This window comes from Streptomyces sp. x-80, assembly GCF_046549095.1.
Classification (GTDB): domain Bacteria; phylum Actinomycetota; class Actinomycetes; order Streptomycetales; family Streptomycetaceae; genus Streptomyces; species Streptomyces celluloflavus.
This window is the reverse complement of the sequence record NZ_JAJPWM010000014.1, coordinates 1-57671: the sequence shown is the minus strand read 5'-3', so window position 1 is coordinate 57671 and position 57671 is coordinate 1. Positions and strand designations below refer to the sequence as shown.

The following is a 57671-nucleotide window of genomic DNA, read 5'->3' as shown; positions in this document are numbered from 1 at the left end:
GCCCTCGTCGTGGAGCGGCTCTCCGACGCGCGCCGCAACGGCCACCCCGTACTCGCCGTACTGCGCGGCAGCGCGGTGAACCAGGACGGCGCGTCGAACGGCCTGACCGCGCCCAGCGGCCCGGCGCAGGAACGGGTCATCCGCCAGGCCCTCGCGGACGCCGGCCTCACCACGGCCGAGGTGGACGCGGTGGAGGCGCACGGCACCGGCACCCGGCTCGGCGACCCCATCGAGGCGCAGGCCCTGCTCGCCACCTACGGCACCGGCGAGGACCGCGAACAGCCCCTGTGGCTCGGCTCGTTGAAGTCCAACATCGGGCACACTCAGGCGGCGGCCGGGGTTGCCGGTGTCATCAAGATGGTCATGGCGATGCGGCACGGCGTGCTGCCGCGGACCCTGCACGCCACCACCCCGTCCACGCATGTGGACTGGACGGCGGGCGCCGTCGAGCTGCTGGCCGACGAGATCACCTGGCCGGTGACCGGGCGGCCCCGGCGCGCGGGCGTCTCCTCCTTCGGGGTCAGCGGGACGAATGCGCATGCGGTGCTGGAGGAGGCGCCGGCGGAGGTGCCGGCGGACGAGAGCGCTGTGGTCGCCGACGGTGATGTGCCGGGTTCGGCGGCGGTGCCGTGGGTGGTTTCGGCTCGGGTCGCGGGTGCGGTGCGGGAGCAGGCGGCCGCTCTGCTGGCGCGGGTGGACGGTGGAGCGGGGCTGCACCCGGCCGATGTCGGGCACTCGCTGGTTGCCTCGCGGTCGCTCTTCGAGCACCGGGCTGTGGTCGTGGGCACGGACCGCGCGGAGTTGCGGGAGGGACTCGCGGCGCTCGCTGCTGACGGGTCGTCGGCCGCGCTGGCGCGCGGGGTCGCGGATGTGGACGGCAAGACGGTGTTCGTCTTCCCGGGTCAGGGGTCGCAGTGGGTGGGGATGGGTGCCCGGCTGCTGGGGGAGTCTTCGGTGTTCGCGGAGTGGATCGGTGCTTGTGAGGAGGCTTTGCGGCCGTTTGTGGACTGGTCGTTGACGGAGGTGTTGGGGGCGGTTGAGGGTGCGCCGTCGTTGGAGCGGGTGGATGTGGTGCAGCCCGCGTCGTTCGCGATGATGGTGTCGCTGGCGGCGGTGTGGCGGGCGCATGGTGTGCGTCCGGATGCGGTGGTCGGGCATTCGCAGGGTGAGATCGCTGCCGCGGTTGTGTCGGGTGCGTTGTCGTTGGAGGACGGGGCGCGGGTGGTGGCGCTGCGGAGTCAGGCGATTGGGCGGCGGTTGGCGGGGCGGGGCGGGATGATGTCGGTTCCGTTGCCGGTGGCCGAGGTGGAGGAGCGCCTCGGTGTGTGGGGTGGGCGGGTGTCTGTCGCGGCGGTGAACGGGCCGCGTTCGGTGGTGGTTTCGGGTGAGCCGGGTGCGTTGGACGAGTTGTTCGAGGCGTTGAGTGCGGATGAGGTGCGTGTCCGGCGGATCGCGGTGGATTACGCCTCGCACTCCGCGCAGGTCGAGGATCTGCGCGAGGAACTCCTCGACGTACTCGCCCCCGTACAGCCCCGGGCGGGCGAGGTGCCCTTCCTGTCGACGGTCACCGGCGACTGGCTGGACACCACGGAGCTGGACGCCGGCTACTGGTACCGCAATCTGCGCCGGACGGTGCAGTTCGAACCGGCCGTCCGCGAACTGCTCGGCGCCCACCACCGGGCCTTCCTGGAGATCAGCTCGCATCCCGTGCTGACCGTCGGGGTCCAGGACCTGATCGACGCCAGTGGCGAGGCGGCCGTCGCCGCCGGGACGCTGCGCCGGGGCCGGGGCGGTACGGACCGCTTCCTGCTGTCCCTGGCCGAGGTGTTCGTCCGGGGTGTCCCCGTCGACTGGCCGGCCGTCTTCGCCGGCACGGCTGCCCGCCGCGTCGACCTGCCGACGTACGCGTTCCAGCACGAACGGTTCTGGGCCCTGCCGTCCGCACCCGAGGAGGCCGCCGCCGCGGACCCGGCCGACGCCGCGTTCTGGACGGCGGTCGAGAAGGAGGACACGGCGTCTCTCGCCGCCAGCCTGCGGATCGACGAGGAGTCCCTCGCCACCGTGCTGCCCGCCCTCTCGACCTGGCGCCATGCCCGCCGCGACCGGTCCACCGTCGACTCCTGGCGCTACCGCGTCACCTGGACCCCGTTGAGCGGCCCGCCGGGAACCGCGCTGACCGGTGTCTGGCTGCTGGTCACCACCGATGGCGCCCAGGACGAGGACGTAAGCACCGCGTTGGCCGACAGTGGTGCGCGGGTGCGGCGGTTGGTGCTGGATGAGGTGTGTGTGGATCGTGCGGTGTTGGTGGAGCGGTTGGCCGGTGTCGGGGATATCGCGGGTGTGGTGTCCGTGGTGGCTGGTGCTGAGCAGCTGAGTGAGCGGTATCCGGGTCTGTCCGTCGGGCTCGCCCTCACCGTCGCGTTGGTCCAGGCGTTGGGCGATGCGGAGATCGAGGCGCCGCTGTGGTGCCTGACTCGGGGCGCGGTGTCCACGGGGCGTTCGGATCGGGTTGCTCACCCTGGTCAGGCGCAGGTGTTGGGTGTGGGGTGGACCGCGGCGTTGGAGCATCCGCAGCGGGTGGGTGGGGTGGTGGATCTGCCATCTGTGGTGGATCGTCGGGCGGGGCAGCGGTTGGCTGCTGTGCTGGCGGGGGCCGGTGGTGAGGATCAGCTCGCGATCCGTGCGTCGGGGGTGTTCGCGCGCCGGGTCGTCCGGGCCGCGGCCGAGGAGCGCCGTCCGGCCGGTACCTGGACGCCTCGCGGTACCACCTTGATCACCGGCGGCACCGGCACCCTCGCCCCCGACCTCGCACGATGGTTCGCGGCCCAGGGCGCCCGGCACCTGGTGCTGACCAGCCGGCGCGGTATGGCCGCCCCCGGAGCCGCCGAACTGGTCGCCGAGCTCGCCGAGTCGGGCACCGAGGCCACCGTCGTCGCCTGTGACGTCGCCGACCGCGACGCCGTCGCCGCACTGCTCGCCGGACTGAAGGCCGACGGCCGCACCGTCCGCACGGTCGTGCACTCCGCCGCGGTCATCGACCTGCACAGCCTGGCGGAGACCGGCCTCGACGAGTTCGCCCGGGTCGTCGACGCGAAGGTGACCGGCGCCCGGCACCTGGACGAACTGCTGGACAACGACGCACTCGACGCGTTCGTCCTGTACTCGTCCACCGCCGGGATGTGGGGCAGCGGCCGGCACGCCGCCTACGCGGCCGGGAACGCCTTCCTCGGCGCGCTCGCCGACAACCGGCGCGCCCGCGGCCTGACCGCCACCTCCCTGCACTGGGGCAAATGGCCCGACGACCTGGCACGCGAGCTGGCCGACCCGCACCAGATCCGCCGCAGCGGCCTCCAGTTCCTCGACCCGCAGCTGGCCCTGACCGGACTGCGGCGCGCCCTCGACGACGACGAGACCGCCCTCGCCATCGCCGATATCGACTGGGACGTCTACCACCCCGTCTACACCGCCGTCCGCCCCACCACCCTCTTCGACGAGATCCCCGAGGTCCGGCGGCCGGCGGAACCCGTCGCCGGGCGGAGCGAAGGACCGGCAGGGGAAGGGGAGTTCGCGGCCCGGCTGCGCTCGCTCGCACCCGCCGAGCAGGAACGGCTGCTGCTCCAGCTGGTCCGTGCCGAAGCCGCGACGGTCCTGGGCCACACCTCCGCCGAAGCGACCCCGGAGCGGCGCGCGTTCCGCGATACGGGCTTCGACTCGGTCACGGCGGTGGACCTGCGCAACCGGCTGGTGGCGGCCACCGGACTGACGCTGCCGACCACCATGGTCTTCGACCACCCCAACCCCGTCGCCCTGGCCGGCTTCCTGCGCGCCACGCTGGGCGGGACGGGGCAGGCCGCCGCCTCGCCGACGGCCGCCGCGGCGCCCGACGACGACCCGATCGCGATCATCGCGATGAGCTGCCGTTACCCCGGCGGTGTGCGCTCGCCCGAGGAACTGCACCGGCTCGTCCTCGACGGCGCCGACGTCATCTCCGGCTTCCCCGCCGACCGGGGCTGGGACGCCGAGGGACTCTACGACCCGGACCCGGACCGGCCGGGCACCACCTACTCCCTCCAAGGCGGATTCCTGCACGACGCCGCCGAGTTCGACCCCGCCTTCTTCGGCATCTCGCCGCGCGAGGCCGTCGCGATGGACCCCCAGCAGCGGCTGCTGCTGGAGACCTCGTGGGAGGCGTTCGAACGCGCCGGGATCAGCCCCGACGCACTGCGGGGCAGCACGGCCGGCACCTTCATCGGCGCGAGCTACCAGGACTACGCGTCGAGCGTGCAGGCCGCGGCCGAGGACGCCGAGGCCCATATGGTCACCGGTACCGCCGCCAGCGTGCTGTCCGGCCGGGTGTCGTATCTCTTCGGTCTGGAAGGGCCCGCCGTCACCGTCGACACCGCGTGCTCGTCCTCGCTGGTGGCGCTGCACCTGGCGTGCCAGTCGCTGCGCAACGGCGAGAGCAGCCTCGCGCTGGCCGGGGGCGCCGCGGTGATGGGCACCCCGCACGCCTTCGTCGGCTTCAGCCGGCAGCGGGCCCTCGCCCACGACGGCCGCTGCAAGGCGTTCGCCGACGACGCGGACGGGATGACGCTCGCCGAAGGCGTCGGCCTCGTCCTGCTGGAGCGGCTCTCCGACGCCCGCCGCAACGGACACCGCGTACTGGCCGTCGTGCGCGGCAGCGCGATGAACCAGGACGGCGCCTCCAACGGCCTGACCGCCCCCAACGGCCCCGCGCAGCAGCGCGTCATCCGCCAGGCACTCGCCAACGCCGGGCTGTCCCCGGCGGATGTCGACGCCGTCGAGGCACACGGCACCGGTACCAAGCTCGGTGACCCCATCGAGGCGCAGGCCCTGCTCGCCACCTACGGCCAGGAGCGGGACCCCGCACACCCGCTCCGGCTGGGCTCGCTCAAGTCGAACATCGGGCACACCCAGGCGGCCGCCGGAGTGGGCGGCGTGATCAAGATGGTCATGGCCATGCACGACGGCGTACTGCCGAAGACCCTGCACGCCGACACCCCGTCGTCCCATGTCGACTGGACGGCCGGCGCGGTGTCGCTGCTGACCGAGCAGGCCGACTGGCCGCAGGACGGGCGGCCGCGGCGGGCCGGCGTCTCCTCGTTCGGGATCAGCGGCACGAACGCGCACCTGATCCTGGAACAGGCCCCCGCCGAGCCGCAGGACGACCCCGGGCAGCCCGCGGCCGACGGCATCGTGCCGTGGCTGCTCTCCGCGAAGACCGAACCGGCGCTGCGCGAACAGGCCGCCCGGCTCCTCGCCCACGCCCACACACACCCCGAACTGTCACCCGCACAGATCGGCCGGGCCCTGGCCACCACCCGTACCGCCTTCGAGCACCGCGCCGTCGTGCTCGGCGAGCACCGCGCCGGCCTCCTGCACGGCCTCGACGCCCTGGCCACCGCGGCCACCAACCCGTCCGGCGTGGTGCGCGGCAGCACCGTGGGCGGCGCGGCCGGGCCGGTCTTCGTCTTCCCCGGCCAGGGCTCCCAGTGGTGGGGCATGGGCCGCGAACTCCTCGCGTCCAGCGAGGTGTTCGCCGCCACGATCGACGCCTGCGCCGACGCGCTGGCGCCGTACCTCGACTGGTCGCTCCGGGACGTCCTGGCGGGCGACGGCGATCCGGCGCTGCTGGAACGGGTGGACGTGGTCCAGCCCGCGCTGTTCTCGATGATGGTGGCGCTGACCGAACTCTGGCGCTCCCACGGCGTCGAACCCGCCGCGGTCGTCGGCCACTCCCAGGGCGAGATCGCCGCGGCGTACGTGGCCGGCGGCCTGTCGCTGGACGACGCCGCCGCCGTCGTGGCGCTGCGCAGCCAGGCCCTGCCCCAGCTCTCCGGACGCGGCGGCATGATGTCCGTCGCCGCCCCGGTCGCACAGGTCACCGAACTGCTGGCCCCCTGGTCGGCACAGCTCTCGGTGGCCGCCGTCAACGGCCCCTCCTCGGTCGTCGTCTCCGGCGACACCGACGCCCTCGACGCCCTGCTGGCCGCTTGCGAGCAGCAGCAGGTACGCGCCCGCAGGGTCACCGTCGACTACGCCTCGCACGGCGCGCACGTCGAGGCGGTGCGCGCGGAACTGGCGGACGTGCTGGGCGACATCCGGCCCACGCCCCCGCGCGTGCCGTTCTACTCGACGGTGACCGGCGGACGACTGGAGACGGCCGCTTTCGACGGCGCGTACTGGTACACCAACCTGCGGCAGACCGTGCAGCTGGAGCAGGCGACCCGGGCGCTGCTCGCCGACGGGCACCGGCTCTTCATCGAGGTGAGCCCGCACCCCGTACTCGCGGCACCCGTCCAGGAGACCCAGGAAGCGGCGGCGGACACCGCCGGCCCCGCGGTCGTGCTCGGCTCGCTGCGCCGCGACGAGGGCGACCTCCGGCGCTTCTCCACCTCCCTCGCCGAGGCATACGTCCACGGGGCGGCGGTGGACTGGACGACCGGCCTCGGCACGGGCTCCGGGCAGGTGGACCTGCCCACGTACGCCTTCCAGCACCGCGGCTACTGGCCACAGGAGAAGCCGGCCGACGAGCGGACGGCCGGCACCGGAGACGGGGCCGACGCCGCGTTCTGGTCCCTCGTCGAGGACGGTGACCTGGAATTGCTGGCCGACGAACTGGGCGTCGCGGCGGGCGGCGACCGGTCGTCACTGGGCGCGGTGCTGCCCAGCCTGTCGGCCTGGCGCACCAGGTCGCGGGAGCGCTCCCTCGTCAACGCGTGGCGCTACCGGATCGGATGGACCCGGCTGACCGAGCCGGCCCCCGCCCGCCCGGCGGGCACCTGGCTGGCCGTGGTCCCGGCCGGAGCGGCCGACGACACCTGGGTCGCGGCCTGCGTCGCCGCGCTCGGCCCGGACACCGTCCGCTGCGATCTCGACGCCGCCGACCGCACCGCGCTGGCCGGCCGGCTGGCCGGACTCGCCGCCGGGGGAACGGAGTTCGCGGGGGTGCTGTCGCTGCTGGCGCCCGACGAGGAACGGCACACCGGCTTCGGCTCGGTGCCCCGCGGCCTCGCCCTGACCCTCACCCTCGTCCAGGCACTGGGCGACGCCGGACTCGACGCCCCCCTGTGGTGCGCGACCCGCGGCGCCGTCTCGACCGGGCCCGACGACCGGCTCACCCGCCCCGTGCAGGGCACCCTGTGGGGCCTGGGCCGCGTCGTCGCCCTGGAACACCCGGACCGCTGGGGCGGACTGGTCGATCTGCCCGGGACCGTGGACGCGCGGGCCGCCGGCCGGCTGACCGCCGTACTGGCGGGCCTCGACGGCGAGGACCAGGTGGCGATCCGCCCCTCCGGCGTCTTCGGCCGCCGCCTGGTGCACGCCACCCCCACGGCCGGCGCCCCCGCCCGCCGTTGGCAGGGCCGCGGCACGGCACTGATCACCGGTGGCACCGGCGGCCTGGGCGGCTGCGTCGCCCGGTGGCTCGTGGCACACGGCACCCGCCACGTCGTCCTCACCAGCCGGCGCGGCCCCGACGCCCCCGGCGCCGACGGACTGCGGGCCGAACTGGAGGGCCTGGGCGCCCGCGTCACCCTCGTGGCGTGCGACGCCGCCGACCGCCCGGCGCTCGCCGCCGTACTGGCCGCGATCCCCGCCGACGCGCCGCTGACCTCGGTGTTCCACACCGCGGGAGTGGCCGACGGCGACGCCGCCGTACAGGAACTGACCCTGGACCAGCTCGACGCGCTGATGCGGTCGAAGCTGACCGCCGCGCACCATCTGCACGAACTGACCCGCGACCTCGACCTGGACGCGTTCGTCCTGTTCTCCTCGGGCGCCGCGGTCTGGGGCAGCGGCGGTCAGCCGGGCTACGCGGCGGCCAACGCCTACCTCGACGCCCTCGCCGCACACCGCCGGGCCGCGGGACTGACCGCCGCGTCCGTCTCGTGGGGCGCCTGGGCCGAGGCCGGCATGGCCACCGTCCACGAGGTCCACGAACGGCTGCGGCGCCGCGGCGTCCAGGCGATGCGGCCGGCCCTGGCGATCGCCGCGCTCCAGCGGATGATCGAGGACGACGACACCGCCCTCACGGTCACGGCCATGGACTGGGAGCTGTTCACCCCCACCTTCACCGCGACCCGGCCCAGCCCGCTGCTGGCCGCACTGCCCGAGGCCCGCCAAGCGCTGACGGCCGCCGACGGCACGCCCGGCGGCACGGACGACAACGGGCCCGACACCGCCGGATCACCGCTGCGGCAGCGGCTCGACGGGCTGCCGCCCGCCGAACGCGGGCGCGTCCTGGTCGAAGCCGTCCGCGCCGAAGCGGCCGCCACCCTCGGACACGACGCGGCCGACGCCGTCCCGGCGGGCCGCGCCTTCCGCGACGTCGGATTCGACTCGGTCACCGCGGTCGAACTGCGCAACCGGCTCCGCACGGCGACCGGACTGCCGCTCCCGGCGGCCCTGGTCTTCGACCACCCGACACCGGCGGCCCTCGCCCAGCACCTGCACACGGCACTCTTCGGCGCCGCCGCCGAACAGCACCACGACGACCGGCCCGACGACCCGGACGCCGAGCTCCGCAGCGTCCTCGCGTCCGTGCCGCTCAACCGGCTCCGCAAGGCCGGTCTGCTGGAGATGGTGCTGAAACTCGCCCACGACGACGGCGAGACCCTCGCCACGGCGGCACCCGCCGAAGCGGCGTCCCTCGACGACATGGACGGCGAAAGCCTGCTGCGGCTGGCCGGCGGGAACGCGGCCACCTGACCACGGCGACCTGACAACGGCGACCTGTCGGCGGCCCGCCGGCAGCGCCACCGGGCAGCGGCCTTCGGCGGACCGAACGCGGCGGACCGAACGAGATCTACGGAAGAGATCCGGGGAGAACGATGAGCACGTCCACCAACCAGTACGTCGAAGCGCTGCGCTCGTCGCTGAAGGAGATCGAGCGGCTGCGCCAACAGAACCAGCAGTTGGTGGCGGCGGCCGTGGAACCCATCGCGGTCGTCGGGATCGGCTGCCGGTTCCCGGGCGGCGTCACCTCCCCGGAGGACCTGTGGGACCTGGTCGCCGAGGGCCGGGACGTGATCGGGGACTTCCCCACCGACCGGGGCTGGGACCTCGACCGCCTCGCGGGCGACGGACCCGGCCGCAGCCTCGCCCAGGTGGGCGGCTTCGTGCACGACGCCGCCCACTTCGACCCCGGGTTCTTCGGGATCTCCCCGCGCGAGGCCGTCGCGATGGACCCGCAGCAGCGCCTGCTGCTGGAGGTGGCCTGGGAGGCGCTGGAGCGCGCGGGCATCGACCCGGCGACGCTGCGCGGCAGCCAGGCCGGCGTGTTCGTCGGCACCACCGGCCAGGACTACGGCGAGGTCATCACGGCCTCCGCCGAGGACGCCGAGGTCTACGCCACCACCGGGCACGCCGCCAGCGTCATCTCCGGACGGCTCTCCTACACCCTCGGCTGCGAAGGCCCCGCCGTCACCGTCGACACCGGATGCTCCTCGTCGCTGGTCGCCATGCACTGGGCGGTCCAGGCCCTGCGGGGCGGCGAATGCTCGCTCGCACTGGCCGGCGGCGCCTCCGTCATGGCGACGCCCGGCCCCTTCGTCTCCTTCACCTCGCAGAGCGGACTGGCCGCGGACGGCCGCTGCAAGCCGTTCTCCGACGCCGCGGACGGCACGGGCTGGGCCGAGGGCGCGGGCCTCCTCGTCCTGGAGCGGCTCTCCGACGCACAGCGCAACGGGCACCCCGTGCTCGCCGTACTGCGCGGCAGCGCCGTCAACCAGGACGGCGCCTCCAACGGCCTCACCGCCCCCAACGGCCCCTCCCAGCAGCGCGTGATCCGCGCCGCACTGGAGAGCGCCCACCTGGCACCGGCCGACGTGGACGCGGTCGAGGCGCACGGTACGGGGACGACGCTGGGCGACCCGATCGAGGCGCAGGCGCTGCTGGCCACGTACGGCCAGGATCGCGAACGTCCGCTGTGGCTGGGCTCCGTCAAGTCCAACATCGGGCACGCGCAGGCCGCCTCGGGCGCCGCCGGCGTGATCAAGATGATCATGGCGATCCGGCGCGGTGTGCTGCCCCGCACCCTGCACGCCGCCGAGCCGTCGACGAACGTCGACTGGTCGGCCGGTGCCGTGCGGCTGCTCCACGAGCCCGTCGACTGGCCCGAATCGGGCCGCGCCCGGCGCGGCGGTGTGTCGTCGTTCGGGATCAGCGGCACCAATGCCCACGTCATCCTGGAACAGGCCCCACCGCAGGCCGCCGCCGAGGACGCGCCCGCGGACGTACGGCCGGCGGTCCTGCCGTGGGCCGTGTCGGGCCGGACCGCGGCAGCCCTGGACGCGCAGTGCGACCGCCTCCTGTCCCACCTGCACGACCACCCCGGCCTCGGGCCCGTGGACGTCGGGTTCTCGCTCGCCGCGGGACGCTCCGCCTTCGAGCACCGCGCGGTGTTCCTCGCCGACGACAGCGGGCAGCCCCCGCGCGAGATCGCCCGGGGCACCGCCGGCGAGGGCCCCCTGGCCGTACTCTTCTCGGGCCAGGGCTCCCAACGTCTCGGCATGGGACGTGAACTCGCCGCACGGTTCCCGGAGTTCGCCCGCCACCTCGACACCGTCACCGCCGAACTGGACCCCCACCTGGACCGGCCGCTGCGGGAGGTCATGTGGGGTGCGGACGCGGAGGCGCTGGGCGAGACCGGCTGGACGCAGCCGGCGTTGTTCGCGGTTGAGGTGGCGTTGTTCCGTCTGGTGGAGTCGCTGGGTGTGCGGCCGGATTTCGTGGGCGGGCATTCGATCGGTGAGATCGCGGCGGCTCATGTGGCGGGGGTGTTCTCGCTTCCGGATGCCTGTCGGCTGGTCGCCGCGCGGGCGCGGCTGATGCAGGCGCTGCCGGGTGGCGGCGCGATGGTGGCGGTGGGTGCGGCGGAGGACGAGGTCCGTCCGCTGCTGGACGGCCGGGTGTCGGTGGCGGCGGTCAACGGTCCGTCGTCGGTGGTGATCGCTGGCGCCGAGGACGCGGTGCTGGAGATCGCCGGCCGGCTGGCGGAACAGGGCCGCAAGACCAGCCGGCTGCGGGTCTCGCACGCCTTCCACTCACCGCTGATGGACCCGATGCTGGACGACTTCCGGCACATCGCCGAGAGCATCGCCTACCACGCACCGCGCATCCCGGTGATCTCCAACCTGACCGGCGAACCGGCCCCGAGCGCGGAGCTGTGCTCCGCCGGCTACTGGGTCCGCCACGTCCGCGAACCGGTCCGCTTCGCCGACGGCGTCCGCGCGCTCACCACCCGCGGTGTCACCACCTTCCTCGAACTGGGCCCGGACGGCGTGCTCTCCGCCATGGCCCAGGAATCGCTGCCGGACACCGCCGCGATCGTGCCGCTGCTGCGCAAGGACCGCCCCGAAGAACTCGCGGCCGTCACCGCCCTCGCGCGCATCCACGTCCGCGGCACCACCGTGCGGTGGGCGGACGTGTACGCGGGCACCGGCGCCCGCCGGGTTGACCTGCCCACCTATCCGTTCCAGAACCAGCGCTTCTGGCCGGCGGGCACCGCCGCGCACACCGGCGGTATCGCCGCCGCCGGACTGGGCCCGGCCGGTCACCCGCTGCTCGGGGCGGCCGTCGAACTGGCCGACGGCGAGGGCCTGCTCTTCACCAGCAGACTGTCCGCCACCACCCACCCCTGGCTCGCCGACCACGGCGTACAGGGCCGCATCCTGCTGCCGGGCACGGCCTTCGTCGAGCTGGCGATCCGCGCGGGCGACGAAACCGGCTGCGACCGCGTCGAGGAGCTGACCCTCGCCGCCCCTCTGGTGCTGCCGGAGCGCGGTGCCGTACAGATGCAGGTACGGGTCGGCGCCGCCGACGACGCGGGCCGCCGCACGCTCGGCGTGTACTCGCGGCCCGAGGCGGCGGCCTCCGGCGACCCCGCCGACGCCCCCTGGCACCAGCACGCCACCGGTGTGCTCGCACCGCGCACCGCCGCGACCGCCACCGACCCCGGCTTCGACGCCGCGGTATGGCCGCCGCCGGGCGCTGCGGCGGTGGACCTCGACGGCTGCTACGACCGGCTCGCCGGGCTCGGCTTCGACTACGGACCGGTCTTCCGCGGCCTGCGAGCCGTCTGGCTCCGCGGCGACGACGTCTTCGCGGAAGTGGCACTGCCGGAACAGGCCGAGGCGACAGCCACCGCGTACGGTCTGCACCCCGCGCTGCTGGACGCCGCACAGCACGCCGCGGCCTACGCCGACCTCGGCGCGATCAGCCGCGGCGGACTGCCCTTCGCGTGGGAGGGCGTGACACTCTTCGCCTCCGGCGCGTCCGTGGTACGCGCCCGGCTGTCCCGCGCCGGGGACGACACCGTCTCCATCGCTGTCGCCGACACCGCCGGCGGGCTCGTCGCCTCGGTGGACTCCCTCGTCTCGCGGCCGCTGCGCGAGGAACAGCTGACCGGTGCCGGAGCCATGCCACGGGACGCCCTGTTCCGCGTCGCGTGGACAGCGCTCCCCGACGGCACGGCGGCCGGCCCCGGACCCGTGGCAGTGGTGGGCCCGGACGTCTTCGGCCTGGCCGAGGCGGTACGGGCCGACGGCGCCGAGGTGACCGTCCACCCGGACCTGGCGGCGCTGGCGACGGCGGACGGCCCGGTGCCCCGCGTGGTCCTGACGGCCGCGACGGGCGCCACCGAGCACGCTGACGCGAACGACGCGAGCGCCGTCGTGGCCTCGGCACACACCGTCGGCACCCGCGTACTGGACCAGGTACAGCAGTGGCTGGCCGAGGAACGGTTCGCCGACGCCCGCCTGACCTTCGTCACCCGCGGCGCGCTGGACGGCCAGGACCTGGCGGCGGCGCCGGTCCACGGCCTCGTCCGGTCGGCCCGGACGGAGAACCCGGGCCGGTTCGGCCTCCTCGACCTGGAACCCGACCCCGCCGCCCCGCTGCCGACCCGCCCGTTCCTCGCCGCCACCGCCGACGAGACCGACCTCGCCGTGCGGAGCGGCGAGCTGCGGGCCGCCCGCCTGACGCGCGTCCCGGCCCCCCGGGACCACGACCGGACGACGCCCTGGGACGCCGAGGGCACGGTCCTGATCACCGGCGGCACCGGCGGCCTCGGCCGCGTCCTGGCCCGGCACCTGGCGGCCACGCACGGCGTACGGCACCTGCTGCTGGTCAGCCGCCGCGGACGCGCCGCCGAAGGCACGGACCAACTCATCGCGGAACTCGCCGAGTTGGGCGCCACGGCCACGGTTGCCGCCTGCGATGTCACCCACCGCGCCGACCTGGCGGACCTGCTGGCCGGCGTACCGGCCGGCCATCCGCTGACCGCCGTCATCCACACCGCGGGTGTCGTGGACGACGGTGTCATCGGCTCGCTGACCCCCGAGCGGCTGGCCGCCGTGCTCCGGCCCAAGGCCGACGCGGCATGGCTCCTGCACGAACTGACCCGCGACCTCGAACTGTCCGCGTTCGTCATGTTCTCCTCCGTGGCCGCCACCCTCGGCAGCGCGGGCCAGGCCAACTACGCGGCGGGCAACGCCTTCCTCGACGCCCTCGCCGAGCACCGCCGGCGCGCCGGACTGCCGGGCCTCGCACTGGCCTGGGGTCCCTGGACGCGGGACGTCGGCATGACCGGCTCGCTCACCGACATCGACGTGGAACGCATCGCCCGCGCCGGTATGCCGCCCCTCTCGGTCGAGCAGGGCGTGGCGCTCTTCGACGCGGCGCTGGCCACCGGTGAGCCCGCGGTCGCACCCGTACGGCTCGACCTGCCGGCACTCCGCGCCCAGGGCGAGATCGCCCCGCTGTTCCGCGGCCTCATCCGCACCCCGCACCGGCGCGCGGCGGCCACCCTGTCGAGGACCGCCGACGGCCTCACCCAGCGCCTGGCCGGCCTGAACGATGCCGAACGCCGCGCGGCCCTGCTCGACCTGGTCCGTGGCCAGGTGGCCCAGGTGCTGGGTCACACCGGCGCCGGAGAGGTCGAGGCGGCCCGCCAGTTCCAGGACCTGGGCTTCGACTCCCTCACCGCGGTCGAGCTGCGCAACGGCCTGAACACGGTGACGGGGCTGCGACTGCCCGCCACCATGGTCTTCGACTACCCGACGCCGAACGCCCTCGCGGACCATCTGCGCGATGAACTGCTGGGTACCGAGACCAAGTTGGCGCCACCCGTCCCGGAAACCGGCTCGCTGCCGGAGATCGCCGACGACCCGATCGTGATCGTCGGCATGGCCTGCCGCTACCCGGGCGGCGTCCGTTCACCGGAAGACCTGTGGCACCTCGTCACCGAGGGCGCCGACGCCATCTCGGACTTCCCGGCCAACCGCGGCTGGGACCTCGACGGCCTCTACGACCCGGACCCCGACCGCCCCGGCAGGACCCATGTCCGCACGGGCGGGTTCCTGCACGATGCGGGTGAGTTCGATCCGGAGTTCTTCGGGATGAGTCCGCGGGAGGCGCTGGCGACGGATGCGCAGCAGCGGTTGCTGCTGGAGACGTCGTGGGAGGCGATCGAGCGGGCCGGTATCGACCCGGTCTCGCTGCGCGGCAGCCGGACCGGTGTCTTCGCCGGTGTCATGTACAACGACTACGGCACCGCCCTCACAGGCGAGGAGTACGAAGCCTTCCGCGGCAACGGCAGCGCACCGAGCGTCGCCTCGGGCCGCGTGTCGTACACCCTCGGGCTCGAAGGCCCGGCGGTGACGGTGGATACGGCGTGTTCGTCGTCGTTGGTGGCGATGCATTGGGCGGCTCAGGCGTTGCGGGCGGGTGAGTGCTCGTTGGCGTTGGCGGGTGGTGTGACGGTGATGTCGACGCCGAGTACGTTTGTGGAGTTTTCGCGGCAGCGTGGTCTGTCGCCGGATGGTCGGTGCAAGGCGTTTTCGGATGCGGCGGATGGTGTCGGCTGGTCCGAGGGTGTGGGCATTCTGGTCCTGGAGCGGCTCTCCGACGCGCGGCGCAATGGCCATCAGGTGCTGGCTGTACTGCGTGGCAGCGCGGTCAATCAGGACGGTGCGTCGAACGGTCTTACGGCGCCGAACGGTCCGTCGCAGCAGCGGGTTATTCGTCAGGCCCTGGCCAGTGGCGGTCTGTCCGCGGAGGACGTGGATGCGGTGGAGGCGCACGGTACGGGGACGACGCTGGGCGATCCGATCGAGGCCCAGGCGCTGTTGGCGACGTACGGCCGGGACCGGGACGCGGACCGGCCGTTGCTGCTCGGCTCGGTGAAGTCCAACATCGGCCACACCCAGGCGGCTGCGGGTGTGGCGGGTGTGATGAAGATGGTGTTGGCGTTGCGGTTTGGGGTGTTGCCGCGGACGTTGCATGTGGGGGTGCCGTCGTCGCATGTGGATTGGTCGGCGGGTGCGGTGGAGTTGTTGTCGGAGGCTGTGGAGTGGCCTGTGTCGGGGCGGGTGCGGCGTGCGGGGGTGTCGTCGTTCGGGATCAGTGGGACGAATGCGCATGTGATTGTGGAGCAGCCGCCGGTGGTGGATGCGGTGGTGCAGTCGTCGGTGGTGGACGGTGTGGTGGAGTTGCCGGCTGTGGCGCGGGAGGTGGTGGTGCCGTGGGTGGTTTCCGGTCGGTCGGTGGAGGCGGTGCGGGCGCAGGCGGGGCGGTTGTTGGGGTATGTGGAGTCGTTGCCGGATTTGCGGCCGGTGGATGTGGGGTTGTCGTTGGCGACCGGCCGTACGGGCTTTGCGCATCGTGCGGTGGTGCTGGCAAGTGAGCGCGCCGATGTGACGCGGGCGTTGGGGGCGCTGGCGGCCGGTGAATCCGATGGTGCGTTGGTGTCGGGTTCGGTGGTGGGTGGTAAGTCGGCGGTGTTGTTCTCGGGTCAGGGCAGTCAGCGGCTTGGTATGGGGCGGGAGTTGTCCGAGCGGTTCCCGGTGTTCGCCGAGGCCCTGGATGCTGTCATCGCCGAGTTGGATCCTCTTCTGGGCCGGTCGTTGCGTGAGGTCATGTGGGGTGCGGACGCGGAGGCGCTGGGCGAGACGGGGTGGACGCAGCCGGCGTTGTTCGCGGTGGAGGTGGCGTTGTTCCGTCTGGTGGAGTCGTGGGGTGTGCGGCCTGACTTCGTGGGTGGGCATTCGATCGGTGAGATCGCGGCGGCTCATGTGGCGGGGGTGTTCTCGCTTGCGGATGCATGCCGGTTGGTGGTGGCTCGGGCTGGGCTGATGCAGGCGTTGCCGGGTGGTGGGGCGATGGTGGCGGTGCGGGCGTCCGAGGCTGAGGTGGCGCCGTTGTTGGGTGAGGGGGTTTCCATTGCGGCGGTGAATGGGCCGTCGTCGGTGGTGGTTTCGGGTGTTGAGGGTGCGGTTGGCGATGTGGCGGAGCGGTTGGTGGGGGAGGGGCGCAAGGTTTCTCGGTTGTCGGTGAGTCATGCGTTCCATTCGCCATTGATGGATCCGATGTTGGACGAATTCCGTGCGGTGGTGGAGGGGTTGTCCTTTGCCGTTCCGTCGGTTCCGGTGGTGTCGAATCTGACGGGTGGTGTGGCGGATGCTGAGGAGTTGTGTGCGCCGGAGTATTGGGTGCGGCATGTCCGGGAGGCGGTGCGGTTCGCCGACGGGGTGCGGACGCTGGCTGAGCAGGGGGTGAATACCTTCCTGGAGCTGGGTCCCGATGGGGTGCTGTCGGCCATGGCTCAGGAGTCGTTGCCGGAGACGGCCGTCACCGTGCCCGTCCTGCGCAAGAACCGGCCCGAGGAACTGGCGGCCGTCGGCGCGCTCGCGCAACTCCATGTGAACGGCGCGGCCGTGATCGACTGGTCGGAGTTCTTCGCCGGTACGGGCGCGTCCCGGGTGGACCTGCCGACGTACGCGTTCCAGCACCAGTGGTTCTGGCCGACCGGTCAGCGGGGCGCAGCGGGCGATGTGCGTGCGGCAGGGCTGGGCTCGGCCGAGCACCCGCTGTTGGGTGCAGCCGTCGAACTGGCCCAGGGTGAGGGGGTGTTGTTCACGGGGCGGTTGTCGGTGCAGTCGCATCCGTGGTTGGTGGATCATGCGGTGTTGGGGCGGGTGTTGTTGCCGGGTACGGCGTTTGTGGAGTTGGCGCTGCGGGCCGGTGATGAGGTCGGTTGTGACCTGGTGGAGGAGTTGACGCTGGCGGCGCCGTTGGTGTTGCCGGAGCGTGGTGCGGTCCAGGTGCAGGTGCGTGTGGGTGATGCGGATGACGCCGGCCGTCGTACGGTCACGGTTCACTCCCGGCTTGCGGACGCCGATGCGGGGTCGTGGACTGAGCATGCTTCTGGTGTGCTGACCGTGGCTCCCGAGCGGGCGGCTGACGTTGGTTTCGATGCTGGGGTGTGGCCGCCGACGGGTGCTGTGGCGGTGGATGTTGAGGGTTGCTATGAGCGGTTTGTGGAGCGGGGCTTCGGTTATGGGCCGGTGTTCCGGGGGTTGCGGGCGGTGTGGCGGCGTGGTGGTGAGGTGTTTGCTGAGGTGAGTTTGCCGGAGGGTGTGGAGGTGGCGGGGTTCGGGTTGCATCCGGCCTTGTTGGATTCTGCGTTGCATGCGGCGTTGGTTGTTGGTGATGGGGGTGGGTTGCCGTTCTCGTGGGAGGGTGTGCGGTTGCGTGCGACGGGGGCGTCGTCGTTGCGGGTGCGGTTGGTGGTGTCGGGTGAGGGTGCGGTGTCGGTTGCGGTGGCGGATGCGGCTGGTGAGCTGGTGGCGACGGTGGATTCGCTGCTGGCGCGCGCGGTCTCGGCGGAACAGCTGAGCGGCGTGGATGGTGCGGGTGGTGTGGTGCGCGATGCGTTGTTCGGTGTGGACTGGGTGCCGGTGCCCGCCGCCGACGCGATGACGGGTCCGGTGGCGGTGCTGGGTTCCGTGGTTCCTGTGGGCGTTGAGGCTGACAGGTATGCGGACATGGCAGCGGTGGCGGCTGCGGGGGTCCCGGGTGTGGTGCTCGCGCATATGGCCGGTGAGCAGGGCGCCGATGTCGTGGAGTCGGCCCATGAACTGACCGGCCGGGCGCTGCGGTTGATGCAGGAGTGGTTGGCGGATGAGCGGTGTGCCGACTCCCGCCTGGTGTTCGTCACCCGTGGTGCCGTGGGTGGCGCGGATGTGGCCGCTGCGTCGGTGTGGGGCCTGGTGCGCTCCGCGCAGACGGAACACCCCGGCGTCTTCGGCCTCATCGACCTCGATCCGGACGCCGACGCCGACACCGACGCCTCGTCCGAATCGCTGTTGCCGCAAGCCCTTGCTGTGGCCGAACCGCAGCTGGTGATCCGTGAGGGTGCCCTCCGTGCCGGGCGGCTGGCCCGTAGGGCGGTCAGCGGACCGGGCCCCGTCTGGGATGCCGAAGGCACGGTCCTGATCACCGGCGGCGCCGGCGGGCTGGGCAGCGTTCTGGCCCGGCACCTGGTGGCGGAGCACGGCGTGCGGCGGCTGCTGCTGGCCGGCCGACGAGGTGCGGACGCACCCGGAGCGGCCGACCTCGTGGCGGAACTGGCCGGGCAGGGCGCCGAGGTGGCGCTCGCGGCATGCGATCTCGCCGACCGTGCCGCGGTGGCCAGGCTGCTGGCGGGCGTACCGGCGGACCATCCGCTGACCGCCGTCGTCCACACCGCCGGTGTCCTCGACGACGGTGTCATCGGCTCGCTCACGCCCGAGCGGCTGGCCACCGTACTGCGGCCGAAGGCCGACGCGGCATGGCATCTGCACGAACTCACCCGGGACCTGGACCTGTCCGCCTTCGTGCTCTTCTCCTCCGCCGCCGGCACCTTCGGCAGCGCGGGACAGGGCAACTACGCGGCGGGGAACGCCTTCCTGGACGCCCTCGCCGCACATCGGCGAGCCGAGGGACGGCCGGGCGTGTCGCTGGCCTGGGGACCCTGGGCCCAGCAGGCGGGCATGACCAGCGGGCTGGACGACCGGGATCTGCGCCGGGCCGAGACCGCGGGCATGCCGCTGCTGTCGGTGGAGCAGGGCGTGGCGCTCTTCGACGCGGCGCTGGCCACCGGTGAGCCGGCGGTCGCACCCGTACGGCTCGACCTGCCGGCACTCCGCGCCCAGGGTGAGATCGCTCCGCTGCTGCGGGGCCTGGTCCGCACCCGGTCCCGCCGCCAGGCGGTGGCGGGCGCGGACACCGGACTGACGCAGCAGCTGAGCCGGCTGGAGCGCGCGGACCGGCGTGCGGCCCTGCTCGATCTCGTACGGGGGCAGGCCGCCCTCGTACTGGGCCACACCGGCGGCGACAGTGTCGATCCGGTGCGGGCATTCCGGGACCTGGGCTTCGATTCGCTGACCGCCGTGGAACTGCGGAACCGGCTGAACGCCACGACAGGGCTCCGGCTGCCGGCCACCATGATCTTCGACCATCCGACCCTGACGGCGCTGGCGGACCACCTTCTCGACGAACTGTTCGGCGCCGAGACCGCCGAGACCGAGACCCCGGCACCTCCGCTGCCGGCGCTCGCCGACGACCCGATCGTGATCGTCGGCATGGCCTGCCGTTACCCGGGCGGGGTCCGTTCGCCGGAAGACCTGTGGCGCGTCGTCACGGAAGGCGCCGACGTCATCTCGGACTTCCCGGTCAACCGTGGCTGGGACGTGGACGCGCTCTTCGACCCCGATCCGGACCACTCGGGTACGTCCACCACACGGCGGGGCGGGTTCCTGCACGACGCGGGTGCGTTCGATCCGGAGTTCTTCGGGATGAGTCCGCGGGAGGCGCTGGCGACGGACGCACAGCAGCGGTTGCTGCTGGAGACCTCCTGGGAGGCGATCGAACAGGCCGGTATCGACCCGGCCTCCCTGCGCGACAGCCAGACCGGTGTCTTCACCGGCGTCATGTACAGCGACTACGCCACCACCCTCCACGGCAAGGAGTTCGAAGGCTTCCAGGGCCAGGGCAGCGCGCTCAGCGTCGCCTCGGGCCGGGTCGCGTACACCTTCGGCTTCGAAGGCCCGGCGGTGACGGTGGATACGGCGTGTTCGTCGTCGTTGGTGGCGATGCATTGGGCGGCTCAGGCGTTGCGGGCGGGTGAGTGCTCGTTGGCGTTGGCGGGTGGTGTGACGGTGATGTCGACGCCGAGTACGTTTGTGGAGTTTTCGCGGCAGCGTGGTCTGTCGCCGGATGGTCGGTGCAAGGCGTTCTCGGATGCGGCGGATGGTGTCGGCTGGTCCGAGGGTGTGGGCATTCTGGTCCTGGAGCGGCTTTCCGACGCGCGGCGCAACGGTCACGACATCCTGGCCGTGCTGCGGGGCTCGGCCGTCAATCAGGACGGTGCGTCGAACGGTCTTACGGCGCCGAACGGTCCGTCGCAGCAGCGGGTTATTCGTCAGGCCCTGGCCAGTGGCGGTCTGTCCGCGGAGGACGTGGATGCGGTGGAGGCGCACGGTACGGGGACGACGCTGGGCGATCCGATCGAGGCCCAGGCGCTGTTGGCGACGTATGGGCAGTCCCGCGATCCGGAACGGCCGCTGTGGCTGGGCACGATCAAGTCCAACATTGGTCATGCGCAGGCGGCTGCGGGTGTGGCGGGTGTGATGAAGATGGTGTTGGCGTTGCGGTTTGGGGTGTTGCCGCGGACGTTGCATGTGGGGGTGCCGTCGTCGCATGTGGATTGGTCGGCGGGTGCGGTGGAGTTGTTGTCGGAGGCTGTGGGGTGGCCTGTGTCGGGGCGGGTGCGGCGTGCGGGGGTGTCGTCGTTCGGGATCAGTGGGACGAATGCGCATGTGATTGTGGAGCAGCCGCCGGTGGTGGATGCGGTGGTGCAGTCGTCGGTGGTGGATGGTCCGGGTCGGGTGGGGCCTGTGGGTGTGGTGCCGTGGGTGGTTTCCGGTCGGTCGGTGGAGGCGGTGCGGGCGCAGGCGGGGCGGTTGTTGGGGTATGTGGAGTCGTTGCCGGAGTTGCGGCCGGTGGATGTGGGGTTGTCGTTGGCGACGGGGCGTACGGGCTTTGCGCATCGTGCAGTGGTGGTGGCGGCTGAGCGCGCCGAGGCCGTAGGGGCCCTGGCGTCGTTGGAGGCCGGTGAGCTGGACACCGTGACGGTGACCGGTTCGGTGGTGGGTGGTAAGTCGGCGGTGTTGTTCTCGGGTCAGGGCAGTCAGCGGCTTGGTATGGGGCGGGAGTTGTCCGAGCGGTTCCCGGTGTTCGCCGAGGCCCTGGATGCTGTCACCGCCGAGTTGGACCCTCTTCTGGGCCGGTCGTTGCGGGAGGTCATGTGGGGTGCGGACGCGGAGGCGCTGGGCGAGACGGGGTGGACGCAGCCGGCCTTGTTCGCGGTCGAGGTGGCGCTGTTCCGTCTGGTGGAGTCGTGGGGCGTGCGGCCGGATTTCGTGGGTGGGCATTCGATCGGTGAGATCGCGGCGGCGCACGTGGCGGGGGTGTTCTCGCTTGCGGATGCCTGTCGGCTGGTCGCCGCGCGGGCGCGGCTGATGCAGGCGCTGCCCGGCGGCGGTGCGATGGTCGCGGTTCGGGCTACTGAAGCCGAGGTGATCCCGTTGCTGGTTGAGGGGGTCTCGGTGGCGGCGGTGAATGGGCCGTCGTCGGTGGTGGTTTCGGGTGTTGAGGGTGCGGTTGGCGATGTGGCGGAGCGGTTGGTGGGGGAGGGGCGTAAGGTTTCGCGGTTGTCGGTGAGTCACGCGTTCCATTCGCCATTGATGGATCCGATGTTGGACGAATTCCGTGCGGTGGTGGAGGGGTTGTCGTTCGCCGTTCCGTCGGTTCCGGTGGTGTCGAACCTGACCGGTGGTCTCGCCGATGCCGGGGAGTTGTGTGCGCCGGAGTATTGGGTGCGGCATGTCCGGGAGGCGGTGCGGTTCGCCGACGGGGTGCGGACGCTTGCTGAGCAGGGGGTGAATACCTTCCTGGAGCTGGGTCCCGATGGGGTGCTGTCAGCCATGGCTCAGGAGTCGTTGCCGGAGACGGCCGTCACCGTGCCCGTCCTGCGCAAGAACCGGCCCGAAGAGCACTCGGCCGTCACGGCACTCGCGCAGCTGCATGTGCGCGGCATCCCCGTCGACTGGACCGGATTCTTCGCCGAAACGGGCGCGCGGCGCGTGGCACTGCCGACATACGCCTTCCAGCACCAGTGGTTCTGGCCGGTGGGCGCGCCCTCCATCGCCGATGCCGCCGCCGTCGGGCTCACCTCCGTCGAACACCCGCTTCTGAACGGGTCTGTCGAACTAGCCGGAACTGAGGGGGTGTTGTTCACGGGGCGGTTGTCGGTGCAGTCGCATCCGTGGTTGGTGGATCATGTGGTGTTGGGGCGGGTGTTGTTGCCGGGTACGGCGTTTGTGGAGTTGGCGCTGCGGGCCGGTGATGAGGTCGGTTGTGATGTGGTGGAGGAGTTGACGCTGGCGGCGCCGTTGGTGTTGCCGGAGCGTGGTGCGGTGCAGGTGCAGGTGCGTGTGGGTGATGCGGATGACGCCGGCCGTCGTACGGTCACGATTCACTCCCGGCTTGCGGACGCCGATCAGCAGTCGTGGACTGAGCATGCTTCTGGTGTGCTGACCGTGGCTCCCGAGCGGGCGGCTGACGTTGGTTTCGATGCTGGGGTGTGGCCGCCGACGGGTGCCGAAGCGGTGGATGTTGAGGGTTGCTATGAGCGGTTTGTGGAGCGGGGCTTCGGTTATGGGCCGGTGTTCCGGGGGTTGCGGGCGGTGTGGCGGCGTGGTGGTGAGGTGTTTGCTGAGGTGAGTTTGCCGGAGGGTGTGGAGGTGGCGGGGTTCGGGTTGCATCCGGCCTTGTTGGATTCTGCGTTGCATGCGGCGTTGGTTGTTGGTGATGGGGGTGGGTTGCCGTTCTCGTGGGAGGGCGTGCGGTTGCGTGCGACCGGGGCGTCGTCGTTGCGGGTGCGGCTGGTGGAGTCGGGTGAGGGTGCGGTGTCGGTTGCGGTGGCGGATGCGGCTGGTGAGCTGGTCGCCACGGTGGATTCGCTGCTGGCGCGTGCGGTCTCGGCGGAACAGCTGAGCGGCGTGGATGGTGCGGGTGGTGTGGTGCGCGATGCGTTGTTCGGTGTGGACTGGGTGCCGGTGCCCGCCGCCGACGCGGTGACGGGCTCGGTGGCGGTGCTGGGATCGGATGTGTTCGGTCTGGCCGATGCCTTGCGGGGCTCGGGGGTCGAGGCCGTCACGGCGGCGGACGCGGTGCCGCTGGACGCTCCGGTGCCGGACACCGTCCTGGTGTCCGTGCAGGCGGCGCCGAGTGCGGAGGCTGTCGGCTCGGTGCACGCGCTTGTCTCGGGCGCGCTGGCCCGGGTACAGGAGTGGTTGGCGGACGAGCGGTGTGCCGACTCCCGTCTGGTGTTCGTCACCCGTGGTGCGGTGGGTGGTGAGGATCTGGCGGCGGCGTCGGTGTGGGGTCTGGTGCGCTCCGCGCAGTCAGAACATCCCGGTGTCTTCGGTCTGTTGGATCTGGAGTCCTCGGTGTCGGGGGAGTCCGTCGGGTTGTCGGGGTCGGTGTTGGTGCGGGCGTTGGCGGTGGATGAGCCGCAGCTGGTTGTGCGGGAGGGGGAGCTGCGGGCGGCGCGTCTGGTGCGTGCGGCTGTTGGTGAGCAGGCGGTGGCGCCCGTCTGGGGCGACGGCGATGGTGCGGTGCTGATCACGGGTGGTACGGGTGGTCTGGGTGCGGTGGTCGCGCGTCATTTGGTGACCGAGCATGATGTGCGGCGCCTGCTGCTCGTCAGTCGGCGGGGTGGTGAGAGTCCGGGCGCGGTTGGTCTGGTGGCGGAGCTGGCGGCTTGTGGTGCTGAGGCTCAGGTCGTGGCTTGTGATGTGGCGGACCGTGATGCTGTGGCTGGTCTGCTGGCCGGTCATGTGGTGTCGGCGGTGGTGCACGCGGCGGGTGTGCTTGATGACGGTGTTGTCGGGTCGATGACTGCTGAGCGGCTTGTGGGCGTGTTGCGGCCGAAGGTGGATGCGGCGTGGCATCTGCATGAGCTGACCCGTGATCTGGACCTGTCCGCCTTCGTGGTGTTCTCGTCGGTGGCGGGGACGTTCGGCGGTGCCGGCCAGGCGAACTATGCGGCGGGCAATGCCTTCCTGGACGCTTTGGTTCAGCGGCGTCGTGCTGAGGGTCTGCCGGGTGTGTCGCTGGCGTGGGGCCCCTGGGCCCAGGACACCGGAATGACCAGCGGTCTCTCCGAGGCCGATCTCGCCCGCATGGCCAAGTCCGGTATGCCCGCTCTCTCCGCCGCCCAGGGCACGCTCCTCTTCGACGCGGCGCTCACCACCGCGGAACCGCTCGTCCTGCCCGTACGGCTCGACCTCCAGGCCCTCCGCACGCAGGCGGGGACCGCGCTCCCCGCGTTGCTGCGCGGTCTGGTCCGGACCCGTGCGCGCCGGGCCGTGGCCACGGGATCGGCCGCGGCAGCCGGATTCGCGGAGCGGCTGGGCCGCATGGAACCGTCGGAACGGCGGACGACGCTGCTGGATCTGGTCCGCGGCCAGGTCGCGCAGGTGCTCGGGCACGACGGCGCCGACGGCGTCGACGTACACCGGCAGTTCCAGGACCTGGGCTTCGACTCCCTCACCGCGGTCGAACTGCGCAACCGGCTGACCAAGACGACCGGTCTGCGGCTGTCCGCCACACTCGTCTTCGACTACCCGACCGTGGCCGCGCTGGTGGCACACGTCGAGGAGGAACTCTTCGGTACCGAGCCCGAGGCCCGGACACCGGCGCCGAGCGTGCCGCCCACGGCCGACGATCCCATCGTGATCGTGGGGATGAGCTGCCGGTATCCCGGCGGGGTCCGTTCACCGGAAGACCTGTGGCAGCTGGTCACCGACGGTGCCGACGCGATCTCCGACTTCCCGGTCAACCGCGGCTGGGACGTGGACGCGCTCTTCCACCCGGATCCGGACCACTCGGGTACGTCCACCACACGACGGGGCGGGTTCCTGCACGACGCGGGTGAGTTCGATCCGGGCTTCTTCGGGATGAGTCCGCGGGAGGCGCTGGCGACGGACGCGCAGCAGCGGTTGCTGCTGGAGACGTCGTGGGAGGCGATCGAGCGGGCCGGTATCGACCCGGTCTCGCTGCGCGGCAGCCGGACCGGTGTCTTCGCCGGCGTCATGTACAACGACTACGGCACGGCGCTGGCCCGCAAGGAGTTCGAGGGGCACCAGGGCCAGGGCAGCGCCGGGAGCGTGGCCTCCGGCCGGGTGTCCTACACCTTCGGACTGGAAGGCCCGGCCGTCACGGTCGACACGGCCTGCTCGTCGTCCCTCGTCTCGCTGCACCTGGCCGCTCAGGCGCTGCGCGCCGGCGAGTGCTCGCTGGCGCTCGCCGGTGGTGTGACCGTCATGTCCACCCCGACCGCGTTCGTGGAGTTCTCCCGGCAGCGCGGCCTCTCCCCGGACGGGCGGTGCAAGGCGTTCTCCGACGCGGCCGACGGCGTCGGCTGGTCCGAGGGCGTCGGCATTCTCGTCCTGGAGCGGCTCTCCGACGCCCGGCGCAACGGCCACCGGGTACTGGCCGTGGTGCGTGGCAGCGCGGTCAATCAGGACGGTGCGTCGAACGGTCTGACCGCGCCCAACGGTCCCTCCCAGCAGCGTGTCATCCGTCAGGCCCTGGCCAGTGCCGGTCTGTCCGCGGAGGACGTGGATGCGGTGGAGGCGCACGGTACGGGGACGACGCTGGGCGATCCGATCGAGGCCCAGGCGCTGCTGGCGACGTACGGCCGCGACCGGGACGCGGACCGTCCGCTGCTGCTCGGCTCGGTGAAGTCCAACATCGGCCACACCCAGGCCGCCGCCGGCGTCGCCGGTGTCATCAAGATGGTGCTGGCCATGGTGCGCGGCACGCTGCCGCGCACCCTGCACGCGCAGGTGCCCTCGTCCCACGTGGACTGGGCGGCGGGCGCGGTGGAGCTGCTGGCGGCGAACACCCCCTGGCCGGCGGCCGGGCATCCGCGACGGGCCGGTGTGTCGTCCTTCGGGATCAGCGGGACGAACGCGCACGTGGTACTGGAGCAGGCCCCGCCGGCCGAGAAGCCGACCGAGACGCCTGCCGGGGCGGGGTCCGGGACGCCTGCCGGGCGGCCGCACGCCGTACCGGACGTCGTGCCGTGGGTGGTGTCGGCGAAGACCGACGCCGCGCTCGCTGCGCAGACGGACCGGCTGGCCTCCTTCGCGGCGGACCACCCCGAGGCGACACCCGCCGACCTCGGCTACTCCCTGGCGGCCGGCCGGTCGGTGTTCCCGCACCGTGCCGTCCTGCTGCCGTCGGAGCGGGGTGTCTCCGAACTGGCCCGTGGGGTGGCGGCGGACGCCGGTCCGCCGGCCGTGCTCTTCTCGGGTCAGGGATCGCAACGGCTGGGCATGGGACGGGAGTTGTACGGGCGCTTCCCGGTCTTCGCCGACGCCCTGGATGCCGTACTGGCAGAGCTCACCGCGGAGCCGGACGGCCGCCCGCTGCGCGAGGTGATGTGGGGCGACGACGCGGAGCTGCTCAGCCGCACGGGCTTCGCGCAGCCCGCACTGTTCGCGGTGGAAGTCGCCCTGTACCGGCTGGTCGAATCCCTCGGTGTCCGACCGGAGTTCGTGGGCGGCCATTCCATCGGCGAGGTGGCCGCCGCACATGTGGCGGGGGTGTTCTCGCTGGCGGACGCCTGCCGCCTCGTGACGGCGCGCGCCAACCTGATGCAGGCGCTGCCGCCGGGCGGGGCGATGGTGGCCGTGCAGGCCGCCGAGGCGGATGTCCTGCCGCTGCTCACCGGCCCCCTCGTCTCGGTGGCCGCGGTCAACGGTCCCGCCGCCGTGGTGATCTCCGGGGCGGAGGCCGCCGTGTCGGAGGCCGCCGCGCGGCTCGCGGCGGACGGCCGGAAGACGACCCGGCTGCGGGTCTCGCACGCCTTCCATTCGCCGCTGATGGACCCGATGCTGGACGACTTCCGCACCGTCGTCGAAGGGCTCACCTTCCACGAGCCGGTCATCACGGTCGTCTCCCATCTCACCGGCGGTCTGGCCGCGGCGGACGAACTCCGCTCGCCCGACTACTGGGTGCGGCACGTACGGGAGGCCGTCCGGTTCGCCGACGGGGTGCGCACCCTCGCCGAGCAGGGCGTCGGCGCGTTCCTGGAACTGGGTCCGGACGGTGTGCTCGCCGCCATGGCACGCGAGTCGCTGCCGGACGAGGCCGTCGTCGTACCCGCCCTCCGCAAGGACCGGCCCGAGGAACTGGCGGCCGTCGGCGCGCTCGCACAACTCCACGTACACGGTGCGGCCACGGTCGACTGGGCCGGTCTCTTCGCCGGTACGGGCGCGTCCCGGGTGGACGTGCCGACGTACGCGTTCCAGCGCCAGTGGTTCTGGCCGGCCGGACCCGTCGGCGGCACCGGCGACGTCCGCGCGGCGGGACTGGGCGCGGCCGGGCACCCGCTGCTGGGCGCGGCGGTTCCGCTGGCCGGGGGCGAGGGCGTGGTGTTCACCGGACGGCTGTCGGTACCGTCGCACCCGTGGCTGGCCGACCATGCGGTACTGGGCCACGTCCTGCTGCCGGGTACGGCCTTCGTGGAACTGGCGCTGCGGGCCGGCGACGAGGTCGGCTGCGACCGCATCGAGGACCTGACCCTGGCCGCCCCCTTGGTGCTGCCGGAACACGGCGCCGTACAGATGCAGATCTCGGTGGACGGCCCCGACGACGCGGGCCGCCGCACGGTCGGCGTCTACTCGCGGCCGGCGGGCGCCGGGGACGCGGAGACGCCCTGGACCCAGCACGCCCTGGGCACGCTCACCACCGGCACCCCGGCGCCCGGTACCGCGTTCGACGCGACCGCCTGGCCCCCGGCCGGCGCCGAGCCGCTGGACCTGGACGGCTGCTACGAGCGGTTCGCCGGGCTCGGCTTCGCGTACGGGCCGGTGTTCCGCGGACTGCGGACGGCCTGGGTGCGCGACGGCGAGATCTTCGCGGAGGTGAGCCTGCCGGAGGAGGCACGGGCCGCCGCGGGCGAGTTCGGACTGCACCCCGCGCTGCTCGACGCCGCGCTGCACGCCTCGCTGGTCACCGGCGCGGACGACGGCGGCGGACTGCCGTTCTCCTGGGAGGGCGTGTCGCTGCACGCGACCGGTGCCGCGGCGCTGCGGGTGCGCCTGGCCCCGGCGGGCCCGGACGCCCTGTCGATCGCCGTCGCCGACGCGGCCGGCCGGCCGGTGGCCTCGGTGGACTCGCTGGTCGTACGGGCCGTGTCGCGGGAGCAGCTGAGCGACCCGGCGCAGGCCGGCCGGGACGCGCTGTTCGGCGTGGACTGGGTGCCGGCCGGGCCCGGAACCGGGGAGACGGTCGCGGAACCGCCGGCACTGGTGGGCCCCGACACCCTGGGGCTCGCCGAGGCACTGGGCGTGCCCGTCGGCGTACACGCCGATCTGCCGTCGCTGGCGGCGGCCGAGGGCGCGGTGCCCGCGACGGTGGTGGTAGAGGTGACGGGCGGGACCGGCGCCGGAGTGCCGGAAGCGGCGCACGCCACGACCGCCGAGGTGCTGTCGCTGGTGCAGCAGTGGCTGGCGGAAGAGCGGTTCGCGGCGTCGCGGTTGGTGTTCGTGACGCGGGGTGCGGTGGCGGGTGACGATCTGGCGGCGGCGTCGGTGTGGGGCCTGGTGCGGTCCGCGCAGACGGAGAATCCGGGTTCGTTCGGTCTGGTCGATCTGGACGGGCACGCCTCGTCGGCGGCCGGCCTGGTTCGGGCGCTGGGGTCGGACGAGCCGCAGGTGGCGGTGCGGGATGGCGTGGTGCTCGCCGCGCGGCTGGGCCGGGTCACGGAAGCGGATACCGCGGTGGTGTGGGATCCGGAGGGCACCGTCGTGGTCACGGGCGGTACGGGTGGTCTGGGTGCGGTGGTGGCCCGGCATCTGGTGGTGGGACACGGGGTGCGTCATCTGTTGTTGTTGAGCCGTCGTGGTGCGGATGCGGAGGGTGCGGCGGAGCTCGTGACGGAGCTGGGTGATCTCGGCGCGCGGGTATCGGTGGTGGCGTGTGATGTGGCGGACCGGGGTGCGCTGGCCGGGGCGCTGGCGTCGGTGCCGGGTGGACATCCGGTACGGGCGGTGGTGCATACGGCGGGGGTGCTGGACGACGGTGTGGTCGGTTCGCTGACGCCGGATCGTCTGGCCAAGGTGTTGCGGCCGAAGGTCGATGCGGCGTGGCATCTGCATGAGCTGACCGGTGATCTGGATCTGTCCGCTTTCGTGGTGTTCTCGTCGGTGGCGGGGACGTTCGGTGGTGCGGGTCAGGCGAACTACGCGGCGGGAAATGCCTTCCTGGACGCTTTGGTCCAGCGGCGTCGTGCCGAGGGTCTGCCGGGTGTGTCGCTGGCGTGGGGTCCGTGGGCGCGGGGTGCGGGGATGACCGGCGGGCTGAGTGCGGGGGATCTGCACCGGCTGGCGGAGTCCGGTATGCCGGCGCTCTCGGTCGCCCAGGGTGTGGCGCTCTTCGACGCGGCCCTCGCCACCGCCGAACCGGTACTGCTGCCGGTCCGGCTGGACCTCCCGGCCCTCCGTGCCCAGGGTGAACCGCCCGCCCTGTTGCGCGGGTTGATCCGTACGGCCCCGCGCCGCGCCACCGCGTCCGGTCCGGAGCCGGCCGACGCGTTCACCCGGCGCCTGGCCGCGCTGGGCGGCGACGAACGCCGCGACGTCCTCCTGGAGCTGGTCCGCGACCAGGCATCCGCCGTACTGGGGCACACCGACGGGACGGCGATCGGCCGGACCAGTCAGTTCCAGGAGCTGGGCTTCGACTCCCTGACATCGGTGGAATTCCGCAACCGCCTCAACACGGCCACGGGCCTGCGCCTGCCGGCCACTCTGCTCTTCGACTACCCGACCCCCGCCGAACTCGTGGACCACCTCGTCGCCCGGCTCGCGACGGAGGAGGCGGGCACGGGCGCGGACTCGGTCCTCGGCGTCCTCGACCGGCTGGAGAAGGCGATGGCAGAAAGTGCCCTCGACGCACCGGCACACCAGCAGGTGGCCGGGCGGCTGGAGGTGCTCAGGAGCAAGTGGGCCGCCCTGCGGGGCGAGACCGCCGACGGAAACCGCGATTTCGACTTCGCGTCCGCGTCCGACAGCGACATGTTTGCTCTGCTGGACGACGAACTTGGCCTGAACTGAGGGGTGTTGGGGTAGGGGGACCGTACTCGAACGAAAGTCGGAGACGGACTCGGGAGGCGGCCGCAGACGACCCGAAAGGGTGAGTGCGGCCGCCTCCCGGGGCGGTCGGAACCGTCCGGAAGGTGCAACGGAAAACCGTTAACCAGGCGTTAACCAGGCGTCATTAGGCTGGCGGTCAACGGGTCAGGACATCACAAGGACGTGGCATGCGCCACCGGATTGAACGGGAGCCGAAGGGGCGACAAGATTTCTGACCGGGTAACCTGACGCGCATCGATCATCATAATCTTGAGTGATTTTTCGCAAGATATGAGGACTGGGCGCCGTCGGTGAGAGGCGGCGTCCGCGGAGAGTGAGGGCCTATGGTGCTGGACCGGACAGACGCCTCCGGATTATCCAGCGCCGTGGTCGGCCGCGCCGACGAGCTGATGACGCTGAACTCCTACGCGGAGGCCGCCTGCGCCGGACGCTCCGGCCTGGTGATCCTGTCGGGCCCCGCAGGTATCGGCAAGACCAGCCTGCTGCGCGCCTTCCTCGACGGCGGCCCCGGCCGGAGCATGACCGTCCTGCACGGGACCTGCGCCGAGGCCGCGGCAGGTGCGGGCTACGGCAGCGTACGGGCCCTGTTCGGACCGCTGGGCCTGTGCACCGAGGACGCCGGGGACTCCCCGCTGCTGCGGGGCACCGCGCGCCGGGCACTCCCGGCGCTCACCGCCGGCCCGGCCGCCGAGCACCCGTCCGACGCCGCGGCCGTCTACGCGGTCCTGCACGGGCTGTACTGGCTCGCGGCGAACCTCATGACGGACGGCCCCCTCGCCCTCGTACTGGACGACGCCCACTGGTGCGACGAACGCTCCCTGCGCTGGATCGACTTCCTGCTGCGGCGGGCCGACGGTCTGCCGCTGCTCGTCGTGCTCGCGCACCGCACCGAGACCCGGCCGGTGGCCCTCGCCGCGCTGGAGGACATCACCGCGCAGTGCCGCCCGGCCCTCCTCCACCTGACACCGCTGACCCGGACGGACGTCGGGCAGATCGTGCGGGAGGTCTTCCCCGCGCCCGCCCACGCCTCCTTCACCGCCCGCGCCACGGCGGTGACCGGCGGCAACCCGCGCCTCCTCGCCCGGCTGCTGCACGCGCTGCGGGCCGAGGGCGTGCCACCGGACGAGCGGGGCACGCGCCGAGTCGCCGAAGTCGGCGGGCAGGTGGTCGCCGGGTCGCTGCGCGGCCTGCTGGCCCGCCAGCCCGGCTGGGTCGGCGACGTGGCGGGCGCGATCGCCGTACTCGGCGAGACGTCCCCGGAGCGCGTCGCGGCGCTCACCGCGGTACCCGCCCAGCGTGTGGACGAGGCCGTCACCGTCCTGCGGCGCGCCGACGTCGTGGCCCCCGACCGGCTGGACCTCGCACACGACGCCGTGCGCACGGCGGTACTCGGCTCGCTCGGCGACCGGGCGCGCGCCGAACTGCGGGTACGGGCCGCCCTGCTCCTCAGCGACCTCGGCCGGCCCGCCGAAGAGGTCGCCGACCAGCTGCTGCTCGTCCCCGACCTCGGCCAGCCCTGGATGGCCGCGGTGCTCCGCGATGCGGCGGCGCGCGCCCAGGCCCGGGGCGCGCCCGACGAGGCCGTCCGCTATCTGCGCCGGCTGCTCCGGAGCGAGCCGGACAGCCTTCCGGTGCGCATCCAACTGGCCCGGTCGCTGGCAGAAACCGACCCCGTGGAAACCCTCGCGCTGCTGCGGCAGGCGCTGGTGCCGGCCGCCGGCCTGGGCACCCGGGCGGCCGTCGCCGTGCAGTACGCGACGGTCTGCCTCACCGGGCCGGAAGCACACTCCGCCGTACGGATCCTCACCACCATCGTGGACGAACTGGCGGCGAAGGAGGAGCCCGACACCGGCGACCGCGAACTGCGCACGCTCGTCGAGTCCGCACTGCTGATCGCCGGATCAGCGGGGAAGGCGACGATCGCCGCCGCCCGCGACCGCGCGGCGCGACTGCCCGTACCGCCCGGTGACACCCCCGCACAGTGCCAGCTGCTCGCCATGATGACCGTGCTGACCGCCATAGAGGGCCAGTCGGCTCAGCGCACCGTCGAGCTGGCCCGGCGCGCCCTGCGGTTCCCGGGCGTCGCGCCGGGCGGCTGGTCACAGCTGGGCTCGGCCTTCGCCCTCAACCTGGCCGACGAACCGGAGGAGGCCCTGGCCGCGCTCGACCGCCTACTCCGGTACGGCCGGGAGAACGCCGCGGGCCGGACGTATGTGCTCGCGCTGTCCCACCGCGCCCTGGTGCTGCACGGCCTCGGCGCCCTCCCCGACGCGCTGTCCGCAGCCCGGAGCGCGATCGACGCCATCGGCCAGGAGAAATGGCGCGGGTACCAAACGGTCCCGCAGATCGCCCTGGCCACCGTACTGACCGACCGAGGTGAACCGGAGCAGGCCGAACGGCTGCTCGACGGCATGGAACGGCGCAACCTGGACGCCTTCGCCATCGACTATCCCTGGTACCTGATGGCCCGCGCCCGCGCCCGGCGGGCGCTCGGCGACAGCGCGACGGCGCTCGGCCTGCTGCGCGACTGCGGCCGGTCACTCGATGACGCGGGCATCACCAACGCCGCCTTCGTCCCCTGGTGGGCGGAGGCGGCCTGTCTGCTGGCCGAGCTGAACCGCCACGACGAGGCCCGCGAGTTCGCCGTGCACGGCACCGCCCTCGCCCGGCGCTGGGGAACCCCGCGCGCCCTCGGGCTGGCAGCCGTGGCCCGCGGCGTGAGCACCATCGGCCGGGCCGGTCTCGGCCCGCTGACCGAGGCGGCCGAGACCCTGGCCGACTCACCCGCCCGCGGCGAGCAGGCGCGGGCCGAATATCTGCTGGGCCGGGCGCTGCTGGCGGCCGGCGAGCGGCTCGGCGCCCGGGTACGCCTGCGCACCGCCGCCGGCCTCGCCCAGCGCTGCGGCGCCCTCCCGCTGGGCAGAGCCGCCCGCCGGGCGCTGCTGACCGCCGGCGGCCGCATGCGGGAGATCACCGGCTCGCCCGTCGACCTGCTCACCGGCCGGGAACGCAAGATCGCGGCCCTCGCCGCGGCAGGGGTGAGCAACCGGGCGATCGCGGAGTCGCTGTTCATCACCGTGCGCACCGTCGAGATGCACCTGACCGGCGTCTACCGGAAACTGGGCGTCAGTCAGCGCACCGACCTCGCCGCGATCCTGCACGCCGCCGGAATCCGCGCCGAGCACCCCGCCGAGGCGGCCGAACCACGGGTCGCACGGGCGACACCGGGACGAACGGAGCGGGACGGTGTCCATGGCGAACGAGCAGGCTGAGCGCGTCGCCACCGAGCTGCTCCTGATCGAGCGCGACCGCGAGCGCGCGGTACTGGACTCGGTGATCACCGAACTGGGCACGGGCCGCCCGGCCGTCGTGGCCGTCACCGGCCGGCCGGGCCTCGGCCAGCACGCCCTGCTGCGGTGGGCGGCCCGGCTCGCCGCGGACCGCGGACTGCGCGTACGGCACGCCAGGGCGACGGGGGCCGAACGCGAACTGCGCCACGGCGCCGTCGTCCAGCTCACCGGACCGCCGCAGGGACCGCCCCACGAACTCCCGTGCCGGCCGGACCGGTTGGCCGGTATGGCCGAGCTGCTGTGTGCCGCCCGGAGCCACCCCACCCTGCTGGTCGTCGAGGACACCCAGTGGCTCGATCCCGCCTCGCTCCAGTGGCTCCAGGCCCTGGTGCGCCGGCTGCCCGGCACCCCCGTCGCACTCCTTACCGGCAGCAGCGGCGTCCCGGTCCACGACTCCCCCTCGCCGTGTGCGGCCGACTGGCCGACGGCCCCGGCCGTGCGGACGGCCGAACTCGCCCTGTCCCCGCTGAGCGCGCACGGCGTCGCCACCGCCGTGGAACTGATCTGCGGCATCGCCGGCGACCAGCGGTTCACCGAGGCCGCCGTCGACCTCACCGCCGGCCACCCCGCCGTCCTGCACACCGCGCTGCGCCGCTTCACCGGGCACGGATACGAACCCGTCGCCGGATACCTGCCGGAGCTGCGCGACCTCGTCACGGCCGCCGCCGGTGACCACACGACACGTGTGCTGCACGGACTGCCCGACGCGGCCGTCGCCGTCCTGCGCGCCCTCGCCGTCTGCGGCGACCTCCTGGAGCTGCCCCTCGTCTGCCTGCTCGCCGGACAGCGGCACCTCCCCGAACCGAGGCTGCGGGCGGTCCTGGAGGCGAGCGGGTTCACCACGGCCGGCCACGCGGCGGCACCGCGCGTGCACGACCCGCTCGTACGCGCCCGCGTCCTGGAGGAGATGCCCGCCGACGAGCGCGCCGACCTGCACGCCCGCGTCGCGGAATGCGCCCACCGGGCGGCCGCCGCCGACGAGGACATCGCCGGACTCCTGCTCCACGCCCGCCCCCTCGGCACGCCCTGGGCCGCCCCCGCCCTGTGCCGCGGCGCCGCCGCCGCACAGCACCGCGGAGAGCACGCCGTGGCCGTCGCCTGCCTCGCCCGCGCCCTCGACGAACCCCTGGAACCCGCGCAGCGCGCCCGGCTGCAATTCGAGCTGGCCGCCGCCGAGGTGATGACCGCGCCCGAGGCCGGCGACCGCAGGCTCGCCGGGATCACCCGCGCCGAGCACGGCGCCGGCCGGCTGCGCGCCCGCGCCATCGACCTCGGACTCGCCCGCGGCAACGCCGACTGGGGCCGCCGTGCGGCGGCCGAAGCGATCCCGGCCGCGGACGGCGGCGAACAGGACGGCCTCATCGCCCTGTACTGGCTCGCCGAACAGACCCGGCAGGACGACACCGAGCTGGTCCTGCCCGAGGTCCCCGCACTGCCCGACCGGCCCGCGGACGCCCCCCGGGCCGGCGTCCGCGCCTGGCAACTGGCCCTGCGTGGCGACGACCCCGACGCGACCAGGGCCCTGGCCCGCAGCGCCCTCGGCGGCCCGGCGGACGCCGACTCGCTCGTCCTGCCCCGCCTGGTGGCCTGCCGTGCCCTGTCCCTGACCGATGACACCGAAGAGGCCGAACGCCATCTGGACGCCCTCCTCGCCCAGGCCCGCCGCCACCGCACCCCCACGGTCGTCGGCCGCATCCTGGGCATCCGCGCCGAACTGCATCTGCGCTGCGGCCGCATCGGCGCCGCCGAACGCGACATCACCGCCGCCGAACGCGCCTTGCCCTTCACCAGCTGGCACCCGTACGCCGTGCCCCAGCTGCTGAGCCTGCGCATCACCATCGACCTGGAGAACGGCCGCCGCGACCAGGCCCGCGCCCTCGCCTGCGCACCGACCCCGGCCGGGGCGGAGGACAGCGTCCTGTGGTCGTTCCTCCTCTTCGGCCGGGCCCTGGCCGCCGCGGCCGACGGTGAACCGGCCGCGGCCCTGGAGCTGTTACGCGAATGCGGACGGCGACTGCTGCGCCGGCAGTGGATCAACCCGGCCCTGCTGCCCTGGCGTTCCCTGGCCGCCCGGCTCGCCCACACGCTCGGCCACCGCGACGAGGCCCTGCGGCTGAGCCGCGAAGAGCTGCGGCTGGCCTGCCGCTGGGGAGCCGCGAGCGCCCTCGGCCGCGCCGAACTCGGCGCCGCGCCGGCCGCCGGCCCGGCCCGCACCGACCGGCTGCGCATGGCGGCCGCGGTGCTCCGCGGCTCACCCGCCCGCGCCGCCTACGCGGGGGCGCTGGTCGAACTCGCCACCGCGGAGAGCGAGGGCGGCGACCGGGAGCGGGCCGCGGCACTGGTGGCCGAGGTGGCACTGCTCACCGCGGCATGTCCGGTGCCCCGGCTCGCCGGGCGCGTGCGCCAGCTCGGCGCCGCCCTCCGCAGCCCCGCCGCACCCGCCGTGCCCGACGCCGCCGGACACCACGGCTGGGACACGCTCACCGAGGCCGAACGGCGCACCGCGCTCCTCGCGGGCTGCGGGCACGGCAACCGGGACATCGCGGAGCTGCTGTCGGTGTCCCGGCGCACCGTCGAACTGCGACTGAGCGGTGTCTACAAGAAACTGCGCATCAGTGGCCGCAGGGAACTGAGCGCGCTCGTGCGAGCCATGGATGGATGCTGACGCGATGCTGTGGGAGCGGGAGACCGAGGTGGCGCTGGTACGCACCGCGCTGCGGGGTGCCGACGAGGGCAGACCGGCGCTGCTGCTGCTGACCGGCCCGCTGGGCATCGGCCGGACCGCGCTGCTCCAGCACCTGCCCGAGCTGGTCGCCGGCGAGGACGTCCGCGTGCTGCGCGCGAACGCGGCGCCCATGGAGGCGGACTTCGCGTTCGGCGTGGTGCGTCAGCTCTTCGACAGCCTGCTCGCCGGCGCTCCGGAAGAGGCCCGCGAACGCTGGCTGCGGGACCGGACCTGCTTCGCCCGCCTGGTGTTCGCCGACGAGACCGCGCCCGCCGCCGACGGCCGGCTCGCCGCCCCCTCGGAAGCGGTCCTGCACGGACTGCGCACGCTGCTGGCCAACGTCAGCGCGGACAGCCGGCTGCTCGTCCTCGTCGACGACCTGCAATGGGCCGACACTCCCTCGCTGCGCTGGCTCGGCTACCTGGCCAAGCGCCTCCACGGGCTGCGCGCGGTCGTGGTCTGCACCGTGCGCGACGGCGACGCACGCGCCGAGCACCCCCTCGTACGCGAGATCGCCGAGGCGGCCGGACAGGTGCTGCACCCCGGTCCGCTCTCCCTCGACGCCGTCGGAGAAATGGTCTGCGACCAGTTCGGCGAGCCGGGCGACGAGGAGTTCGTCCACGCCTGCCACGAGATCTCCGCCGGTAACCCCGTCTTCCTCAGATCCGTACTGCTGGCCATGGCCGTCACCGGCAGCCGGCCGACCGCCGACCGGGCCGGTGCGGCGCGTGCCCTGCGGCCCGCCAAACTCCGTGACCGGCTGGCCAGTTGCCTGCGCACCCAGCCGCTGCTGGTACGGAACCTGGCCGCCGCGATCGCCGTCTTCGAGGAGCAGGACGACCCCGAACTCCTCGCCCGGCTCGCCGGGCTGGACACCATCGGCTACGCGGCCGCCCTGCGTTCCTTGCGCGCACTGGGGCTCCTCGCCGCCCGGCGGGAGCCGCGCTTCGTCCACCGCGCCGTCTGCGACGCCGTCGAATCGTTCCTGACGATGGCCGAGCGCGAGACCCTGCACGACACGGCGGCCGCCCTGCTCTACCGGCGCGGCTGCCCCGCCGAAGAGGTCGCCGCCCAGCTGATGCCCCTCACCGTCTCCCGCCACCCCTGGTCGATGGCCGTGCTGCGGACCGCCGCCGACACCGCCCTGCGCCGCGGCGCACCCGACACCGCCGCCCGCTATCTGCGGCGCGCCCTCCTCGACAGTGCCGCCCAGAGCGAGGACCGGGCCCGGCTGCTCATCGACCTCGCCACCGCCGAGCGCGCCTTCGACCGCGCGGCCTGCGAACGGCACATCTCCCAGGCGGTTCCGCTGCTGACCACCGCCTGGGAGAAGGCCGCGGCGGTGCTGCGCATCTCACCCACCCTCCTGGGCCTCGCGTCGTCGCCGGTCGTCGAGCTGCTGCGGCAGGTCGCCGATGACCTCGGCGCACCGGACTCCCTCGGCGGTACGGCCCGTGAGATGGCCCTGCGGCTGGAGGCCCGGCTGCGGCACTGCGGCCACGAGGACCCGGCCGAACTGAACGCGGCGGTCGGGCGGCTGCGGGCCATGGGGGACGAGCCGCCGCTGGACTCGGGCGCCGAGCGCGAGCTGGCGGCCGTCCTGCTCAACGCGGCGATCCTCACCAACCGGCTCTCCGCGGCCTCGGCCGCCCGCCTCGCCAACCGCATCCTCGAACGCGAACCCGCCACCTCGGCGCGTGTGCACTCCGTGCTGCCGCTGGTCGTCCTCGCCCTGTCCGCCGCGGACTCGGTCCAGGGCATCGACTCCTGGCTCTGCCTGGAACAGCGGACCCGCCGGCAGAGCGTCACCGTCGCCGACGCGCTCATCCACGTCGAGCAGGCCATGGTGCTCCTCGCGCGCGGGCGGCCCGCCGAGGCCCGCGAGCGCGCCGAGCGCGCGGCGCGGCTGGCCGCCGCCGACTGGCACGAGATCGGCACCATCGCCACCGTCGTCCGCGTCGCCGTTGCACTGGAGCTCCGCGACCCGGCACTCAGCGAACAGATCCTGTTCGACACCCGCGGGCACCGCCGGGAAAGCCTGGCCGTGGCCGCGATGATGCAGACCCTCGCCGCGGCCGTGGACGCCCAGAGCGGCCGGCTGGCCGGTGCGCTGGAGGGATTTCTCGCCTCCGGGCGGCGGTTGGAGGCGGTCGGCTGGCGCAACCCCGCGCTCTTCGCCTGGCGGCCCTGGGCGATCAGCCTCCACCACCGGCTCGGCGACACCCGCGCGGCCCTCGCGCTCGCGGAGGAGGAACACGCCCGTGCCGAGGAATGGGGAGCACCCGCGACCCTGGGCCGGGCACTGCGCCTCAAGGCCGCACTGCACAGCGGCAGCCAGGGCGTCATCCTGCTGCGCCAGGCGGTCGGCGTGCTGCGCGGCTCGGCCGACGAACTCGAACTCGCCCGTGCGCTCAAGCAGTTGGGGAAACGGCTGGACGGTGTTCCGGAGGCCGGGGAACTGCTGCGCGAGGCCGATGCGCTCGCCCTGGGCTGCGGGGCACCGTGGCTCTCCGAGAAATCCCGGGACGGCCGGAGTGCGGCCCCCGTACAGCAGGAGGCCAAGCTGACCCGCAGCGAACTCCGGGTAACGGCATTCGTCAGCCGCGGCCTCACCAACCAGGAGATAGCCGATGAACTCGGAGTGAGTTCCCGTGCAGTTGAGAAGCATCTGACGAATTCTTATCGAAAACTTGGTGTCTCGGGACGGCGGGAGCTCGTGGAGGCGCTGGCCGACCAGGGATCGGCCGAAATGCGTTAGCGGTTTCCGAAATCCGACGCCCGCAGTCCGCAGCCGTCGCCGAGGTACGGTGACGATCGCGTCAACCCGTGTGACAGGCCGGTTAAACATGCTGTTGAGGGCGCATGCGCGCACGACCGGGCGCCAGTCCGTACCACGACCACCGAAGGTGTGCGCGCAGACCGAACCATCCGAAAATGCAACCGCAGGTTTGGCCGTGCGGCCACGGGACGGCGTTGACGTCCGTACTCGGACTATCTAATGTTCTTTCCGGTATCAGCGAATGATCAGCTGGCCAGGGCATTCCGGGACGGAGCCCAAATGAATTCTTTTCCTTGAATCTTTGACGCAATTCTAGCGTGTGATTCCGAATGAACTTCCGGAATCCGAAGGGATGGCAGTCTCGTGGCGACGACCACACTCGCCGATTCGACGCAGGCCCCGTCACCAGGGCTCCTGGGCGACCAGGGCGGCACCCCACCACCGCTGGACCAGCCCGACCTGTGCATGGCCTGTCTCGACCCGGCGCTGACCATCCAGCAGGCGAACCAGGAATTCTTCCGGCAGTTCGGCGCCACCTCGGCGGAGGTCTGCGGACGCAGCTTCCGCGACCTGGTGCACCCCAGCGTCCGGCAGCCGCTGATGCGGCAGTTCTCCCGCCTGGTCGAGGGCAAACGCCACCGGTTCGTCACGCAGATGGTCGCCGTGCGGCAGCAGGACTCCGCGTTCGCCAGTCCGCTCACCGCCGTCGCCGTACGCGGTGGGACGTCCGACGTCAGCTCGATCCTCGTGCTCATGCCCCCGACGCAGATATCTGAGGACGGCGGCGTGGTCGCCAACCGCAAGAAGATCCTCACCGAGATCGATGCGCGCATCCTCGAAGGCATCGCCGCCGGCCTCTCCACCGTCCCCCTCGCCGCCCGGCTCTACCTCAGCAGACAGGGCGTCGAGTACCACGTCACGGGCCTGCTCCGGAAGCTCAAGGTGCCCAACCGGGCCGCCCTGGTCTCCCGGGCGTACTCCATGGGCGTGCTCACCGTGGGCATCTGGCCGCCGAAGGTCGTCGAGGAGTTCATCAAATGACGCCGCCGCGCGGAGCATTGAACCGCCGCCCCACCGGCCCGCACACCACGCCGCGCCCGACCGCCCACCGTCCGGCGGCGACGGAAACGAAGGACTGACCATGGCCGAGAACACCGTGGACGCCACCTTGTGGTGCCGGAGCCCGCTCCCCGCACCGGACGCGCCCGTCCGCCTGGTCTGCTTCCCGCACGCCGGAGGCGCGGCGAGCTACTACCACCCCGTCGCCCTCGCCCTCACCCCGGACGCCGAGGTCCTCGCCATCCAGTACCCGGGCCGCCAGGACCGGCACACCGAGCCCTGCGTGGACGATGTCGGGACGCTCGCCGACCACGTCCACGACGCGTTGCGTGACCGGATGGACCGCCCCGTGGTGTTCTTCGGACACAGCATGGGCGCCCTCGTCGCCTTCGAGGTCGCCCGCCGCATGGAACGCGACGGCGGGGGACCGGTCCACCTGTTCGCCTCCGGCCGTCGCGCACCCTCCCGCTACCGCCACGAAACCGTCCACCAGCGTGACGACGACGGCCTCGTCGCCGAGTTGCGCAGCATGAGCGGCACCGACAGCCGGGTCCTGGAGGACGAGGAAGTGCTGCGCCTGGTGCTGCCCGCCCTCCGCAGCGACTACCGGGCCGTGGAGACGTACCGTCATGAACCGGGTGCCTCGGTGCGCTGCCCGGTGACCGTGCTCGTGGGCGACGACGACCCCAAGACGACGCTCGACGAGGGCCGGGCATGGCGCGAGCACACCACCGGCGCCTTCGACATGCAGGTTTTCCCCGGCGGCCACTTCTATCTCACCGACCGGTCCGCCGACGTCATCGAAGTGCTGCGCGCCCGGCTCAAGTCGGCGGCGAACCAGCCTGATCGAGAGCCGGCCTGACAGGGACCTGATCGAGAGCCTGCCTGACAGCGAACCGACCGGAGCGGAAAGGACCCGAGGGAGACCTGGCATGATCGAGGAGATCCTCCCCAGTGGGGTCGTACCGGCCGAGGCGTTCGACGAGCTGCCACCGGACCCGGCCGAGCCGGCCACCCTCCCCTTCCCGGAAGAGACCGCGGCCGTGGCGCGGGCGGTCCCCCGGCGACAGCGCGAATTCGCGACCGTACGGGCCTGTGCGCGGCGCGCCCTCGGGGCTCTCGGCCTGCCACCGGTGCCGCTGCTGCCCGGCCGGCGGGGTGCGCCACAGTGGCCCGAGGGCGTGGTCGGCAGCATGACGCACTGCGACGGCTACCGCGCCGCGGCCGTCGCACACGCCTCTGACACCCTCGCGATCGGCATCGACGCGGAACCCAACGGTCCGCTGCCTGACGGCGTACTCGCCGCCGTCGCCCTGCCCCGGGAACGGGCACAGGTACGTGCCCTGGGCGGTGCCGACCCCGAAGTCCGCTGGGACCGGCTGCTGTTCAGCGCCAAGGAGAGCGTGTTCAAGACCTGGTATCCGCTCACCGGGCGGGAGCTGGACTTCGACGAGGCGGACATCGAACTCGACCCGGCCGCGGGCACTTTCACGGCTCGGCTCCTGGTGCCCGGCCCGGTCGTGGCCGGCCGGCCACTCGACGGGTTCACCGGCCGCTGGCTGGCCCGCGACGGTCTCGTCGTCACCGCGATCACGCTGAACCGGCACGGACCGCGACACCCCGAGCCGGTTCACCGGCCCTGACGGTGGTGAGCACGGCCGGCCGTGCGGGAGCGGTGTCAGCGGTGGCCCAGGACGTTGATCACCCGGCCATTGGGATCACGGACGAAGAACCGTCGTACCCCCCACTCCTCGTCCTGCAAGGGGTGAACGATCTCCGCACCGCTCTCCCGCATGACCGCATAGGCCGCGTCCACATCGTCCACTTCGACGCTCAGATCGGGGGCGACCGGCGCGGTCCGGTCGCCGGTCATGAAGCTGATCTGCGCCGCCGGGCTGGACGAGGAGGCGAGCGTCATGATCCAACCGTGGTTCATGACCTCCGCGAAACCCAGCAGACCGTAGAACTCCCGGTTCTCCCGCGGGGTCGCCGACTGGATGTTGGGCACCACACGACGCACCGCCATTTACCGCTCCAAGTGAGAACAAGCCTGCCGTGGAGACGTCCAGGAGGACTCCGGTGCACCTGCGGCCGTCACATCAGGCCGACGATGCGCTCGGGTACGAACAGGTGGCGGGCGCGGTGCTCCATGCCCAGCACGGCGGGAATCCGCGGATCGGCCGCGTAGGACACGCACCGCTCACATTCCTCGTCGAAGGCCGGGAGAGCCGGCGCGTGGCTGAGGGCGAGGTGCTGCGCGAGCCGGATCTGGGTGGTCACCACGCTGTCCATGAAGTCGTGGTCCAGCCCCGGTCCGAGCGCCTCCCGGGCAGCCTCCACCGCCTCGGGAGCGCGCTTCATCGCCTTATACAGGCCGATGCACTCCGCACAACTCCACATCCAGGGCGGGGGCAAGGGCCACTCGTCCGCGGGGTTCGTGTCCTTCTCGTCCATGCCGGCCACCGTAGCGAGGACAGACGGCACCGGCGGCACATCGATGGAATCTCCCGCACCCGGCGGCGAGTCCACCGCCGGGCGTCCCGGTGACCATGCCACCCGTGGGTGCGTTACACCAGGTCCTTCGTCATGAAGACACGGCTCGTGCCGGGCGGATCGCAGGGGATCTCGCCGAAGGCGCGCCAGCCGTGCCGCCGGTAGAAGTCCGGCGCCTGGAAGGTGATGGTGTAGAGCACCCCGGCGCGGCAGCCGCGCCTGCGGCCCTCCTGCTCCGCCTGCCGCAGTATCTCGCTGCCGATCCCGGAGCCGCGGAGGGCGGGCGGCAGATAGAACAAGTCCACGAACAGCAGGCCCAACGAGGTGCGGCCCGTCAGCCCGCCGAGCACCCGACCCGTGTCCGGGTCCTTGATGAGCACGGCGAGCGGGCGGCGATCGTCGGTCCCCGCCTCTTGGACGTTGAACGCGTCGAGCCCGTCGGAGATCAGCGCGACAGCCTCCGCATCGGGCAGATCGGTCACGACGATGGCCGGCGGCAGACGGGGCTCCGCCGGCATCCCCTCGTCCGGGGCGGTGGCAGGCAGCGGTACGGGTGGCATCGGATCGGTCATGGGCCGACCGTAGCGGCAGGGTCTGACAGTCGGTGGGCGCACGGCATCCGTCACAGGCGAGGCCGGCCCCGGGCGGCGGCAGGCCGGAGTGCGGTGCGTCCGGCGCGGCGGGGCACAGGCGGGGCCGATGCCGCCGTCGGCGTCCCGTTCGGCTCCACCGACGGGAACCGCACCACGGTTCGGCCCGGCGGGGTGTCCGCCCGCACCTCGCTCGGTTCACCGTTCGTCTTCCCGGTCGCCGTCCGGTTTCCGGATCACCCGGCCGCGTCGCCGGGGACCACTCGTGCCGACCGTCACCGGCAATGGGCCGTGCAGACCGTATCGCCGCAGGTCAACGCACCCGTCCGTAGGAGACGGCATGGCTCCAGATCCGTTCCAGGCGGACCACGGCCCCGGTCTTCGGCGCATGCCAGATCCGGCCGCTCCCGGCGTAGATGCCGACGTGGTAGACGCCTCTGTGGGAGTGGAAGAAGACCAGATCGCCGGAGCGGCGGGCCGAGGCCCGTACCCGCCGGGTGCGGTGGTACTGCGCCGCGGCGGAGCGTGGCAGCATCCGGCCCGCATGCTTGAACGAATACAGCGTCAGCCCCGAGCAGTCGAAGCGGTGTGGCCCCTGGGCGCCGTACTGGTAAGGGGAGCCCTTCTTGGAGGCGGCGATCCGCAGCGCGCGCGCCGAGACGGAGGCCGCTCCGGCGTCCGGAGCCGTCCCCGGGACCACGATGGTGCCGCTGATGGTGACCAGCGCGAGGACGGAAACGGTGCCGGCGCGTGCCAGCAGGTTCGGCACATGCATGCGCACGTTCATGCGCGACCCTTCGTCAGTCGCCGGCGAAGGAAGACCTGTCGGGTTCGGGCAGGCGAAGATGCCCGGCCTTGCGTACGGCTTCACCCCAAGGAGCCCGCCGGCCCGTGGTGCGGCCGGGGCCCCGTCGTGCCCGGGTCCTCCGCTCCTGCCGATCCACAGCGTCGACCGGATATCCGGTGCGGCGGCAGGATGAGGCGCCCGCCCGGACCGCCCCGTCACGGTGGCGGGGCTTGTCGTCGAAGGGATAGTCACGCACCCACCGCCCGGAAGCCGAGCCGAACCACGGTGTATGACATTGGTCACATTTGGGCCGAATGGTCAGTTGTGTCGTTTTGCGTTGACGGCGCACCGCCCGGCAAGCCCGGGACCAGGGACGCAACGTCGGGTGCCGGACGTGGTGGGTGCGCCGTGCGCAACTCTTTGCCTCCTTATCCCGGATGCGGGCGCTAGGCCGTACGGGGTGGCCCGGGAGTTCTGGTGTCACGCCTCGCCGGGCGGCGGCACCGTGACGAGCCGGGCCCGGCGCTCGCCGTCCAGGATGCGCAGCGCCCGCGTCAACGTCGCGGAGTGCAGTTCACTCTCGCCCCGGTCATGCATCAGCGTCAGCGCGTCCCGCAGCCCGGCGGCCTTGCCGACCAGCGCCTGGGCGGCCCGGAGGCCGCCGTAGGTGTCCCCGCTGCGGGCCGGGTTGATCCGGCCCAGTAGATCCAGCACCTCCAGATAACGGTCGATCAGTTCACCTTCCGCCCGGGTCAGCGCGGGCAGTGGCGGCAGCTCGGGTGGCAGCACCCCCGCTCACCGGGCGCCGTGCGGGGCGGCCGGCTGCTTGCGGCTGCGGGTGAGCTGGTCGATCAGGCCGTACTCCTGCGCGGCGCGGGCGTCGAAGATCTTGTCGCGCTCGATGTCGGCGGCGATCCGTTCCCGGGGCTGTCCGGTGTGCCGGGTCAGCATCTCCTCCAACATGCCGCGGGTGCGCAGCAGTTCGTCCGCGTGGATCCGGAGGTCGGTCGTCTGGCCGTGCACCGGCTCGTCCAGTGACGGCTGGTGGATCAGGATCCGGGCGCCGGGCAGGGCGAGGCGTTTGCCGGGGGTGCCGGCGGCCAGCAGTACCGCGGCGGCGGAGGCGGCCTGTCCCAGGCAGACCGTCTCGACGTCGCAGGACACGTAGCGCATCGTGTCGTACAGGGCGCTCATCGCGGTGAAGGAGCCGCCGGGGGAGTTGATGTAGAGCGAGATGTCCTGCTCCGGGGCGGCGTGTTCGAGATACATGAACTGTGCCATCGCGTCGTTGGCGCAGGTGTCGTCGATCGGGGTGCCGAGGAAGATGATGCGTTCGCTGAGCAGCTTGGAGTACGGGTCCATGGTGTGTGTCCCGTGGGAGGTGCGCTCGGTGAACGACGGAAGTACATAGCGGGCCGTGGGTCGCGGCATGGCAGCTCCTCCTACGTTCAAAATGTACAGGACGTACATCTCGTGAGAATGGGAGCACGTCCTGGTGATCTGTTACAAGGCCCAGGGCAGAGGCTATTTGGGCTGTTCGCTGAGGGTGGATATCTCACAATCTCTCTAGACGTCTTGATCATCAGGCTGCTTCGCCCTCACTGAAACCGAGGGGGGAAGTGAGGTGGTCCGAGGCGACGCGGAGGTCCTCGGGGCTCGGGTGGACGTACACCCGCTTGGTGAAGTTGGCATTGGCATGCCCGGCCCATGCGGCGAGGACGACGTCCGGCACGCCGCTGACGGCAAGGACCTCGCCGCCATTCGACAGCCAGTCGAGGCCGCGGGCCATCCCTTCACCTTCTGGGAGGAGCTGCCGCCTTACCGGTATGGCAGCAGCTCGGCGGAGGGTGCACAGCTCTACTTCTGCGACCCGCACTCACCCTGGCAACGCGGCACGAACGAGAACACCAACGGCCTGCTACGGCAGTACTTTCCCAAGGGCACCGACCTCTCGGTCCACACCGCCCACGATCTTCGCGAGGTCGCTCGTCAACTCAACCGCCGGCCCCGGCTCGTTCTTGGCGACAAGACCCCCATCGAGACCATGCGAGGATGTCTCACAGGCCCATGACCAGGTGATTCGCAACCATTGATGGAAACTGCCCCGTCTATCCGGTCGTGTTCATCGACCGCGTCAACGTCAAGATCAGGGACGGCCGGGTAGCCGACCGGCCCATCTACATGGCTCTCGCGGTCACCGCCGAAGGACACCGCGACGTCCTCGGCCTCTGGGCCGGCGACGGCGGCGAGGGCGCCAAGCGCTGGCTCCGGGTGCTGACCGAACTGAAGAACCGCGGTCTCGACATCCTGATGCTCGTCTGCGACGGCCTGAAGAGCCAGCCGGACGCGGTCGGCGAAGTCTGGCCCAGGACCGTGGTGAAAACCTGTGTCGTTCACCTGCTGCGGGCCTCGTTCCGCTATGCCGCCCGCCAGGAGTGGGACAAGATCGCCAAGGCTCTCAAGCCTGTCTACACCGTGCCGACCGAGGACGCGGCTACCACCTGCTTCCTGGAGTTCACCGAGGTCTGAGGCGAGAAGTATCCGGCGATCGTGCGGCTCTGGGAGAACGCCTGGGTCGAGTTCGTACCGTTCCTGCAGTTCGACGCCGAGATACGCCGGATCGTCTGCACCACGAACGCGATCGAGAGCGTGAATGCCCGTATCCGCCGGGCCATCCGGGCCCGCGGCCACTTCCCGTCGGAGGCAGCCGCGTTGAAGTGCGTCTACCTCGCGGTCATGAGCCTCGACCCGACCGGGAAGGGCCGCAAGCGATGGACCAGCCGCTGGAAGCACGCTCTCCAGGCATTCGACATCGCCTTCGACGGACGCCTCTCAGCAGCCCGCATCTGACCCACCAACCTCACCAGTTACACCGTTAGATGGACAGCCCCCGTCGGTTCAGCTGGTGGGCGGACGGAACGGGATGACGTTGTCCGGGACCGGGGTGGGCCCCGTCGGCGCGTCGGGCCTCTGGGTGAGGACGGCGCTGGCGAGGGTCAGGGAGGAGGACCTACGCGGGCGGCTACAACACCGAGACGGGCAACATCGCCCTTGCCGGGTCCGGCGGCTGCAAGCCAGGGGTCAGCTGGTGCGCAGAAGGCAACGTCGTACACGCCCTGGGCGGTGACCCCACGAGGGTACGGCTCACCATCGCGTACACCGTGAAGGTCAAGGAAGGCCAGCGCGTCGCCGAGGTGAAGCCGGTCTGCAAAAAGTGCCAGGAAGACTTTCCGCACCCGTCCCAGTTCGAACCGAATATCGAGCCGGAAAAGGGCGGCATCTGGTTGAGTATGTGGAAGTAGTTTCAACAAGGAAATGAGTAAGCGATGAGGATATGGAGAAAAGAGAGGTGCGGGCAATGGACGCCATGGAAATGGAAATCGGTCTCTACGACTGGTCCCGGCTTCCGTGCCTGAACTGCAAGTCGGCGGAGCATGTCCCCGAGGCGCTGCTGCGGCTGGCCCGTGCCCGGACGCGGGAGGAGGCTGAGCGGGAGCAGGGCATCGAGGGACACGTCATCCAGGAATACTGGGCGCAGGCGACCGTCGTGCCGGTCGCCCGGGTCCTGATGGCCGGGCTGGCGGGGCGGAGTCTCTCCGTGGAGGCGCGGCGTCAGTTCCTGGACCTGCTGGGGTCGTTCGTCAATCTGGACGACGACGAACTCGCCGAGCAGTGCAAGGACGTGGTGCGGGCCGGTACGTGGCTGCTGTACGAGGAGGTGCTGTCCGGTCGCTCGATAGACGGCGCTCTCTTCGCCTACTGGCTCCTCGGTGAGGTGGAGACGAACCCGGCGTGGCTGGAGCGGCTCCTTGAGGTGGCGAGGCATCTACTGCCGGAGGACCTGAGCTAGCCGAATATTGACCGAAACGGAAGCGGGCAGGACTCACGCCGGAAAAGGCGGGTCCTGCCCGCTTCGCGTTTGTGCCGTGGTGGGGCGTCCGACCGGTGTGCTCCTTCGCGGCGAGGCGTTCCGCAGGGGAGATCGAGTAGCTTCGGCGGGGCGGGGAGACCAACCGGTGGGGTCGTCAACCTTTCCATGCGGCGGACGCGTTCAGGATCGCTGGCCTGGTCGGAGGTCCGGGGACGGCAGCGCACCGACCTCGATCCGAATCTGCGAATGCGATCACGGATCGAGCCCTTGGCCCGGCGTTTCATTTGCCGGGATACGGGAGTTGAACCTACGGAGCGCTGAGCCGGTCCAGAGATCACGGACGAGGTGACCTGGCGTTCATCCTGTCCGGCTGCCTTGGCCACACGTGCTCGGGGCGCGCTGACGGTCCCCTGTGGGCCGGACCACGAGCCCCGGTCGCCACCGGAGGTCGATAGAGCTTCGGTTTGCTCGGCGAGTTCTTTGTGTGCTGAAGGAAAGAAGAGGAAACGGCGCGCCCAGGTCCAGCAGTGATGGAGAGCGTCGTGGGACGACCTGAATACCCCGTGACGAGCGCGAACCAGGGGACCACGGCCCGCAGCGCCGCCGTACGCAGCGCGCTCAAGACCGCCGACGAGCCCGAGGCCGAGTCCAAGGGTGACAAGGACGAGCCCAGGACCGGGTCAGGTGCCGGGTCCGCTGCCGACTCCGGTGCCAAGTCCGCGGCCCCGGCCGGCGACGTCTCCGTCACCGTCGACTACGCGGACTTCGCGGGCGCGTTCGGCGGCGACTACGCCTCGCGCCTCCGGCTGATCGAGCTGCCGGCCTGCGTCCTGAGCAGTCCCGGCAAGACGGAGTGCCGCACCGGCACCCCGGTCGCCGCGACGAACGACACCGACCGGCAGACCCTGACCGCGAAGGCGGTCTCGCTGCGCGCGGGCCGGGCCGCCGTCTTCGCTGCCGCTGCCGAGACCAAGGGCGAGAAGGGCGACTACACGGCCACCCCGCTGTCGCCCTCAGCGACCTGGCAGACGAACCTCAACACCGGTGACTTCACCTGGGCCTATGACATGCCCGTGCCCGAGGTCCCCGGCGGTCTCACCCCCGATGTCGGCCTGAGCTACAACTCCGGCACCATCGACGGGCGTACCGGCGAAACCAATAACCAGGCGTCCTGGGTCGGCGACGGTTTCGACCTCTCCCCCGGGTTCATCGAGCGCCGCTACAAGTCGTGCGCGGAGGACGGGCAGAAGAATGCCGACGGCAACAAGCCGGGCGACCTCTGCTGGAAGTACGACAACGCCTTCGTATCGTTCAACGGCAAGGGCGGCGAGCTCGTGCCCGCGGGCAACGACGAGTGGAAGCTCCAACAGGACGACGGCACCAAGATCAAGCGGCTGAAGTCCACCGATCGCGGCAACGGAGACAACGACGGCGAGTACTGGCAGGTGACCGACCCGGACGGCACCCGCTACTACTTTGGCTACCACCGCCTGCCAGGCTGGAAGGACGGCAAGGAGACCACGGACTCCACCTGGACCGTGCCGGTCTTCGGCAACAACTCCGGTGAGCCCTGCCACGCCGACAGCTATGCCAAGTCCTGGTGCCAGCAGGCCTGGCGCTGGAACCTCGACTACGTCGTCGACACCCACGGCAATGCGATCTCCTACCACTACGGCAAGGAGACCAACCACTACGGCCGCAACCTCAAAGCCGAGGACGACACCCCGTACACCCGCGGCGGCTACCTCAAGCGGATCGACTACGGACTGAAGTCCGAGTCCATGTACGGCACCAAGCCGCAGGGGCGCGTCGTCTTCGGCAACGCCGAGCGGTGCCTGTCGGGGGAAGGCGTCACCTGCGCGCCGGACACGATCGACAAGAATTCGTTCTACTGGTACGACACACCCTGGGACCTCAACTGCACGGCGGGTTCCAAGTGCGACGCCGCCCGCCTGGCGCCGTCCTTCTGGACCCGCAAGCGCCTAACCGACGTCAGTACCGAGGTCCTAAAAGCCGACGGAACCTACGGGAAGGTCGACTCCTGGAAGCTCGGCCACCGCTGGGGTATGGCCGACACGGACTACCAGTTGCTGCTCGACAGCGTCCAGCACACGGGCCACGCCGCGACCCCGGCGATCACCCTGCCGAAGACCACCTTCGCGTACACGCAGCTCGCCAACCGCATGGACAAGACCGGTGACGGCTTCGCGCCGTTCATCAAGTCCCGCCTGTCCACGGTCGCTGACGAATCCGGCGGCCAGATCGACGCCACCTACTCGGCGCCCGTCTGTGACGCGGCCAAGCTGCCGACACCGCAATCGAACACCACGCGCTGCTTCCCGCAGTACATCGGCGGCGACGCCCAGAACGACCCTGTGCGGCAGTGGTTCAACAAGTACGTCGTCACCTCCGTGGTGGCGACCGACCGCACCGGCGGCGCCCCGGACCAGGTGACCGACTACGACTACCTGGACGGCGCGGCCTGGCACTACAACGACGACGACGGCCTGACCAAGGAGGAGCACAAGACCTGGTCGCAGTGGCGCGGCTACGGCCACGTCCGGGTCACGGCCGGCGGCCAGGGCGGCTCTTCGGCCATGAAGTCACAGGAGGACACGTACTTCCTGCGCGGCATGAACGGCGACCGCAAAGACACCTCCGGCGGCACCAAGAACGTAAGTGTGTCCCTCGATGACGGTGAGGGCTCCGCGATCACCGATGACGCGGCGATGGCGGGGTTCACGTACAAGACCGTCCAGTTCGACAAGCCAGGCGGCAAGGTCGTCGGCAAGGCCGTCAACCGCCCCTGGCACCACGAGACCGCCAAGAAGGTGCGCGACTGGGGCACCGTCACGGCCAACTTCGGCGGCGCCTCGTCGACACAGGCGTGGACATCCCTCGACGACGGCGCAGGCGCCAAGTGGCGTACGGCGTCCACCTTCACGACGTACGACACGGTGGCCGGGCGCGTCACATCGGTCGACGATCGCGGTGACGGCACGGATGACAAGTGCACCCGCACTACGTACGCCACCAACACCGACAAGAACATCCTCCAGCTGCCCTCGCGCGTGGCGACGGTCGCCACATCCTGCGGCGCCGGGGGCGACCGCGAGAAGGAGGTCATCAGCGACGTCCGTACGGCCTACGACGGCGGCGCCTACGGCACCGCGCCGGCGAAGGGCGACGCCACCGCATCGGCGACGCTCAAGAGCCACGACGGCGCCAAGGCCACCTACCTGGAGGCCGGTGCGACCTTCGACGGCTACGGCCGCGAGCTGACGACGACCGACCTCACAGCCGACGTCACCGTCACCGGCGACAGCGCCCCGGTGCGCACCGAGCGCACCGACGGACGCACCACAACCACTGCCTACATCCCGGCCACAGGCCTGCCCACACAGACCAGAACCACCTCGCCACCCGCCGTGCGCACCGACCCCACAAGCGTGCAGACGACCACGTCGCAGCTGGACCCGCTGAGCGGTCACGTGCTCAAGGAGACGGACAGCAACGGCAAGGAGACACAGTTCGCGTACGACGCGCTCGGCCGCTCAACCAAGGTGTGGCTCGCCGACCGCAAGGCGTCCAGCACACCGACGTACGAGTTCGCCTACACCGTCACTGAGGGCAAGCCGGTGGCCGTAGCCACCAAGCTGCTCGACAACAACGGCGGTCAGGTCACCTCGTACAAGCTCTACGACGGCTTCCTGAGGGAACGGCAGTCCCAGGCTCCGGGCCCGGACGGCGGCCGTCTCGTCTCCGACGTCTTCTATGACGAACGCGGCCTGGTAGCAAAGACGTTCGCGGACTACTACGCGGACGGCAAGCCCGTCACCGAGCTGTTCAAGCCGGCCGACGCGCTGTCCGTGGAATCGCAGACCCGCACCACCCATGACGGACAGGGCCGCCCGGTGCAGATACAGGTGATCGCCGGGAACGGCGACGGCGGCAAGGCCCTGAGCACCACGACGACCAGCTACCACGGCGACCGGACCACGGTCATCCCGCCGGCTGGAGAAACCGCCACGACCACGCTCACGGATGTCCGCGGCAACACGGTGGAGCTGCGCCGGCACCACGAGCGGAGGGCCGACGCTCCGTACGACAGCACCTTGTACACATACACGCCCTCGGGCCAGCCATCGAAGGTGACGGACCCGGCAGGCAACAGCTGGACGGCCACCTATGACCAGCTGGGCCGCACGGTCCAGTCGAGCGACCCGGACAAGGGCACCACGACCAGCACGTACGACGACCACAACCAGTTGGTCTCCAGCACCGACGCCCGCGGCGTCACCCTGGTCAATGTCTATGACAGCAGCGGCCGCAAGACGGAGGTCCGCGAGGGCTCCAGCACCGGCAAGCTGCACCTGAGCTGGACGTACGACACCATCCCCGGCGCCAAGGGCCAGCTCGCCGAGTCCACCCGCTACGTGGGCGACGCGAAGTACACAACCAAGGTCACCGACTACGACCGCCTCTATCGTCCCGCACGGACCGCAGTCGTGATCCCGCAGTCCGAGGGCGCGCTCGCCGGCACGTACCAGACCGGCACCGCGTACAAGCCGTCGGGCAAGGTCGCCTCGATCAGCTACTCGGCGGCGGGCTCGCTGCCCGGGGGCTCGGTCAACTACGGCTACGAGGCCGACACGCTGCGACCGACGTCCGTGTCCGGGCAGGGCATGACGGCGTCCACCAAGTTCAGCCACACCGGCAAGCCACTACAGCACGAACTGGGCCTGACGGACGGCAAGAAGACCTGGGTCACCAACACCTATGAGTGGGGCACCCAGCGACTGGCCACCACCCGGGTGGACCGCGAGGACCAGAAGGGCGTCGACCAGCATGCCGACTACTCCTACGACGAGGCGGGCAACGTCCTGTCGGTCAAGGACGTCTCGCGCACGGGCACGGACAACCAGTGCTTCCGCTACGACTACCTGCGACGCCTGACCGAGGCGTGGGCGCAGGACGACAAGACGTGCGGTGAGTCCCCGTCCCCCGAGGCCATCGGCGGCCCGGCGCCGTACTGGCACTCGTACACCTACGACAAGGTCGGCAACCGCCTCTCGGAGACCCGCCACGACACCGGCGGCGACAACAAGAAGGACATCAAGCGCGCCTACACCTACCCCAAGCCCGGCACTGCTCAGGCCCACGCGCTGACCTCGGTCACCACGGACGGCCCGGCCGGAACGCAGAAGACGGGCTACGCCTACGACCAGACCGGCAACACCATCGGCCGCGGCAACCAGAAGCTGGCCTGGGACACGGAGGGCAACCTCGCCAAGGTGACCGAGCCGGTCGCGGGCAAGCCCGACAAGGTCACGGAGTATCTGTACGACGCCGACGGCCAGCGCCTGATCTCCCACACGGGCGAGCGGACCACGCTGTACCTCGGCCACACCGAGGTCACCCTGGACAAGGGCGCGGCCAAGACGCAGGCCACTCGCTACTTCGACCTGGGCAGCGGCCACCAGGCAGTGCGCTCGGACGACGGCTCGTTCTCCTTCACGATCGGCGACCACCACGGCACGGGCCTCCTGGCCGTCGCGGCAGGTGACTTGGCCCTCAATCAGCGCCGGGTTCTGCCTTTCGGAGGCACCCGCGGACAGGCCCCGAAGACCTGGCCCGGCACGAAGGGCTTCGTCGGCGGAACCGACGAGACGAAGGGCACCGGCCTCACCCATCTTGGCGCCCGTGAATACGACCCGAACACGGGCCGGTTCCTCTCCGTCGACCCCGTGATGGACACCTCGGACGCCCAGCAGATGCACGGCTACACCTACGGGAACAACAACCCGCTGGTGTACGCAGATCCGAATGGAAAATTCTTCGGCTGGTTCTTCAGCCAGCTAATGAACGTCGTCTATGACACGGTCGGCACGCTTCAGAAGACATTCAAGACTTCGAACAAGAACCCTGGTGCGTCGAGGCCGAGGGCAACCGCCCCGACGGTCAGCAACGGGAAGCTGCGCGGGAGCCTGATGAACCTCTACACCAAGGACTCGAAGGGGAAGGTCTACGGCGACGGCAAGACGACGACCGGGATCATCTACGAGTTCAACCACGGGAAGCAGCTGCCCGACCTCAACAGTCAGGACGAGCAGGCCATAAAGAAGCAGTGGCACATCGACAAGGGGTGGGGCGCAATGAAGGGCCTATCGGACATCCTGGAGAAGGACCGAAAGGCCAGGGAGACGGGCAAGGGCATGGACAACCTTCTGAACGACCACGATCTGGCCGTCGCCAAGTCCGAGGCGAAGGAACTCTGGAACGCGCTAAACTCTCGTGATGTCACCGGCAACATCAAGAAACTGGTGGACGCCGATGCGAATATGCAAGGCGCCATCAAGAAGAATTTCGAGAATGTCATGAAGACCTCGGCCGTCAAGGACCTCACGGGGCAGAAGTTCGAGCCGACCCAGCACAAGGGGCCCCAGCCGGTCGGCGAGCCCACGCGACTGCGCGGTTTCGCCAAGTCCTTCGGCATCGCGGGCGGCGTAACATCGGCCGCCCAGGCGCCCAGCTACGTCAGAGAATACGGGTGGCAGCGAGGCGGATGGGAACTGCTCAAGGGCGCGGTCGACCCGTTCGGCGTCTCAAAGGGGCAGGATTCCTTCTACCCCGAGGACAATGGTGGCGGGGGCGGCGGATCCATCTGCGATCCTTCGTCCGGCAACTGCACCTGATAGGAAACACGATGAGTGATATTCGAGGAGAAGACGTTCCGGCACTGCTGCTGCGCATGGTGCCGGAAACAGCGGAGCACATCGCTGAGCTGTATGAGATGCCCGCGGACGAGGCCGTCGTCAGCGAAGCCGCTCGGTTCGACACCTACGCACTCCTGCAGGAGGCGTTCGCAGAGCCGGTCGTCGTACCGGAGCTCAGGAAAGCCGCGCCGGACCCTGAACTCATGGGCAGATGCTTCGAGTTCGTGGACATCCTCGTGCACAGCTCCAGTGCACACTTCACCGGAGCCGTGTACTTCCAGGTCCTTGAGGAATTCTTCGACGAGGACCTCCTCGAGAAGGCCATCCCCTTCCTGCGGAAGGGAACCCGGGAGCGTACGGCAGAGATGCTGACCGGCCACGAGCTCCCAGTACCCGAGGCACTGCTCTGCTGAGATAGCCGACACCTACAGATGGGCCCTTTCGTCGAGAAGGGGCCCATCTGCGCTGTCTCACCGCCGCACAGCCGCCACCACGATCGCCTGCGCACCCAATCAGAGAGCCTCTCGGCCGGGAACTGCGTGAGGGGAAACACGATGAGCGAGATCCAAGTAGAAGAAATCCCCACGCTGGAGCCGTAATTTAACTACTGCCGGATTCGGGCCAGTACCTCGGAGCGGCGTTGTAGTTGAGCTGTTGTGGCATTTTCGGATGAAGTCCTGGCGGTGCTGGATGTGAAGTTCGCGGCGGTGCTGTCGCATCTGGATGAGCGGCAGCGCCGGTTGTATCTGGCTTCCGAGGCCGAGGCTCTGGGGCATGGCGGGATCGCGGCCGTGGCCAGGCTGGCGGAGGTTTCGGAGTTGACTGTCGCACGAGGTCGTGAGGAACTCGCGGGCGGAGCAGAGGCGTTGGGGCGGGCGCGTAGAGCTGGCGGTGGGCGCAAGTCCGCTTCCGAGCGCGGCCCTGGTCTGGTGGCGGCCCTTGAGTTGTTGATCGAGCCGCGTGCAGTGGGCGATCCGGTGTCCCCGTTGCGCTGGACCACTGCCTCGCTGCGGGACTTGTCCCGGGAGTTGACTGATGCCGGTCATCCAGTCAGCGCCCCGGTAGTCGGCAGCCTCCTGCGTGCGATGGGCTTCAGTCTGCAGGGCATGGCCAAGACCTGGGCCGGCAGCCAGGTGCCCGACCGAGACGCCCAGTTCCGTCACATCAACACCGCCGCCGAACGTTTCCTGGCGCGGGGCCTGCTGGTGGTGAGCGTAGACACGAAGGCGAAGGAACCGATCGGGGACTTCGCCCGGCCCGGCCGTACCTACCGGCCCAAAGGCAAGCCGATCACAGCCCCGGACCACGACTTCATCGACCCAGATACCCCGTTCGTCATCCCGTACGCCATCTACGACCTGGGACGCGACAGCGGCTGGGTGAATGTGGGAACCGACCGGAACACCGCCGCCTTCGCGGTGGAGTCCCTACGCCGGTGGTGCAAGGTCCAGGGGCACCTCGACTAAGCGTTGTCCCGTAACTGCTCTTCGAGCTGACTCGGGTGCGGTCGGTCGCGGACCGGGCTGGTCGCCTATCCGGCGAGGGCGGGGTTGTGCATGCGGGCGATGCCGGGCATGGCGTGGTGGATGCCGTCGCCTTTGAGGCGGCAGTCGCGGAGGATCTTCCAGGTCTTCATCCGGGCGAAGGCATGCTCGACGCGGGCGCGGACCTGCTTGTGGGACTTGTCGTGGGCCTGCTTCCAGTCGGGCAGTTCTTCGCCCTTGCGGCGGCGGTGGGGCATGACGAGTCCGGTGCCTGGATAGCCGCCGTCGGCGATGGTGAGGGTCCTGCCGACGGCGGCCTTGGCGCCGGATTCCTCCCACGCCTTGCAGTCGTTGCGGTTGCCGGCGAGCGGTCGGCCGGCCACGACGGCCAGGCGGGTGTCGGCGTCGATGACGACCTGATGGTTGGTGGAGTACCGGTAGTTCTTCGACCGCTCGGCGACGGTGTGGTCGTGGGTGGGGACCAAGGTGCCGTCCATGATGAGCACGGTGTCCTTGGCGAGCCGCTTGCGGGGCTGGAGGGCGAGCATCGGCCCCAGGTGGTCGGTGATCCGGTCCGCCGCCGGATTGGACACCCCAAACAGCGGGGCGAGTTGGCGCATGGTCAGGTTCGTGCGCCAGTACGCCGCGACCAACAGCGCCCGGTCCTCCAGCGGAGGACTCCACGGCCGGCCCTTGCGGACTGCGTCCGCACCTTCCCGCCGCAGTACCGTCACCAGCTTCCCGAAAGCGCGCGGGCTCAACCCGGTGAACGGGGCTGTCCAGGACGGCTCCGACGCCGTGATCACACCAGCCACATCAAGATCATCTCACCCGTGACCAGCAGTTACGGGACAACCCTTAGTGTCTCGTGATCCTGTTTGCGTCAGTTCACGTTGTTGTTGACGAGTTTCCTCACGCTGGTCTGGATGAGCTGGACCTTCGCGAGAACCTCGTTGGCGGTCGCGGTCCAGGTGAAGGGTTTTGCCTCCTGGTTCCAGGAGGTGATGTAGTCGCGGATCTGCTTGACCAGGACGTTGACGCTGGAGAACGTCCCGCGACGGATCGACTGTCGGGTCAGGATGCCGAACCAGATCTCGACCTGGTTCAACCAGGAGGAGCCGACAGGAGTGAAATGGAAGTGGATATGCGGGTTCTTCGACAGCCACGCGCTCACCTCCGGCGTGGTGTGCGTGGACAGGTTGTCCAAGACGACGTGGGTCTCCTTGCCCGCGTGTAGTTTTACGGCCCTCTTCAAGAAGGCGAGGAAGGTCGCGCCGTTCCGGTTCGGCTTTCACTCGCCGAGCACCTCGCCGGTGCCGACGTCGAGGGCCGCGAACAGGTTCGCCGTGCCATGCCGCACGTAGTCGTGGGTGCGTTTCTCGGTGGCCGCGAACGCCACGGGCAGCACCGGCTGGGTCCGGTCCAGCGCCTGCACCTGTGTCTTCTCATCGATCGACAGCACCACCGCGCCGCCGGGCGGGTCGAGGTAGAGACCGATCACGTCGGCGACCTTCTGCGCGAACGCCGGGTCCTTCGAAATCTAGAAGGTGCCCGACCGGTGCGGCTTGAGATTCTCCTCCCGCCAGATCCTGGCAATGTAGTGCCAGGATCTGGCGACGCCCTCAGTCCGCTTCAGGTACTTCGCCAACTCGCGTGTGGACCAGTGCGAAAGACCGGTGCCGTCCGGCGGCGTCATACGCGTCAGCGCAATCACCCGGGCCCGAACCCGCGCCGGCACTTGTTCCC

Annotated in this window: 21 protein-coding genes and 4 pseudogenes (1 of these 25 running past the window's edge); 15 read left to right on the top strand and 10 right to left on the bottom strand. The window is 71.4% G+C overall.

Going from position 1 to position 57671, the window contains the following annotated elements; genetic code table 11:
* The 8 genes from ACLJWH_RS26530 to ACLJWH_RS26495 form a co-directional block, all read left to right on the top strand.
* Positions 1-8730, top strand: partial view of a type I polyketide synthase gene (locus ACLJWH_RS26530; RefSeq protein WP_411144265.1) — the 3' portion only. 813 nt of this gene lie to the left of the window's left edge; the window shows 8730 of its 9543 coding nt (coding positions 814-9543); the start codon falls outside the window, past its left edge; it ends in the stop codon at positions 8728-8730.
* Between the two features lie 122 nt (positions 8731-8852).
* Positions 8853-30032, top strand: coding sequence for a type I polyketide synthase (locus tag ACLJWH_RS26525; protein ID WP_411144264.1), 21180 nt, complete (start codon positions 8853-8855; stop codon positions 30030-30032).
* A 362-nt stretch (positions 30033-30394) separates the two neighbouring features.
* Positions 30395-33343 carry a helix-turn-helix transcriptional regulator gene (locus ACLJWH_RS26520; RefSeq protein ID WP_411144263.1) on the top strand — a complete coding sequence of 983 codons (2949 nt, stop codon included), beginning with the start codon at positions 30395-30397 and terminating at the stop codon, positions 33341-33343.
* Positions 33324-36086: an AAA family ATPase gene (locus tag ACLJWH_RS26515; protein WP_411144262.1), complete on the top strand. Its 2763-nt coding sequence runs from the start codon at positions 33324-33326 to the stop codon at positions 36084-36086. The genes ACLJWH_RS26520 and ACLJWH_RS26515 overlap by 20 nt, the downstream gene beginning before the upstream one ends.
* Complete coding sequence (locus ACLJWH_RS26510; protein WP_411144261.1) at positions 36076-38904, top strand: ATP-binding protein; 2829 nt, start codon at positions 36076-36078, stop codon at positions 38902-38904. Before ACLJWH_RS26515 ends, ACLJWH_RS26510 begins: the two co-directional genes overlap by 11 nt.
* Before the next feature lie 486 nt (positions 38905-39390).
* Positions 39391-39966 (top strand): LuxR C-terminal-related transcriptional regulator, encoded by a 576-nt coding sequence (locus ACLJWH_RS26505; RefSeq protein WP_411144413.1) that lies wholly within the window; start codon positions 39391-39393, stop codon positions 39964-39966.
* A 100-nt stretch (positions 39967-40066) separates the two neighbouring features.
* Entirely contained in the window at positions 40067-40846 is a 780-nt protein-coding gene (locus ACLJWH_RS26500) for a thioesterase II family protein (RefSeq protein WP_411144260.1), read from the top strand.
* Positions 40847-40916: 70 nt separating this feature from the next.
* A complete protein-coding gene (locus ACLJWH_RS26495) occupies positions 40917-41627 on the top strand; it encodes a 4'-phosphopantetheinyl transferase family protein (RefSeq protein WP_411144259.1) in 711 nt (236 codons plus the stop codon).
* Positions 41628-41662: 35 nt separating this feature from the next.
* On the opposite strand, the gene ACLJWH_RS26490 is transcribed toward ACLJWH_RS26495, so the two are convergent.
* The 6 genes from ACLJWH_RS26490 to ACLJWH_RS26465 form a co-directional block, all read right to left on the bottom strand.
* Positions 41663-42010, bottom strand: a complete 348-nt coding sequence (locus ACLJWH_RS26490) for a VOC family protein (RefSeq protein ID WP_411144258.1) — start codon at positions 42008-42010, stop codon at positions 41663-41665.
* Positions 42011-42078: 68 nt separating this feature from the next.
* Positions 42079-42438, bottom strand: a complete 360-nt coding sequence (locus tag ACLJWH_RS26485; protein WP_411144257.1) for a hypothetical protein — start codon at positions 42436-42438, stop codon at positions 42079-42081.
* A gap of 113 nt (positions 42439-42551) precedes the next feature.
* The gene (locus tag ACLJWH_RS26480) at positions 42552-43049 is read right to left on the bottom strand and encodes a GNAT family N-acetyltransferase (RefSeq protein ID WP_411144256.1); all 498 of its coding nucleotides are present in this window, start codon (positions 43047-43049) and stop codon (positions 42552-42554) included.
* A 331-nt stretch (positions 43050-43380) separates the two neighbouring features.
* Positions 43381-43854: a C40 family peptidase gene (locus tag ACLJWH_RS26475; RefSeq protein ID WP_411144255.1), complete on the bottom strand. Its 474-nt coding sequence runs from the start codon at positions 43852-43854 to the stop codon at positions 43381-43383.
* 480 nt (positions 43855-44334) lie between these two features.
* Positions 44335-44643 (bottom strand): hypothetical protein, encoded by a 309-nt coding sequence (locus ACLJWH_RS26470; RefSeq protein ID WP_411144254.1) that lies wholly within the window; start codon positions 44641-44643, stop codon positions 44335-44337.
* Between the two features lie 6 nt (positions 44644-44649).
* Positions 44650-45285, bottom strand: a complete 636-nt coding sequence (locus tag ACLJWH_RS26465) for an ATP-dependent Clp protease proteolytic subunit (RefSeq protein WP_411144253.1) — start codon at positions 45283-45285, stop codon at positions 44650-44652.
* Positions 45286-45700: 415 nt separating this feature from the next.
* Between ACLJWH_RS26465 and ACLJWH_RS26460 the strand changes: the two are divergent.
* The 7 genes and pseudogenes from ACLJWH_RS26460 to ACLJWH_RS26430 form a co-directional block, all read left to right on the top strand.
* Positions 45701-45925 (top strand): annotated as a pseudogene (locus tag ACLJWH_RS26460) (IS30 family transposase); the annotation flags it as partial.
* Positions 45926-45960: 35 nt separating this feature from the next.
* Positions 45961-46704 (top strand): annotated as a pseudogene (locus ACLJWH_RS26455) (IS256 family transposase); the annotation flags it as partial.
* Between the two features lie 311 nt (positions 46705-47015).
* Positions 47016-47156: a hypothetical protein gene (locus tag ACLJWH_RS26450; RefSeq protein WP_411144252.1), complete on the top strand. Its 141-nt coding sequence runs from the start codon at positions 47016-47018 to the stop codon at positions 47154-47156.
* A 56-nt stretch (positions 47157-47212) separates the two neighbouring features.
* Positions 47213-47704 (top strand): hypothetical protein, encoded by a 492-nt coding sequence (locus tag ACLJWH_RS26445; protein WP_411144251.1) that lies wholly within the window; start codon positions 47213-47215, stop codon positions 47702-47704.
* Between the two features lie 563 nt (positions 47705-48267).
* Positions 48268-54420 (top strand): RHS repeat-associated core domain-containing protein, encoded by a 6153-nt coding sequence (locus ACLJWH_RS26440; protein ID WP_411144250.1) that lies wholly within the window; start codon positions 48268-48270, stop codon positions 54418-54420.
* 11 nt (positions 54421-54431) lie between these two features.
* Complete coding sequence (locus tag ACLJWH_RS26435; protein WP_411144249.1) at positions 54432-54854, top strand: hypothetical protein; 423 nt, start codon at positions 54432-54434, stop codon at positions 54852-54854.
* A gap of 243 nt (positions 54855-55097) precedes the next feature.
* A complete protein-coding gene (locus ACLJWH_RS26430) occupies positions 55098-55907 on the top strand; it encodes an ISAzo13 family transposase (protein ID WP_411144248.1) in 810 nt (269 codons plus the stop codon).
* 65 nt (positions 55908-55972) lie between these two features.
* Here ACLJWH_RS26430 and ACLJWH_RS26425 read toward each other — a convergent pair whose 3' ends face one another.
* From ACLJWH_RS26425 to ACLJWH_RS26410, 4 genes and pseudogenes are all read right to left on the bottom strand, one after another.
* Entirely contained in the window at positions 55973-56740 is a 768-nt protein-coding gene (locus tag ACLJWH_RS26425) for a transposase (protein ID WP_411144247.1), read from the bottom strand.
* Between the two features lie 68 nt (positions 56741-56808).
* A pseudogene (locus ACLJWH_RS26420) lies at positions 56809-57201 on the bottom strand (transposase); the annotation flags it as partial.
* Between the two features lie 15 nt (positions 57202-57216).
* Entirely contained in the window at positions 57217-57426 is a 210-nt protein-coding gene (locus ACLJWH_RS26415; RefSeq protein WP_411144246.1) for a hypothetical protein, read from the bottom strand.
* A gap of 39 nt (positions 57427-57465) precedes the next feature.
* A pseudogene (locus ACLJWH_RS26410) lies at positions 57466-57671 on the bottom strand (IS630 family transposase); the annotation flags it as partial.

Coding starts and splice junctions, on each gene's coding strand:
- ACLJWH_RS26495 (WP_411144259.1), top strand. CDS start 40,917: ATGATCGAGGAGATCCTCCCCAGTGGGGTCGTACCGGCCGAGGCGTTC.
- ACLJWH_RS26505 (WP_411144413.1), top strand. CDS start 39,391: ATGGCCTGTCTCGACCCGGCGCTGACCATCCAGCAGGCGAACCAGGAA.
- ACLJWH_RS26465 (WP_411144253.1), bottom strand. CDS start 45,285: ATGCCGCGACCCACGGCCCGCTATGTACTTCCGTCGTTCACCGAGCGC.
- ACLJWH_RS26520 (WP_411144263.1), top strand. CDS start 30,395: ATGGTGCTGGACCGGACAGACGCCTCCGGATTATCCAGCGCCGTGGTC.
- ACLJWH_RS26525 (WP_411144264.1), top strand. CDS start 8,853: ATGAGCACGTCCACCAACCAGTACGTCGAAGCGCTGCGCTCGTCGCTG.
- ACLJWH_RS26510 (WP_411144261.1), top strand. CDS start 36,076: ATGGATGCTGACGCGATGCTGTGGGAGCGGGAGACCGAGGTGGCGCTG.
- ACLJWH_RS26435 (WP_411144249.1), top strand. CDS start 54,432: ATGAGTGATATTCGAGGAGAAGACGTTCCGGCACTGCTGCTGCGCATG.
- ACLJWH_RS26475 (WP_411144255.1), bottom strand. CDS start 43,854: ATGAACGTGCGCATGCATGTGCCGAACCTGCTGGCACGCGCCGGCACC.
- ACLJWH_RS26490 (WP_411144258.1), bottom strand. CDS start 42,010: ATGGCGGTGCGTCGTGTGGTGCCCAACATCCAGTCGGCGACCCCGCGG.
- ACLJWH_RS26500 (WP_411144260.1), top strand. CDS start 40,067: ATGGCCGAGAACACCGTGGACGCCACCTTGTGGTGCCGGAGCCCGCTC.
- ACLJWH_RS26485 (WP_411144257.1), bottom strand. CDS start 42,438: ATGGACGAGAAGGACACGAACCCCGCGGACGAGTGGCCCTTGCCCCCG.
- ACLJWH_RS26515 (WP_411144262.1), top strand. CDS start 33,324: ATGGCGAACGAGCAGGCTGAGCGCGTCGCCACCGAGCTGCTCCTGATC.
- ACLJWH_RS26480 (WP_411144256.1), bottom strand. CDS start 43,049: ATGACCGATCCGATGCCACCCGTACCGCTGCCTGCCACCGCCCCGGAC.
- ACLJWH_RS26445 (WP_411144251.1), top strand. CDS start 47,213: ATGGACGCCATGGAAATGGAAATCGGTCTCTACGACTGGTCCCGGCTT.